The organism is Micromonospora purpureochromogenes, from assembly GCF_900091515.1.
GTDB lineage: Bacteria > Actinomycetota > Actinomycetes > Mycobacteriales > Micromonosporaceae > Micromonospora > Micromonospora purpureochromogenes.
The window spans coordinates 4918276-4974559 of sequence record NZ_LT607410.1 but is presented as its reverse complement, the minus strand read 5'-3'; the positions used below and the strand labels follow the sequence as shown (position 1 = coordinate 4974559).

51 protein-coding genes, 4 pseudogenes and 1 riboswitch (2 of these 56 running past the window's edge) are annotated in these 56284 nt (G+C 74.7%); of the genes and pseudogenes, 22 read left to right on the top strand and 33 right to left on the bottom strand.

The features are described 5' to 3' along the window. Both GA0074696_RS22910 and GA0074696_RS22905 read right to left on the bottom strand, forming a co-directional pair. Positions 1-808: the 5' portion of an ACP S-malonyltransferase gene (locus tag GA0074696_RS22910; RefSeq protein ID WP_197700763.1), read on the bottom strand. The gene continues 155 nt to the left of window position 1, outside the view; 808 of the gene's 963 nt are visible here — the first part of the coding sequence; its start codon is at positions 806-808; its stop codon lies off the left edge, out of view. Then, entirely contained in the window at positions 805-2376 is a 1572-nt protein-coding gene (locus tag GA0074696_RS22905; RefSeq protein WP_088963009.1) for a phenylalanine aminomutase (D-beta-phenylalanine forming), read from the bottom strand. Before GA0074696_RS22905 ends, GA0074696_RS22910 begins: the two co-directional genes overlap by 4 nt. Positions 2377-2723: 347 nt before the next feature. Here GA0074696_RS22905 and GA0074696_RS22900 point away from each other — a divergent pair, with 347 nt between their 5' ends. Continuing rightward, the gene (locus tag GA0074696_RS22900) at positions 2724-3179 is read left to right on the top strand and encodes an SRPBCC family protein (protein ID WP_088963008.1); all 456 of its coding nucleotides are present in this window, start codon (positions 2724-2726) and stop codon (positions 3177-3179) included. A 19-nt stretch (positions 3180-3198) separates the two neighbouring features. Here the strand turns inward: GA0074696_RS22900 and GA0074696_RS22895 are convergent, their stop codons facing one another. Beyond that, a complete protein-coding gene (locus GA0074696_RS22895) occupies positions 3199-3591 on the bottom strand; it encodes an MmcQ/YjbR family DNA-binding protein (protein WP_088963007.1) in 393 nt (130 codons plus the stop codon). Positions 3592-3707: 116 nt separating this feature from the next. Between GA0074696_RS22895 and GA0074696_RS22890 the strand changes: the two genes are divergently transcribed. Further along, positions 3708-4244 (top strand): GNAT family N-acetyltransferase, encoded by a 537-nt coding sequence (locus GA0074696_RS22890; protein WP_231925119.1) that lies wholly within the window; start codon positions 3708-3710, stop codon positions 4242-4244. 124 nt (positions 4245-4368) lie between these two features. Here the strand turns inward: GA0074696_RS22890 and GA0074696_RS22885 are convergent, their stop codons facing one another. Then, the gene (locus GA0074696_RS22885; RefSeq protein ID WP_088963006.1) at positions 4369-4884 is read right to left on the bottom strand and encodes a 2'-5' RNA ligase family protein; all 516 of its coding nucleotides are present in this window, start codon (positions 4882-4884) and stop codon (positions 4369-4371) included. Positions 4885-4965: 81 nt separating this feature from the next. On the opposite strand from GA0074696_RS22885, the gene GA0074696_RS22880 reads away from it, so the two are divergent. Beyond that, a complete protein-coding gene (locus GA0074696_RS22880) occupies positions 4966-5475 on the top strand; it encodes a mycothiol transferase (protein ID WP_088963005.1) in 510 nt (169 codons plus the stop codon). A 7-nt stretch (positions 5476-5482) separates the two neighbouring features. Here the strand turns inward: GA0074696_RS22880 and GA0074696_RS22875 are convergent, their stop codons facing one another. Next, positions 5483-6442 carry a glycoside hydrolase family 88 protein gene (locus tag GA0074696_RS22875; RefSeq protein ID WP_088964736.1) on the bottom strand — a complete coding sequence of 320 codons (960 nt, stop codon included), beginning with the start codon at positions 6440-6442 and terminating at the stop codon, positions 5483-5485. A gap of 168 nt (positions 6443-6610) precedes the next feature. On the opposite strand from GA0074696_RS22875, the gene GA0074696_RS22870 reads away from it, so the two are divergent. After that, positions 6611-6985 (top strand): SCP2 sterol-binding domain-containing protein, encoded by a 375-nt coding sequence (locus GA0074696_RS22870; protein ID WP_088963004.1) that lies wholly within the window; start codon positions 6611-6613, stop codon positions 6983-6985. Further along, entirely contained in the window at positions 6982-9048 is a 2067-nt protein-coding gene (locus GA0074696_RS22865) for an amylo-alpha-1,6-glucosidase (RefSeq protein ID WP_088963003.1), read from the top strand. Before GA0074696_RS22870 ends, GA0074696_RS22865 begins: the two co-directional genes overlap by 4 nt. 48 nt (positions 9049-9096) lie before the next feature. On the opposite strand, the gene GA0074696_RS22860 is transcribed toward GA0074696_RS22865, so the two are convergent. From GA0074696_RS22860 to GA0074696_RS22850, 3 genes are all read right to left on the bottom strand, one after another. Next, on the bottom strand, positions 9097-9819 hold the full coding sequence (locus GA0074696_RS22860) for a Pr6Pr family membrane protein (protein WP_172894396.1): 723 nt from the start codon (positions 9817-9819) through the stop codon (positions 9097-9099). 59 nt (positions 9820-9878) lie between these two features. Then, positions 9879-10622 (bottom strand): hypothetical protein, encoded by a 744-nt coding sequence (locus tag GA0074696_RS22855; RefSeq protein ID WP_157746087.1) that lies wholly within the window; start codon positions 10620-10622, stop codon positions 9879-9881. Positions 10623-10807: 185 nt separating this feature from the next. After that, complete coding sequence (locus tag GA0074696_RS22850) at positions 10808-11314, bottom strand: DinB family protein (RefSeq protein ID WP_088963001.1); 507 nt, start codon at positions 11312-11314, stop codon at positions 10808-10810. Between the two features lie 119 nt (positions 11315-11433). Here GA0074696_RS22850 and GA0074696_RS22845 point away from each other — a divergent pair, with 119 nt between their 5' ends. Both GA0074696_RS22845 and GA0074696_RS31235 read left to right on the top strand, forming a co-directional pair. Further along, positions 11434-12330 (top strand): DUF72 domain-containing protein, encoded by an 897-nt coding sequence (locus tag GA0074696_RS22845; RefSeq protein ID WP_088963000.1) that lies wholly within the window; start codon positions 11434-11436, stop codon positions 12328-12330. A gap of 58 nt (positions 12331-12388) precedes the next feature. Continuing rightward, positions 12389-12562: a GTPase activator gene (locus GA0074696_RS31235; RefSeq protein WP_088962999.1), complete on the top strand. Its 174-nt coding sequence runs from the start codon at positions 12389-12391 to the stop codon at positions 12560-12562. 161 nt (positions 12563-12723) lie between these two features. On the opposite strand, the gene GA0074696_RS22835 is transcribed toward GA0074696_RS31235, so the two are convergent. From GA0074696_RS22835 to GA0074696_RS22775, 13 genes and pseudogenes are all read right to left on the bottom strand, one after another. Beyond that, positions 12724-13113, bottom strand: a complete 390-nt coding sequence (locus GA0074696_RS22835; protein ID WP_088964735.1) for a hypothetical protein — start codon at positions 13111-13113, stop codon at positions 12724-12726. 108 nt (positions 13114-13221) lie between these two features. Continuing rightward, on the bottom strand, positions 13222-13854 hold the full coding sequence (locus GA0074696_RS22830) for a hypothetical protein (protein ID WP_088962998.1): 633 nt from the start codon (positions 13852-13854) through the stop codon (positions 13222-13224). Positions 13855-14008: 154 nt separating this feature from the next. Next, entirely contained in the window at positions 14009-14872 is an 864-nt protein-coding gene (locus GA0074696_RS22825; protein ID WP_088962997.1) for an alpha/beta hydrolase family protein, read from the bottom strand. Between the two features lie 20 nt (positions 14873-14892). Continuing rightward, on the bottom strand, positions 14893-15834 hold the full coding sequence (locus GA0074696_RS22820; RefSeq protein ID WP_088962996.1) for a glycosyltransferase family 9 protein: 942 nt from the start codon (positions 15832-15834) through the stop codon (positions 14893-14895). After that, positions 15831-16526, bottom strand: coding sequence for an SDR family oxidoreductase (locus GA0074696_RS22815; RefSeq protein ID WP_088962995.1), 696 nt, complete (start codon positions 16524-16526; stop codon positions 15831-15833). The genes GA0074696_RS22820 and GA0074696_RS22815 overlap by 4 nt, the downstream gene beginning before the upstream one ends. Beyond that, entirely contained in the window at positions 16523-17938 is a 1416-nt protein-coding gene (rfaE2, locus tag GA0074696_RS22810; protein ID WP_088964734.1) for a D-glycero-beta-D-manno-heptose 1-phosphate adenylyltransferase, read from the bottom strand. The genes GA0074696_RS22815 and rfaE2 overlap by 4 nt, the downstream gene beginning before the upstream one ends. A 254-nt stretch (positions 17939-18192) precedes the next feature. Further along, a pseudogene (locus GA0074696_RS22805) lies at positions 18193-18768 on the bottom strand (D-sedoheptulose-7-phosphate isomerase); the annotation flags it as partial. Continuing rightward, positions 18768-19985, bottom strand: a complete 1218-nt coding sequence (locus tag GA0074696_RS22800) for a glycosyltransferase (protein ID WP_088962994.1) — start codon at positions 19983-19985, stop codon at positions 18768-18770. The pseudogene GA0074696_RS22805 and the gene GA0074696_RS22800, both read right to left, overlap by 1 nt. Then, positions 19970-20944 (bottom strand): glycosyltransferase, encoded by a 975-nt coding sequence (locus GA0074696_RS22795; protein WP_088962993.1) that lies wholly within the window; start codon positions 20942-20944, stop codon positions 19970-19972. The genes GA0074696_RS22800 and GA0074696_RS22795 overlap by 16 nt, the downstream gene beginning before the upstream one ends. 9 nt (positions 20945-20953) lie before the next feature. Continuing rightward, entirely contained in the window at positions 20954-22570 is a 1617-nt protein-coding gene (locus GA0074696_RS22790) for an HAD-IIIA family hydrolase (protein ID WP_088962992.1), read from the bottom strand. Beyond that, entirely contained in the window at positions 22570-23592 is a 1023-nt protein-coding gene (locus GA0074696_RS22785) for a glycosyltransferase family 2 protein (protein WP_088962991.1), read from the bottom strand. The genes GA0074696_RS22790 and GA0074696_RS22785 overlap by 1 nt, the downstream gene beginning before the upstream one ends. Continuing rightward, entirely contained in the window at positions 23589-25241 is a 1653-nt protein-coding gene (locus tag GA0074696_RS22780) for a carbamoyltransferase family protein (RefSeq protein WP_088962990.1), read from the bottom strand. Before GA0074696_RS22780 ends, GA0074696_RS22785 begins: the two co-directional genes overlap by 4 nt. Before the next feature lie 114 nt (positions 25242-25355). Continuing rightward, positions 25356-26576 carry a globin domain-containing protein gene (locus GA0074696_RS22775; protein ID WP_231925118.1) on the bottom strand — a complete coding sequence of 407 codons (1221 nt, stop codon included), beginning with the start codon at positions 26574-26576 and terminating at the stop codon, positions 25356-25358. A gap of 148 nt (positions 26577-26724) precedes the next feature. Between GA0074696_RS22775 and GA0074696_RS22770 the strand changes: the two genes are divergently transcribed. Further along, positions 26725-27162, top strand: coding sequence for an RrF2 family transcriptional regulator (locus GA0074696_RS22770; protein ID WP_088962989.1), 438 nt, complete (start codon positions 26725-26727; stop codon positions 27160-27162). A 154-nt stretch (positions 27163-27316) separates the two neighbouring features. After that, positions 27317-27958: a class I SAM-dependent methyltransferase gene (locus GA0074696_RS22765; protein WP_088962988.1), complete on the top strand. Its 642-nt coding sequence runs from the start codon at positions 27317-27319 to the stop codon at positions 27956-27958. A gap of 60 nt (positions 27959-28018) precedes the next feature. Here GA0074696_RS22765 and GA0074696_RS22760 read toward each other — a convergent pair whose 3' ends face one another. After that, positions 28019-29275, bottom strand: coding sequence for an SGNH/GDSL hydrolase family protein (locus GA0074696_RS22760; RefSeq protein ID WP_088964731.1), 1257 nt, complete (start codon positions 29273-29275; stop codon positions 28019-28021). Positions 29276-29628: 353 nt separating this feature from the next. On the opposite strand from GA0074696_RS22760, the pseudogene GA0074696_RS32445 reads away from it, so the two are divergent. From GA0074696_RS32445 to GA0074696_RS22750, 4 genes and pseudogenes are all read left to right on the top strand, one after another. Further along, a pseudogene (locus GA0074696_RS32445) lies at positions 29629-31047 on the top strand (ATP-binding protein); the annotation flags it as partial. After that, positions 31021-32493 (top strand): annotated as a pseudogene (locus tag GA0074696_RS32440) (ATP-binding protein); the annotation flags it as partial. The pseudogenes GA0074696_RS32445 and GA0074696_RS32440, both read left to right, overlap by 27 nt. A 6-nt stretch (positions 32494-32499) precedes the next feature. Continuing rightward, positions 32500-33138: pseudogene (locus GA0074696_RS32435) on the top strand (toprim domain-containing protein); the annotation flags it as partial. 31 nt (positions 33139-33169) lie between these two features. Beyond that, a complete protein-coding gene (locus tag GA0074696_RS22750) occupies positions 33170-35659 on the top strand; it encodes a DNA gyrase/topoisomerase IV subunit A (protein WP_088962987.1) in 2490 nt (829 codons plus the stop codon). A 178-nt stretch (positions 35660-35837) separates the two neighbouring features. On the opposite strand, the gene GA0074696_RS22745 is transcribed toward GA0074696_RS22750, so the two are convergent. Genes GA0074696_RS22745 through pseB form a run of 7 tightly spaced genes read right to left on the bottom strand, consistent with a single transcriptional unit; the run spans position 35838 to position 43137 of the window. After that, positions 35838-36473 (bottom strand): alpha-ketoglutarate-dependent dioxygenase AlkB, encoded by a 636-nt coding sequence (locus GA0074696_RS22745; RefSeq protein WP_088962986.1) that lies wholly within the window; start codon positions 36471-36473, stop codon positions 35838-35840. A gap of 12 nt (positions 36474-36485) precedes the next feature. Beyond that, a complete protein-coding gene (locus GA0074696_RS22740; protein WP_088962985.1) occupies positions 36486-37556 on the bottom strand; it encodes a PseG/SpsG family protein in 1071 nt (356 codons plus the stop codon). After that, a complete protein-coding gene (locus GA0074696_RS22735; protein ID WP_269458687.1) occupies positions 37553-38320 on the bottom strand; it encodes a glycosyltransferase family protein in 768 nt (255 codons plus the stop codon). Before GA0074696_RS22735 ends, GA0074696_RS22740 begins: the two co-directional genes overlap by 4 nt. Then, entirely contained in the window at positions 38317-40128 is a 1812-nt protein-coding gene (locus tag GA0074696_RS22730) for a methyltransferase domain-containing protein (RefSeq protein WP_088962984.1), read from the bottom strand. The genes GA0074696_RS22735 and GA0074696_RS22730 overlap by 4 nt, the downstream gene beginning before the upstream one ends. Continuing rightward, on the bottom strand, positions 40125-40985 hold the full coding sequence (locus GA0074696_RS22725) for a hypothetical protein (RefSeq protein ID WP_088962983.1): 861 nt from the start codon (positions 40983-40985) through the stop codon (positions 40125-40127). The genes GA0074696_RS22730 and GA0074696_RS22725 overlap by 4 nt, the downstream gene beginning before the upstream one ends. Positions 40986-40996: 11 nt before the next feature. Next, complete coding sequence (locus tag GA0074696_RS22720; RefSeq protein WP_088962982.1) at positions 40997-42157, bottom strand: DegT/DnrJ/EryC1/StrS family aminotransferase; 1161 nt, start codon at positions 42155-42157, stop codon at positions 40997-40999. After that, positions 42154-43137: a UDP-N-acetylglucosamine 4,6-dehydratase (inverting) gene (gene pseB / locus GA0074696_RS22715; protein ID WP_088962981.1), complete on the bottom strand. Its 984-nt coding sequence runs from the start codon at positions 43135-43137 to the stop codon at positions 42154-42156. The genes GA0074696_RS22720 and pseB overlap by 4 nt, the downstream gene beginning before the upstream one ends. Before the next feature lie 435 nt (positions 43138-43572). Here pseB and GA0074696_RS22710 point away from each other — a divergent pair, with 435 nt between their 5' ends. After that, on the top strand, positions 43573-45300 hold the full coding sequence (locus GA0074696_RS22710) for a hypothetical protein (RefSeq protein ID WP_088962980.1): 1728 nt from the start codon (positions 43573-43575) through the stop codon (positions 45298-45300). 69 nt (positions 45301-45369) lie between these two features. Here GA0074696_RS22710 and GA0074696_RS22705 read toward each other — a convergent pair whose 3' ends face one another. After that, positions 45370-45879, bottom strand: coding sequence for a GNAT family N-acetyltransferase (locus GA0074696_RS22705; RefSeq protein WP_088962979.1), 510 nt, complete (start codon positions 45877-45879; stop codon positions 45370-45372). Between the two features lie 89 nt (positions 45880-45968). Between GA0074696_RS22705 and GA0074696_RS22700 the strand changes: the two genes are divergently transcribed. From GA0074696_RS22700 to GA0074696_RS22685, 4 genes are read left to right on the top strand one after another with little or no spacing between them, the layout of a single operon-like run. Beyond that, the gene (locus tag GA0074696_RS22700; protein ID WP_172894394.1) at positions 45969-46220 is read left to right on the top strand and encodes a phosphopantetheine-binding protein; all 252 of its coding nucleotides are present in this window, start codon (positions 45969-45971) and stop codon (positions 46218-46220) included. Beyond that, positions 46217-47455, top strand: a complete 1239-nt coding sequence (locus tag GA0074696_RS22695) for an AMP-binding protein (RefSeq protein WP_231925116.1) — start codon at positions 46217-46219, stop codon at positions 47453-47455. The genes GA0074696_RS22700 and GA0074696_RS22695 overlap by 4 nt, the downstream gene beginning before the upstream one ends. Further along, a complete protein-coding gene (locus GA0074696_RS22690) occupies positions 47448-48194 on the top strand; it encodes an SDR family NAD(P)-dependent oxidoreductase (RefSeq protein WP_088962977.1) in 747 nt (248 codons plus the stop codon). The genes GA0074696_RS22695 and GA0074696_RS22690 overlap by 8 nt, the downstream gene beginning before the upstream one ends. Next, the gene (locus GA0074696_RS22685) at positions 48178-48600 is read left to right on the top strand and encodes a hypothetical protein (protein ID WP_231925115.1); all 423 of its coding nucleotides are present in this window, start codon (positions 48178-48180) and stop codon (positions 48598-48600) included. Before GA0074696_RS22690 ends, GA0074696_RS22685 begins: the two co-directional genes overlap by 17 nt. 236 nt (positions 48601-48836) lie before the next feature. Here GA0074696_RS22685 and pseI read toward each other — a convergent pair whose 3' ends face one another. The 3 genes from pseI to GA0074696_RS22670 all read right to left on the bottom strand — a co-directional run bounded on the left by pseI (position 48837) and on the right by GA0074696_RS22670 (position 52479). Then, a complete protein-coding gene (gene pseI / locus GA0074696_RS22680) occupies positions 48837-49886 on the bottom strand; it encodes a pseudaminic acid synthase (RefSeq protein WP_088962975.1) in 1050 nt (349 codons plus the stop codon). Beyond that, complete coding sequence (locus GA0074696_RS22675; RefSeq protein ID WP_088964727.1) at positions 49883-51064, bottom strand: glycosyltransferase family 2 protein; 1182 nt, start codon at positions 51062-51064, stop codon at positions 49883-49885. The genes pseI and GA0074696_RS22675 overlap by 4 nt, the downstream gene beginning before the upstream one ends. 89 nt (positions 51065-51153) lie before the next feature. Continuing rightward, positions 51154-52479 carry a polysaccharide pyruvyl transferase family protein gene (locus GA0074696_RS22670; protein ID WP_088962974.1) on the bottom strand — a complete coding sequence of 442 codons (1326 nt, stop codon included), beginning with the start codon at positions 52477-52479 and terminating at the stop codon, positions 51154-51156. 300 nt (positions 52480-52779) lie between these two features. On the opposite strand from GA0074696_RS22670, the gene GA0074696_RS22665 reads away from it, so the two are divergent. The 4 genes from GA0074696_RS22665 to GA0074696_RS22650 all read left to right on the top strand — a co-directional run. Beyond that, a complete protein-coding gene (locus GA0074696_RS22665; protein ID WP_088964726.1) occupies positions 52780-54003 on the top strand; it encodes an acyltransferase family protein in 1224 nt (407 codons plus the stop codon). Between the two features lie 66 nt (positions 54004-54069). Next, positions 54070-54474: a hypothetical protein gene (locus GA0074696_RS22660; protein ID WP_088962973.1), complete on the top strand. Its 405-nt coding sequence runs from the start codon at positions 54070-54072 to the stop codon at positions 54472-54474. 146 nt (positions 54475-54620) lie between these two features. Further along, positions 54621-55385, top strand: a complete 765-nt coding sequence (locus GA0074696_RS32330; protein WP_269458686.1) for a hypothetical protein — start codon at positions 54621-54623, stop codon at positions 55383-55385. Between the two features lie 303 nt (positions 55386-55688). After that, positions 55689-55829: riboswitch (cyclic di-AMP (ydaO/yuaA leader) on the top strand. A gap of 236 nt (positions 55830-56065) precedes the next feature. After that, positions 56066-56284, top strand: partial view of a C39 family peptidase gene (locus tag GA0074696_RS22650; RefSeq protein ID WP_088962971.1) — the beginning only. The gene runs 606 nt beyond the window's last position; the window shows 219 of its 825 coding nt (coding positions 1-219); its start codon is at positions 56066-56068; its stop codon lies beyond the right edge, outside the window.

Here is a 56284-nt window from a genome sequence, read left to right as displayed (position 1 = left end):
TCTCCAGCGCTCCGGGCCAGCGCACCTGCCGGACGATCCCGTCCAGCAGCAGCCGGCGCACCTGCTCGCCCCGGGTCAGCACCGCGCCGTCGTGGTCGGAGACCATCGGCAGCCGGGGGTCGGTGAACGGCAGCCCGGCCACCAGCTCCCGCTCCACCGTCGCCCGCAGCGGGGCGAAGGCGGCCGAGTGCATCGGCGGGCTCATCGTGTACAGCGGCAGGCCGCCGCGCGCCCGCACGGCCGCCTGGAGCCACTCCAGGCGGTGCCGGCGCACCGAGAGCATCCAGAAGTCGTCGTCGACGTGGCAGGCCGTCTCGTACCACTCGCCGGCCTCGTCCAGCTCGCCGAGGATCTCCGCCAGCCGGGCCCGGGGCGTCCGGGCGAAGGACTGGGTGACCACGTCGCGGTGGGCGTGGGCGAAGTATTCGTCCAGGTGCCGGTTCCAGCCGACGGTGAGCCGTACCGCGTCGGGGAAGCTGAGCGCCCCGGCGTAGACGGCGGCCGGCGTGCCGCCGAAGCTCGGCCCGACCACGATGTCGGGCCGGACCTCCAGCGCGTCCTCGGCCCAGTACGCCAGCGCCAGGCAGACCACCAGGAACGCCACCCGCTCGCTCTCCGAGTAGCCCCCCTCGGCCTGCCGGTAACGGTCCACCAGCGACCAACCCAGCGCCTCGTCGGCCTGCGCGGTCAACCGGCGCGCCTCCGGGTTGATCAGCAGGAAGCGCCCGACCTGCGTGAACGAGCTGGGGCTGATGCCGGGGAAGACCACGGCGGTGGCGCCGGCGCCGTCCGGCGCGGGGCCGGTCACAGCAGGACCTCCGACCGGTACGCCGGCGGCGCGGCCAGGATCTGGGTGGCGATCGCCTCGACGTAGTCGGTGATGGTGACGTCCCGGTCGAGGTAGGGAACCAGCTCGCGGGTCCGCTCGTAGAGCTCCCGGGTGACCGGGGAGAGCCCCTCGTTGCCCCGGATGTCGACCGCCTGGGCGGCGCAGAGCAGCTCGAAGGCGACCACGTAGGTGGCGTTGGCGAGCACCTCGCGGGCCCGCCGGGCGGCCACGAAGCCGAACGAGACGATGTCCTGGAAGTCGCCGGTGCTGGTCAGCGACTGCACGGACATCGGCACCGCCAGGGCCCGCGTCTCGGCGGTCAGCGAGGCGGTCATGAACTGCCCGCCCATCAGGCCGAGCCGCAGGCCCGGGTTCTCCCGGCACAGGAAGGCCGGCAGCCCGTTGCTGTTGCTCTTGTCGAGGAACCGGTCGATCCGCCGGTTGGCCAGGTTGGTCAGGGTGGTCAGCGAGATGACCAGGTGGTCCATCGCCATCGCCACGTACTGGCCGTGGAAGTGCCCGTTGTGGAACACGTCGTTCTCGTCCGGCACCACCAGCGGGTTGTCGTTGGACGAGTTGAGTTCGGCCTCCAACGTCTCGCCGATCCGGACGAAGCTGTCCAGCACCGGACCGAGGATCTGCGGTGTGCACCGGATCGAGTACGCGTCCTCGATGGGCTGCGAGCCGGCCTTGGCCGAGGAGCCCATCTCGGCGGCGAGCACCGCCTCGGTCTCCTGCTCGTTGACCGCGAGGGTGGACTCCTGCAGGGTGCGCCAGAGCCGGGCGGCGATCTCGCGCTGACCCTTGTGCGGCTTCAGCTCGTGCACCCGCGGGTCGAACGGCTTGGTCATCCCGCGCAGCCCCTCCACGGACAGCGCCGAGACCGTCAGGTACGTCTCCAGCAGCCGGCTGGCCTGGGCGAAGACCAGGCCGCCCAGGCCGACCATGCCGGAGGTGCCGTTGATCAGCGCCAGCCCCTCCTTGAAGCTGAGCGTCATCGGCTCGATGCCGGCCAGCCGCAGCGCCTCCGCGGCGGGCATGGTCTCGCCCCGGTAGCGGGCCCGCCACTGGCCGACGCAGGCCAGCGCGATCGCGGCGAGCGGGCCGAGGTCTCCGCTGGTGCCCAGCGACCCCTTCTCCGGCACGCACGGGATCACCCCGGCGTTGTACACGGCGATCAGCTTCTCCAGGTTCGCCGGCGAGATCGCCGAGTTGCCCCGGGCCAGCGACACGATCCGGGACAGCATGATCGCCCGGACCGTCCGGTCGTCCAGGTGCGGCCCGACGTTGGTGGCCACCGCGTTGATCAGGTTCTCCTGGAGCTGCTGGGCCATGGTGACCGGCACCAACCAGTCGACGAAGCCGCCCATGCTGGTGTTGACGCCGTAGATCACCCGGCCCTCGTCGACGAAACGCTGCAGCGTCTCCCGGGAGGTCTGGACGCGCTGCCAGACCTTGTCGTCGAGGCCGACCGGCACCGAGTGCGTGGCCGCCGCCTCCAGTTGCTCCAGCCGGACCCACTGGTCGGCTGCCACAGTGAATTCCACGAGATCGAACCCCCTCCGCGGGACGGATGTCAGCGTTGTCCGCGTCGGGCGGGACCATCGGGCAGCGCGCTGTCGCACTGCCGCTGAGCAGGTGCCCCGTGGAACCCGACCGGTGCGCAGGGTCAGTCAAGCCGCCGCCGTCACGGGTGGAACAGACCGGGCGTACCCCTAGAAGGGCGCGACCGGCCCCTAACCCGGGCCGGGTCCGGACCCCTTGCCCCGGCGGGCGCCGGGCCCGGGGGAGTGCGTTCCCTCGGCCGGGGGAGGCTCCGGCGCCGGCGGGTTCGTAGCGTCACCGGCATGGAAACGACAGGTGCCGCCGCGCTCACCGACGGGGGTGGGCGCTGATGCTGGTGCGGACCACGACCCTGGTACGCCGGCCGCCGGAGGCGGTCTGGCCGCTGCTCTGCGACTCGCGGATCACCTCGACGCCCCGCTGCCCGGTGTTCCGGCTCGGCGCGCCCACCCCGGTCGAGTGCTTCCTGCCGGCCGGGCCCGGTGCGGTGGGCGCGCCCCGGCAGTGCGTCTCCGATCGGGGCGTGGTGTACCAGCGGATCACCGAGTGGTCGCCGCCGGCCCGGCTGGCGTTCCGGATGGAGCGCACCGACCTGGGGTTCGGCTCGTGCGTCAGCGCGTTGAGCGACACCTTCGAGCTGACGCCGGCGGCCGGCGGCCGGGCGACCCGGCTCACCCGCAGCACCCGGGTCGAGGTGCGCGGTCGGTTCCGGTGGGCCCGGGCCCTGGCCGTCGGGATCGGGCTCAAGGCGGTGCACCGGTTCGTCTTCCGCGACTGGCGCCGCTGAACCGGTGCCCCGGGTGTGTCTACGCCTCGCCGGTGCGGTGGGCCGCGGCGAGGCGCTTCGGCGCGCGGGCGTACCAGGCGTCCAGGACCAGTTCGGTCAGCTCCGGCACGGTGATCCGGTCCAACCGGACCAGCACCGCGGGGTAGCCGTCGAAGTGCGGGGTGGTGAAGTAGACCGTCGGGTCGTCGGCGAGCAGTGCCTGCTTGGCGCCCAGGTCGGGCACCCGCGCGCCGAGGATCGGACCGTCGGGAGCGGTGTCGCCCAGGGCGTCCAGGTCCGCCCGGCGCAGCGGTCGCTCCCACACGAACGGCTTGTCGCGTACCCGCCAGGCCGGCGCGCCGTCGTACGACGGCCGCTCCGTCGTCTCGGGCAGGGCGAGCGCGAGCCGACGTACGTCGTCCCAGGTGGCCACGGTCCGACCATACGACCGGCGGCGCGGCGGGGAAAGGACCTGCGCGCCGGGGGGCGTGACCGTCGCGTTGTCGTGCCGATGTGTTGTGCTGCCGGTCCACGACGGACGGGGAGACAATGCACGGTGAGCAGTGGGAACGGCCGCCGGCCGCCACGATGGACGGACGCGGGACCGACGGGGTGCGACCGGATGTGCCGGTCACCGTACGGCCGCTGGCCCCGGCGGACTGGCCGCCGCTGTGGCCGATGCTGCGCGACATGGGGGTCACCGACGAGCCGCCCGAGGCGCACCGGGCCCGGTACCTGTGCCTGCTCGCCGACCCGCGCTGGGTGATCCTCGGCGCGGAGGCCGGCGGTGACCTGCTCGGCTACGCCGCCGCCCAGGACAACGGCCCGCACCTGCGCGGCGGCGACGAGCACCGGACGGCCCGGCTGCACGACCTGTACGTCCGCCCGGAGCTGCGGCGGGGCGGGGTGGGCCGGTCGCTGCTGGCGGCGGTGCGCGAGTGGGCCGCCACCCGGGTGCGTCACCTGGAATGGCAGGCGCACCACGAGCGGGCCGCCCCCTTCTACGAGCGCCTGGGCCACCGGGGCGACCCGTGCCCCCAACCCGACCACCCCACTTTCCAGATCCACTTCGACCCACCCTCCTGACCGCCCCGCCCTGCCCTCGTCCGGCGCTGTCCCCCGTGATCAAGAGATTTCGGGAGGCGGAGTCCTGACGCAAACTTCTTGATCAACGCGCCTGGGGGAGAGGGACGCGGGAGGCGGGGGCGGGTCAGGGGAGGGGGTGGGAGATGTCGCGGGCGTGGTCGGCGACGGCGGCGGCGACCACCGTCGCCTCCAGGGGCAGCATCTCCAGGCACCGTCGGACGGCGGCGGCCATCAGCACGTTCGGCACCCGCATGGACAGGGTGCAGTGCGGCACCCAGCGCCCGGGCCGGTACTGCTCGGACAGGGTGACCCCGGCCCGGGTCAGCCGCTCGTGCACCAGGGCGTGGTGGGCCAGCAGCTCGACGGTGGGGGTGACGCCGAGCCAGAGCACCCGGCCGACGAACTGGCCGGCGTGGTCGAAACCCAACCGCAGCGGCGCGGCGACCACCGTCCCGCGCAGCGCGTCGGCCACCCGCTCCGGGTCGAGGCGGGGCGCCACGGCGAGGGACACGTGCGGCCGGTGCCGCTGCTCCAGCAGCGAGCGCATGCTCTGTACGCCCTCGGCCTCCAGCGCGTCCCAGAGGACCCGGATGCGACGGGTGGCGTCGGTGTCCAGATACAGCTCCAGCGCCGCGACCACGTGATCACCCTAGATGCCGGGTTTACCGGCCCCGGCCGGCGGTACCCGAGGGGAGACGGCGGCCCGCGAAGGAGTGTTCCGGTGGACGTGGACGACCTGCTGACCGAGATCTACGACCGGCTGCCCGACCTGGTGCGCGCGGCGGTGGACGGGCTGAGCCCGGCGGAGCTGCGCCGAGCGCCGACGGCCGGCGGCAACCCGGTCGGCTGGCTGGTCTGGCACCTGACCCGGATCCAGGACCACCATGTCGCCGACCTGCTCGGTGCGGAGCAGGTCTGGACCACCGGTGCCTGGGCCGCCCGGTTCGGCCTGGACCCCGACCCGAACGACACCGGCTACGGCCACACCCCGCAGCGGGTCGCCTCGGTACGCCCGGAGAGCTCCCGCACCCTGGTCGACTACCACGACGCGGTCGCGGGGCGTACCCGGACGTTCCTGGCCGGGCTGCGGCCGGCGGACCTGGACCGGGTGGTGGACGAGGCCTGGGACCCGCCGGTGACCCTCGGGGTACGACTGGTCAGCGTGGCCGACGACGGCCTCCAGCACGCCGGCCAGGCCGGCTACGTCCGGGGCCTGCTCCGCGCCGGCTGAGCCGCCGTCACCCGGCCCGGCGCAGGGCGGCGTACGCGAGCAGGTGGAACGCCTGCGCCTCGGGGGAGGTGCCGGGGCGCGTGAAGTCCGGCGCGCCACTGACCGGCCGGACCAACCCGTGCCGGTCGACCTGGCGGGTAGCGGCGGCCAACAGGTCCCGCCCGACGTCCCGGTACGCGGCCGGCAGCCAGCCGTCGGCGACCCCGGTCAGCGCCGCGTACGCCAGCATCTGCGCGACGTTGGCCTCGACGAAACTGCCGGAGTCGTCGAGCACGTCGTGGAAGAGCCGGTCCGGCCTCCGATGGGTCAGGCAGGCGTCGAGCACCGTCCGGGCGTGTCCGGCCAGCTCCTCGCGGCGGCCGGCCGGCCAGTCGGGCCGCAGCCGCAGCGCCCGGGCGATGCCGGCGACCACCCAGCCGTTGCCGGTGCCCCAGTGCTGCGGGTGGTCCAGCCGCGCCCGATCCTCGTCCCAGCGCGCCGCGTAGAGCCCGCTGCGCTCGTCGTACAGTCGGCGACGGTGCCCGTCGACCTGGGCCGCCGCCGGTCCGGGATGCCCGCAGAGGGCGAGCAGCGGCACCACCATGTACACCGTGTCCGCCCAGACCTGCCGGTTGCCGAGCAGGTGGAACAGGGTGCCGTCGCCGGCCCGGGGCGCCCGGGTCAGCAGCCAGTCGAGCTGCCGGTCCAGCGCCGCCGACCAGCGCTCCTCGGGGTGCGCCCGGACGCCGTGCCGCAGCGCCTCCCCGCACGCCGCGCCGTTGACCGCGCCGTCCTCCCCGGAGACGTCGCCGAGCCGGCCGTCCGGGTGCTGACGGGTCACCGCCGCGTCGGCGAGCAGCACCGCCTGCTGGTCGAGCCCGAGGTCGAGCAGCGCGTGGCCGGTCACCCCCTGCTCCCACGACTGCCGCTGCATGGCCAGCAGCGCCGCGAGCACCCGGCCCACCCGGGGGTCGTCCAGTTCACGCATCATCGCCTCCCCTCCGCTCCTGCTACCCCGGATCCGGCGGCGCACCCCCGGGCTACCCGGACTCGGAGGGGAGGGACCGGGCCGCTTCACCCGGTGCGGGTGAGGCGGCCTCACCCCGACACCTGCGACCGTGCCTACCGGGCTGCGGACCGGACGGGGAGGGGTGCCATGGCGACGTCGGGAGCGGAGTTCCTGGAGCGGCTGTCGTCGCGCCGCCGCCCGCACCTGCCCGAGACCTTGTCCGGCACGATCCGGCTCGACCTGCACGACGGGGGCCGCACGGAGCACTGGTACCTCACCGTGCACGACCAAGGTGTCGACGTGACCCGCTCGCCCGACGACGCCGACCTGGTGGTGCGGGCCGACCGGGAGGTCTTCGACCGGCTCGCCGACGGCCGGACGGAGGTGGTGCAGTCGTTGATGCGCAACGAGGTGACCGTGCAGGGCGAGATGCGGTTGCTGCTGGCCCTGCGGCGGATCTTCCCGGGCCCGGCCGACGCCCGGCACCCTCGCGACGTCGCCCGAGAGAGCCTGGGCCGGTGAGGCAGGAACGCGTCCACGTCGTCGCCGGCAACGCCTTCGCGGCCAGTGACGCCCAGGGCGACATGGAGGTCGACCCGCGGGCGCCGGTCGGCCTCTTCTCGTTCGACACCCGGTTCCTGTCCCGCTGGGTGCTCACCGTCGACGGTCAGCGGCTGGACGCCCTGTCCCGGGACGACATCAGCCACTTCGAGACCCAGTTCTTCCTGGTCCCCGGCACGGCCAGCCACTACGTCGACGCGGACGTCTCGATCATCCGGTACCGCTCCATCGACGACAGCTTCAACGAGCGGATCACGGTGCTCAACCACTCCGCCGGCCCGGCTGAGTTCGTCGTCCGGATGGACATCGACGCCGACTTCGCCGACACCTCGGAGATCCGCAGCCCCCGACCCCGCCAGACGACCGCGACCGCCTTCCCCGACGAGGGAGTGCTCCGGCTGCGGTACCAGCGGGACCGGTTCTGCCGGGAGGCGGTGGTCTCCACCACCGCCCCGGGCCACGTCGACCAGGGTGGCATCACCTACCGGATCACCGTGCCCCCGAACGGGCGGTGGGTCACCAACCTGCACGTCAACATGATCGTCCGCGGCGAGGGCGGCCGGGACGTGCGGGCCAGCCTGGAGACGCACCGGCAGCGGGTGCACCATGACATGCGTCACGACCTGCGGGACTGGCTGGATCGGGCCCCGCGGCTGGTGGCCGAGCGCGACGTCCTGGCGGACGTCTACGAGGACGCGCTGACCGACCTGGCCGCGCTGCGCTACACGCCGCTGTCCTACCCCGGGCGGGTGCCGGTGGGCGGCCTGCCGTGGGCGATGGCGCTCTACGGCCGGGACGCCATGATCACCTGCCTGCAGACGCTGCCGTTCACCCCCGAACTGGCCCCGGCCACCCTGCGGCTGCTCGCCCTGCTCCAGGGCGGGCGACTCGACGACTACCACGACGAGGAGCCCGGCAAGATCCTCGGCGAGCTGCGCTACGGCGAGTCCGCCGGCTTCGGCGAGGAACCGACGGCGCTCTACTACGGCGCCGCCGACACCACGCCGCTCTTCCTTGTCCTGCTCGACGAGTACGAGCGCTGGTCCGGCGACGCCGCGCTGGTCCGGGAGCTGCAGCACCCGGCGCGGATGGCGCTGGACTGGATCGACGAGTACGGGGACCTGACCGGCGACGGCTACCTGCGCTACCAGCGGCGCAACTCGCGCAACGGGCTGGTCAACCAGACCTGGAAGAACTCGCCCGACGCGATCGTGCACCGCGACGGCCGCGAGCCCGCACTGCCCCGGGCGACCTGCGAACTGCAGGGGTACGCGTACGACGCGAAGCTGCGGGGCGCCCGGCTGGCGCGGGAGTTCTGGGGCGACCCGGCGTACGCCCACCGGCTGGAGCGGGAGGCGGCGGTGCTCAAGGAGCGGTTCAACCGGGACTTCTGGCTGCCCCGGCGCGGGTACTACGCGCTGGCGTTGGAGCCGGACGGCACCCCGGTGGAGACGCTCACCTCCAACATCGGTCACCTGCTGTGGAGCGGGATCGTCGAGGCGGAGCGGTCCGCGCAGGTCGCGGAGCACCTGCTCGGACCGGAGATGTTCACCGGGTGGGGCGTGCGGACGCTGGCCGAGGGGCAGCTGCCGTACAACCCGGTGGGGGCGCACGTCGGGGCGGTCTGGCCGTCGGACAACTCGCTGATCGCCGCCGGCCTGCGCCGCTACGACCACGACGACGAGGCGGCCCGGGTCGCGGCCGGCGTCCTGGCGGTCGCGGAACTGCTCGGCGGTCCGGTGCCCGAGGTGATCGCCGGCTACCCACGGGAGCTCACCGGGTACCCCGTCCAGCTGCCGATGGCGGGCCGCCCGCAGTCCTGGGCCGCCGGAGCGCTGCTGATGCTGTTGGGCACCATCCTCGGGCTGCGGCCCTGCGGGGACGATCTGCTGGTCACCCCGGCCGTGCCGCAGGGCTTCGGCCGGCTGGAGCTGCTGGACATCCCCGGTCGGTGGGGCCGCGCCGACGCGTACGGCCGGGACCGCTCGGCCCGCGCGGACGGGCGGCGTCCCCGGCTGCGCTGACGGCGACGGCGTCGCGCGTACCCGCCCGCGACCGTCGCCGCGGCCGGGTCACCGCCGGGCGGCGGGTGTCTCCGTCGCGGCGTCGTCGAGGGCCGGGCCCGGCGCGGGAACGGCGGGCGCCGGGGCGTCGGCCGGTCGGGCGGCGACCCGCCGGGACAGTCCGCGGTCGACGCCGACGAAGAGCAGGCCGAGCAGCCAGAACGCGAAGGCGAAGAAGACCGCGCTGACCGACACCCCGGCGTAGCCGAGCTGCCCGGCGTCGATGAACGGGTACGGGTACCGGTGCACGACGAGCCCGCGCACCAGCGCGAAGCCCAGGTACGCCAGCGGGAAGGCCAGCCACCAGGCGGCGTAGCGCAGCCGTAGCCGGCCGCGCGGGTCGAACAGCGCCCAGTCGGCGATCGCGAGCAGCGGCACGACGGTGTGCAGGAACTGGTTGCCCAGCGCCTCGCCGAGCGCGCGGTCCGGCTGGGGCATCGCGAAGGGGCTGGCCGGGTTGGCCAGGACCAGGTGGTAGACCACCCCGGTGATGGTGATGTAGAGGGTGACCGCGCCCTTGAGCGCCGACGGCGGCTCGGGCCGTGCCCGCCAGGCCCGCCAGCCGGCGTGGGCGGCGAAGAGCCCGACCGCGACGTTGCTCTGGATGGTGAAGTACGGCAGGAGGCCGGTGACCGTGGCCGGACCGAGCGCGGTGAGCACGATCCCGGCCAGCACGCTGATGACGATCGCCAGGCGGAAGGCCACCGCCACGCGTCGACGCCGCAGAGTCATCGGCGCAAGCTACCAGCCCGCCGCTCACCAGCCGGCGGGGGCGGCCGGCCGGAGCTGGGTCAGCTGGTCGGGCGGGACGGGTCGGTCCGGGCGGGGGCGTCCGGCTTGCCGGCCGTGGTGGAGGGTGCGGGCGAGGGCCGGCTGGTCGGTCGTTCGGTGGGCGTCGGGTGGTCGGCCGAGGGGGGTGCCGAGGTCCGGGCGTCGCGGACCACGCGCTCGCAGTAGCCGGGCACCTCGTCCCGGCCGCCGGCACTGGTGACGAGGTCGGCGAAGGCCGGGTTGTCCAGGGCGCGACCGGGGTTGTCCGCGGCCGCGGCGCGGTAGGAGCGGCACAGCCCGAGGATCGACGCGGCCGGGGTCGGCCGGCTCGATTCCGGCTTGTCGCTGGGCGGAGCGGCGGACCCGCCGGGCCCGGCGGTGGTGGGCGGGGTGCGCTGCGGCGCGGCGGACGGCGGGGTGACCGGCGCGTCGCGGTGCAGCGGTCCGGGCAACGTGCCGGTGGCGGCGGCGAGGGCGACGCCCCCGGTGGCGGCCACGGCGAGGCCGGCGAGCGCGACCTTCAGCCCGGCCAGTCGGGCCAGGGGGAATGAGCGGGCGGGCGACGGAGCCGGCAGCGGAACCCCGGCGCGGGCGCTGCGGAACGCGTGCATCGCGGCGCTCTCCCCGCGCAGCTCGCCGGGGTGCGGCGCGGCACGCACCGCCGTCAGCAGCCGGACGAGCGGCTCCGGGCCGTCGTACGGGTCGACGACCGGGCCGACGAGCAGCCGCTCGACGGTTTCCTGGTCCATCCGATGTGCGTTCATCTCGTGTCCCTCAGCGCCGGGCACCCCCCCGACGTCACATCTCCGCCCTGAGGGTGGCGCTGATCACGCGGCGACCCCCGCCAGATCAACCGCGACGCGTCAGCACCCGCACAGCGCGTGACGATGAGGGTGTTGTGCTGCCGGATTCGCCGAAGGGGCGGCCCGCGAGATCGGCGGGATCCGGGTCAGCCCATCGTCTTGGCGCCGTCGATCGCCTCGCGGAGGATGTCGGCGTGCCCGGCGTGCTGCGAGGTCTCCGCGATGAGGTGCAGCAGGACCCGGCGCACCGACCAGCTCGCACCCGGCTCGAACCAGGGCGCCACCGGCAGCGCCTGCGCGGCGTCCAGGTCGAGGGTGGCGATCAGCTCGTCGGTGCGCGCGGCGACCTGCGCGTAGTGGTCGAGCAGGCCGGCGAGCGTCTCGCCCTCGACCATCCGGAAACCGTTCGCCCAGTCCAGCGGCTCGCTCTGCATCGCCTCCGCGCCCCCGACCGCGAACCGCATCCAGCGATCCTCGGTGACCGCCACGTGCTTGATCAGCCCGCCGAGGCAGAGCTCGCTGACCGTGGTGCGCGCCGCGGCCTGCTCGTCGGTCAGCCCGTGCACCGTCTGCCGCAGGAAACCCCGGTGCCGGCCGAGGGTCTGGGTCAGGTCGGCCCGCTCGCCGGTGAGAACCCGCTCCGAAGTGGTCATCGCTGCACCTTCCGTCGATGTCGTCGAGGCCCAGGCTAGGCCGGTGCACCGACAGTTCCGCGCCCGCCACGCGACGCCAGCGGTTGCCGATCCGGCGCTCCGGCGGTCCACTGAACTACATGGGTGACATTTTGGTCGGCACGTCCTCCTGGGCGGACCAGACCCTGCTGCGCTCCGGCTGGTACCCACGGTCGGCGAAGACCCCCGCCGACCGGCTCGGCTTCTACGCCCGCCACTTCGGACTGGTCGAGGTGGACACCTCGTACTACGCGGTCCCGGCACCGGAGACCACCGCCGGCTGGGTCGAGGCCACCCCGCCCGGCTTCACCTTCGACGTCAAGGCGTTCAGCCTCTTCACCGGCCACCCGACGCCGGTGTCGATGCTGCCGAAGGACCTGCGGCCGGCCGGTGGACCGGCCCGGATCCGCCGCCGCGAGCTGCCCGAGCGGGCGTACGAGGAGCTGTGGCGCCGGTTCCGGGCGGCGCTGGAGCCGCTCGCGGCGGACGACCGGCTCGGCGCGGTGCTGTTGCAGTTCCCCCCGTGGCTGACCCGAGGTGAGGCCGCCCGGCGGCGGATCGTGGAGCTGGCGGGGCGCTGCCGGCCCTGGCCGGTGGTGGTGGAGCTGCGGCACGCCTCCTGGTTCGAGGACGCGGCCGCCGCCGAGACGGTCACCTTCCTGCGCGACCACGACCTCGGCATGGTGTGCGTGGACATGCCCCAGGGCCACCCGTCCTCGGTGCCACCGATCATGGTCGCCACGGCCGAGCCGGCGGTGGTCCGGTTCCACGGCCACAGCGCCCACTGGGAGGGCGGCAGCAAGGAGGACCGGTTCCGCTACGCCTACTCGGACGGGGAGCTGCGCCGCTGGGCGGAGCTGCTGACCGACCTGGCCGAGAGCGCCGGCGAGCTGCACGTGCTGTTCAACAACTGCTGCGCGGGGCAGGCCCAGCGCGACGCGGCCCGGCTGGCCGAGCTGCTCGGCGTGACCCCCGCGCCCGAGCGTGCCGCGGTGTGAGGCGGTTTGTCGACCCGGGGCACGGGTACCGCGCCGGCAACGACAGAAAGGTGCCGCGATGACGCAGGAACAACAGCCGGGCGTGCCGGACGACGCCGAGGCCCGCCGGGTCCGCGAGGCGGAGGAGGCGCACGGCGGCAGCATGGCGCCGGGACTGGTGGACGAGACCGGCCGGCCGGTCGCCGAGCCGCCGCCGCCACCGGCCGGTGACGAGGACGGCACCGGCTCCTGAGGCGGACGACGGACCGCTGGGTCGGTCCGGGACGGACGCCGGCGGGACCGGCCACGCTCGCCGTGGCCGGTCCCGTCCGCGTAACCGGCGGTGACCGGGCCGAGGTGCGGCCGGGCCGTGCCGGGGACAGCCTGTCCCGGGCACGGCCCGTCGCCCCGGCGTCAGTCCCGGGTGATCCCCTCCGGGTGCATGCCGGTGTCCCGCTCGAGCGGGTTGTCGGGCAGGTCCCCGTCCGCGACGTCGTCCGGGAAGGTGCGCCGGGACGGCGCCGGGTCGGGCGGCGCGCCCGGCCCCGCGTCGGTGTAGCGGGTCGGCTCCACCGAACCGAAGCCGTGCCGGCCCTCGCGCCCGGACGGTCCGCTCGGCGCGCCGGCGCGGCGCTCACCCCGCCGGCCCTCCGGCACGGCGGTCTCCTCGCTGCCCTCGTCCATCGGGTCGTGCTTGCCCGCGCCCCAGGGCGGGTCCGCGTCGAAGCCGTCCGTGGTGCCCCAGGGGGCGGCGGACTCCGGCCCACGCCCCGCGCCCCGCCTCGGTCCCTTGTTCGCCGTCATGGCCACCTCGCAGCTCGTCTTCCCGACCGGCCGTTGTCGCGCCCCGTCCCGACCGGTACGCCGGCCGCCGTCGCCGACGGCTACCGGCGCACCGGTCGGGTACGGCGTTCAGCCGGCCATCGCCATCCGGCGCTGACGGTTGGCCGTGCCCATCGCCGCGAGCTTCCCGATCGACGACGGCATGCTCATCATCCCGCCGGTGCGGCCCAGCATCCCGCGGAACACCTCGCCGGGCTTCTGCTGCTCGCCCATGTACGAGGTGACCACGACCAGCGCCCCGGTCAGCGCCGGAACGGCCCACTGGAGCAGCTTCATCTGCCGCTGGCAGGAGGCCACGTCGGACGGAGTCTGGTAGTTGGGCTCGGTGGTCCCCTGGACCGGCGGGTTGCCGGCCTTCTCCAACCGCATGCCGAGCAACCGGCTGTATCCGGTCACGGCGAGCGCGCCGATCGTCAGCGCCGTCTTGACCGCGCTCATCTTCCCCACGCCCCGCTGTTTGGCCACCCGCGGGCTCTCCGCGGCCAGTTCGCCGACCGCGCCGGCCAGGTGGGCGCCGATCGCCGCCGCGTTCACCGGCGTCCAGCGGGACCATCCCGCCGAGGCGACCGGGAGTCGCTGAGTCGAGTCGCTGATCCGCCCCGCCGCCCCGTTGACGCCGAGCGCTCCCATCAGAGAGCCACCGAACCAGGCTGCCAGGCCCAGATCGTGCATCGAGCGCAGTGCGGTGTGCCGTTCGGACATCTGATCCCCCTCCACCGTATTCGGGCGCAGCGGCATACCCGCCCGACGCGCGGCTACGCACCCGATCTCGGCGGCGGTCGGGACGTCCCCTGCCGCGCCGTTCGTCCCGGCGGGGTCAGCGGGAATCCGGCGGTGGGGCGGGCCGGAGGGGCGCTCAGCGGCGGGGCAGGCCCGCCGCGAAGGCCGCCACCCGGGCGGCCAGCGGCCGCCCGGCGCGGACCCAGGTGAAGTGGTCCAGCGGGGCGCCGGCCTCGGCGGTCGGGTAGTGGTCCCGGGTGACCGGCGCGGCGGTCAGCTTGGCGCAGAGGTGGTCCAGGGTGCCGTGCGGGGTGTACTGGTCGTCGTCGACGCTCACCGCCAGCACCGGCGTGCCGATCCGGCCCACCGCCGCCTCGGCGTCCACCCCGTCCAGCACCGGGAAACGCCCGGTCCGGGCGGTGTACGCCCAGTCCCGGATCACCCCGCGCGCCTGCCGCCCGCCGAAGCCCCAGCCCGGCCAGACGCCGAGCGCCGCCGCGGTCGCCGCGATGCCCTGGGTGTACGGCAGCACCCCGTACCGCCGGGCGCCGGGGTAGCTGCGCCAGTACGGCACGCCGACGGCGAGCAGGGCGAGCCCGTCGACCGCGTCCGCGCCGTGCAGGGCGAGGTGCAGCAGGGCCGCCTGCCCGCCGAGGGAGTGCCCGAGCAGCAGCCGGGTACGCCCGTCCAGCCGGGGCTTGAGCGCGTCGAGCACCGCGCCGACGTCACCGGCCAGCTCGGCGTAGCCGTAGCGGCAGGCGCGGCTCGGTGCGGGAGTGCTGGCGCCGGTGCCGCGCAGGTCGGCCACGACCACGGCCAGGCCGGCGTCGCGGAGCACGGCGGCGAACGGGCGGTAGTAGCGGGCCCGGACGCCCATCGCCGGCCAGAGCACCACCACCGGCGCGCCGGCCGGCCCGTCCGGTTCGGGGTAGACCTGCACGCCGATGCGCGCGCCGTCGACGTCGACGAACTCCTGGCTGTACTCGATGTCCCCGCTCACCGCCCCAGCCTAAGCGGAAGCTACCGGCGGGTAGCAAGGGGTGTGCCGCGCTCCACCCGCGCCACGGCGGCCAGCACCGCCGGCACGTCCAGCGCGGCCAGCGCCGGGTGCACGCCGGCGGCGTCGACCGGTTGCCGCTGCCCCACCCAGAGCGCCTGGTGCCAGGGCCGGTCCGGCGGGGGACCCCACTGCGCGGGCGGCACCGGGCCGAAGAGCAGCACCGACGGGGTGGCGTAGGCGGTGGCCAGGTGACCGATGCCGGTGTCGCCGCTGACCACCAGGCGGGCGTGGGCGACCAGCGCCGCCAGCTCCCGGAGACCGGTCTCCCCGGCGAGCACCGCGCCGGCCGGCAGCCCGGCCAGGGCGCGCACCTGCTCGGCGATGCTCCGCTCGCCGGCGGTGCCGGTGAGCACCACCCGGTGCCCCCGATCGATGAGCGCCCGGGCCACCTCGGCGAACCGCGCCGGCGGCCAGCGCCGCTGCGCCGCCTTCGCTCCCGGGTGGACGATGCTCACCCCGGTCGGCGTCCGCCCCGGTTCCGGGCGGCGCAGGGCGAGGTCGGTGCGGTCGGCGGGGATGCCGTACCAGGCCAGCATCCGGCACCAGCGGTCGATCTCGTGCTCCTCGGCCCGCCAGTCCGGGCCGTCGCGGTGGCCGGCCTCGGCGTTGGCGAAGGCGAGCAGCCGGCCCGGCCGCACCCCGGCGAGCATCCGGTGCGACTGCGGGCCGCGACCGTGCAGGTTGACCGCCAGCTCCGGCGGCGGGCCGGGCCACGCCAGGTGGCCCAGCCCGTCCGCCGCGACCAGCCGGTCGACCCCGCCGACCAGGTCGACCAGCGGGGCCAGCCAGCGCGGCGCGACCAGCGCCAGCTCCTCGTCCGGGTACGCGGCCCGCAGCGCGCGCAGCGCCGGCACCCCGGTCGCGAGGTCGCCGACGCCGAGCGCCCGTAACACCAGGATCACGGGTACGACGACTCCTGTTCGGCGCAGACCACCAGCTCGCGTACCGCGCAGCCGGGCGGCTGGGAGAGGGCGAACATGACCGCCGCGGCGGTGTCGGCCGGGTCGTTGAGGATAGCGTCCGGACCCGGCTTGTACTGCTCGTCCCGGTCGTCGAAGAAGGCCGTCCGCATGCCGCCCGGGATCAGCAGGGTCACCCCGACCCGGCCGGCCAACTCGGCGGCGAGCGCCCGGGTGAAGCCGACCACCCCGAACTTCGCCGCGCAGTACGCGGTCGCGTCGCTGACCGCCTTGATCCCGAGCGTCGAGGCCACCGTCACCACCGTGCCGTGCGCGCGCTCCAGGTGCGGCAGGGCCGCCCGGACGACGGCGGCGGTGCCGAGCAGGTTGATGCCGACGATCCGGTCCCAGGTCGCGCCGTCGATGTCGGCGAGCTTGCCGGGCACGTCCATCCCGGCGGCGGTGACCAGGCCGGTCAGCCCGCCGGCCTGCTCGGCGACGCGCCGGGTGGCCTCCTCGGCGGCGCGGGTGTTCCCCAGGTCGCACTCGACCCACGGCACCCCGTCGGCCGGCGGCTGCCGGTCCAGCACGTACGGCCGCCCGCCGGCCTTCGTCACGGCGGTCACCACCGCCGCGCCGAGGCCGCTCGACCCGCCGGTGACCAGCACCGCCGATCCGTTCAGATCCCTGCTCATCTCGCTCCCTTGACCAGTCGGGCGCCGCGCGAGCGCGCGGCGCTGATCGTCGCGGTGGTGGACCGGCCCGCCAGGTAGGGCACGGTCACCACCCGGCCGCCCCAGCCGCGTACCAGCTCGGCCTCGGGCAGTTCGGGGGCGCCGTCGCCGGCGTAGTCGCCGCCCTTGACCCAGACGTCGGGGCGCAGCCGGGCCAGCGCGGTGGCCGGGGTGGGCTCGTCGAACACCACGACGGCGTCGACGCAGTCCAGCGCGGCCAGCAGCCGGGCCCGGTCGGCCTCCGGGTTGACCGGGCGGTCCGGGCCCTTGAGGGCGCGGACGCTGCGGTCGGAGTTGAGGCAGACGACCAGGCAGTCACCCAACCGGCGGGCCGCCTGGAGAGTGGCGACGTGCCCGGCGTGCAGGATGTCGAAGCAGCCGCCGGTGGCCACCACGGTGCCGCCGTCGGCGCGTACCCGGGCCACCAGCTCCTCGGTGGCGGACGCCGGGCGGCGCGACGCGGCCGGCTGGGGCTCCCGGCGGGCCAGCCCGGCCGCCCCGCCGGCGGCGACGTACGCGGACGCGGCGGCGACCGCCTCCTGCACCGCCTCGGAGGTGACCGCCCCGGCGGCCAGCGCGGTGGCGGCGGTGGCGGCGAAGCGGTCCCCGGCGCCGCAGGTGTCCTCGGCGCGTTCCACGTCGGACGGCGGCGGCACCACCAGCGGGGTGCTGCCGGAGTGGCAGAGCACCGCGCCGTCGGCGCCCATCGTCACCGCCACCGCGCCGACCCGCCAGCGCCGGCGCAGCTCGTGCCCGGCGCGGGTGGCGGTGGACAGCGCCGACCCCGCGCCGGCATCGCCGGTGAGCTGTCGCAGCTCGGCGAGGTTGGGGGTGGTCAGCCGGGCGCCCGGCACCGCGACCGGCCCTCGGGGGTGCGGGTCCCAGACCACCGGGGCGCTCGCGTCGGCGAGCGCGGCCCGCAGCGCGGGCTGCCGGACCAGGCCCCGGCCGTAGTCGCTGACCAGGATGGCGCCGGCCGAGGCGAGCACCTCCAGCGCGGCCTCGGGCGGCTCGCCGGGGGGCCGTGGCTCACCGCCGCGGTCGAGTCGCAGCAGGGTTTGCCCGCCCGCCCGGAGCCGGATCTTCTCCGGCGTCGCTCCGGGCAGCCGCAGCGGGTACAGGCGTACCCCGGCGGTGATGAGCAGTTCCGCGATGCGGGCTCCGGCCGCGTCGTCGGCGAGCGCGGTCACCAGCGCCACCTCGGTGCCCTGGGCGGCGGCGAGCAGCGCGGCGAGCCCGGCGCCGCCGGGCCGGTCGGTGCTGACCCGCTCGTCGAGCACCGGCACGGGCGCGTCCGGGCAGACCCGGTTGACCGCGCCCTCGACGTCCCGGTCGAGCAGGGCGTCACCGACGACCACCAGCGGCCGGCTCACGACGGGCACCCGCGGCGGCTCGGCCCGTGCCCGTTGCCGCCGTGTCCGTTGGTCGTGTGTCCGTTGGTGGTGTGGCCGTTGGCACCCTGGCCGTTGGTGGTGTGGCCGTTGGCGCCGTGGCCGTTGAGGGCGTGCCGGTTGATCCCGGGGCCGCTGCCGGCGGCGGCGAGGGCGGGTGCGTCGGCGCCGCCGGGGAGCCGGCCGGTGAACTCGGCCCTCCGCTGCCCCGGGGCCGCCGTGCGCGGCAGCCGGCGGACCAGCGGCAGCGCCTCGTCGACGTACTCGCAGAGCAGGTGCAGTGAGACCAGGTGCAGCTCCTGCACCACCTGACTGTCCGGCGAGGGCACCGCGAGCACGTCGTCGCAGACCTCGGCCAGCGGGTTCGGTGCGGGACCGGTGAACGCCCAGCAGCGCACCCCGACCTCCCGGGCCGCCGCCACCGCCCGCAGCAGGTTGGTGCTGGTGCCGCTGGTGGACATCAGCAGCAGGATGTCGTTCTCCCGCCCGTGGGCGCGTACCTGGCGGGCGAAGATCTCGTCGTAGCCGTAGTCGTTGCCGATCGCGGTCACCGACGACGTCTCGGCGTGCAGCGCGATCGCCGAGTAGGGCTCCCGGTCGTCGCGCAGCTTGCCGACCAGTTCGGCGGTGAGGTGCTGGGCCTCGGCGGCGCTGCCGCCGTTGCCGGCGGCCAGCAGCCGGCCGCCGGTGGCCAGCGTCCAGGCCAGCTGGGTGCCCCAGCCGGCCAGCCGCTCGGCGGTACGCCGGTACGGCAGCAGCGCGGCGGCCAGCCCGGCCAGGTGCCCGTCGAGGGCGGACATCGTGTCGTTCATCAGGCCACCGCCGGGGCGACTCGACTGACCGTGCTGACCGTGGTGTAGACCGCGCTCAGCTGCTCGGCGCAGCGCTTCCAGGAGTACCGGCTGCGGATGCGGTCCAGCGCCGCCGTGGCGTACGCGAACCGCCGCACCCGGTCGGCGAGCAGCCGGCGGATCGCGGTGCCCAGCGCGCGCGGGTCGCGCGGCGGCACCAGGTCACCGGTCAGCCCGTCGACCACGGTGTCGGCGATGCCGCCCACGTTCGTGCCGATCACCGGCACGCCGCAGGCCATCCCCTCCAGCGGGGTGAGCCCGAACGGCTCGTACCAGGGGGCGGCCACGAGGACGTCGGCGGAGCGGTACCAGGCGCCCATCTCCTCACGCGGGACCGCGCCGACCAGCTTGACCCGGTCGGCGACCCCGCAGGACTCGGCGAGCGCGCCCAGTCGGCGGGCGAAGCTGTCGGCGGGCAGCAGCTCGGCCGCCGGGCCGCCGACCACCACGCACTCGGCCTCCGGCACCGCCGGCAGCGCCCGGATGACGTCCTGGAAGCCCTTGCGCTCCACCATCCGGCCGACGGTGAGGATGCGCGGGCGGGCCGGGTCGCGGGGCGCGACCGGCCCCTCCGGACGGAACATCTCCTCGTTGACCCCGGACGGGACCAGCGCCATCCTCGACCGCGGCACGCCGAGCCGGACCAGCTCGCCGATCTCGTCCTGGCACTGGACGATCACCCGGTCGGCGGCCCGGCCCAGCGCCCGTTCGTAGCCGACCCGACCCGGTGGACTGGTGTCCCGGGCCCCCTGGTGGCGGCGCTTCACCGAGCCCAGCGCGTGGTACGTCAGCACCACCGGCGTGTTGGTGCGCCGGCCGGCGTGCAGGGTGGCCAGGCCGCTCATCCAGAAGTGGGCGTGCGCCACGTCCGGCCGCCAGCCCTGTTCGCCCCACTGTTCGGCCATCCACCGCCCGAACTCGCCCATGTACGGCAGCAGCTCGTCCTTGGGCACCCGCTGCGCCGGCCCGGCGGGCACGTGGCGCACCTGGTAGCCGGCGGCGGCGTCGACCACGTCGGGCAGGTCGACCGAGTCCCGGCGGGTGTAGACGCGCACGTCGTGACCCTCGCCGACCAGCGCCGCCGCCAGTTCGGCGACGTGCGTGTTCTGTCCGCCCGCGTCCTCCTCGCCGAGGACGGCGAGCGGGCTGGCGTGCTCCGAGATCATCGCGATGCGCATGTTTCCTCCTCAAGGATCCGGTCCCAATCCGCGAGGAACCGGTCGAGCCCGAAGCGTTCCTTCGTCACCTCCCGCGCCCGCGCACCCAACCGGTACGCGGCGTCGCGGTCCTCCGTCAGCCAGCGGGCCGCCTCGACGAGCGTGTCGACCCGGGTGGAGAGCACTCCGGCGTCGGGCGGCACCGCGTCCACGGCCTCGGTGGTGGCCAGCGCGACGACGGGCATGCCGATCGTCATCGCCTCGATCAGGCTCAGCCCCAGCGACGTCCACCGGCACAGGTGCAGGTACGCCCGCCGCCGGGCCACCTCCGTGTGCATGACGTCCTGCGGCAGGTCGTCGTGGCTGGCCAGGCGCTGCCCGGGCAGCCCGAGCCGGTCGGCCAGCCCGGTCACCCCCATGCCGAAGACGTCCAGCGGGGCGACCTCGGCGAAGCGGGGCATCAGGTCGGTGCCGGTGACCCGCCAGCGCCGGATGGGCTCGTTCGTCACCACGGCGAGCCGGTCCAGCTCGCCGGTCCACTCCACCCTCGGCGGCACGATGCCGTGCTCGACGACGGCGGTGCGGGTGCCGCCGTTGTCCCAGAACAACTCGTTGAAGTGGGTGACGTGGGTGAGCAGCAGGTCGTCCCGGTCGGCCATCGGGTGGCGGGTGCTGGGCACGTCGCCCTTGGGGGTGTTGTGTTCGACGTAGATCGCCGGCACGTCCCGCCCCGGCCGCCGGCGCAGCCAGCGCTCGGCCAGCTCCAGCTCCTCGGGGCGTTGCAGCACGACCACGTCCACGTCGGCGTCGGCCAGTTCCTCGGGGGTCATTTCGACCGCGCTCGCCGGCCACGGGTAGGTGCGGGCCCGGCCCAGCCCGTACGGGCCGCGGTCGGGGGTGACCGGCACCAGGTAGCGGTGCCTGCCGTGCACGAAGGACGTGGTCCAGGAGCCGTGCACATGCCACAGCAGGACGTTCATGACCCTCCTTCAGCGTCGGATTCCGGTGGTGAGCAGGCGGACCGCGGCGACCACCTCGGCCGGGTCGACCCCCGCGGTGAGGCAGGGGTGGCCGGGTACCGGGCAGCGGGTGGCCCGGCTGTCCCGGCAGGGCGCGGTGGCGTCGCCGAGGCGGACCAGCGGTACCCGGTAGGGCGCCCACTGGCCGAAGGGGACGGTGGGGGCGAAGAGGCTGACGACGGGTACGCCGACGGCGGCGGCGAGGTGGGCGGGGCCGGTGTTGCCGACCACCACGCAGCTCGCTCCGGCGATGACTCCGGCCAGCTCCGCCAGGCCGGTGCGCCCGCCGAGGTCGGTGCCACCGGCGGCGGCGACCCGGGAGGTCAGCACGGTCTCGACCGGCCCCCCGGTGACCACTACCCGATAGCCGCTCGCGGTAAGCCTGGCCACGATCTCCACCCACCGCTCGGGCGGGCAGGCCCGGGCCGGCACCGACGCCCCGGGGTGCACCACCACGTACGGGCGGTCGGGAAGTGCGGTCGCGGGCGCCTCGACGCGCAGCGTCGGCTCCTCGCCGACGGGCAGGCCGAACCCGGCGGCGGCGGCGAGGGAGAGCGCCCGCTCCGGCTCCGGCACGCCGACCGGCACCCGGTGCCGCACGTCCAGCAGCGAACCGGGGTAGTCGTCGCTGATCGCGCTGATCCGGCCCACCCCGGCCAGCCGCAGCAGCAGCGCGAGGGGGAGCGCCGACTGGTGGAAGGAGGTGAAGACGACCGCCTCGTCGGCGCCGACGGCCGTGAGCCGGGCGGTCAGCGCGCGGATGTCGTCCGGGTCGACGGGCGCGGGATCGCCGTCGATCCAGGGCAGCGACCACTGAACGATCTCGTCGACGCCGGGGAGCAGGTCGGCGGCGGCCCGGCCCCGGGGGCCGCAGAGCAGCACGACCCGCCGCGCCCCGGCCGCGACGGCCCGGATCGCCGGGCCGGTGACCAGCACGTCGCCGGCGGAGTCGCTGCGTACCACCAGGACGGTGCCGGCGCGGCGCGGCGCGGTGGGCCGGACGGCGGCCTGCCGGCGCAGGATCTCGTCGACGGCCGCGGGCAGGTCCGGGGCGACGTGCGGGGCGGCGGCAACCTCCTCGGGCCGGGTGACCGGGGTGGGCACCAGCACGCCGGTGGCGCCGGCGGCGAGCGCGGCGGCCATGTCCCGCCCGATGTCGCCGACCAGCACGCAGCGTGCGGGGGAGGTGCCGAGCGCGGCGGCGGCCGCGTGGACCATCCCCGGCGCGGGCTTGCGGCAGCCGCAGCCGTCGCCGTCGTCGTGCGGGCAGATCTGCCAGTCGTCGAACGGGCCGAGCAGCTCCTCGACGCGGGCGTGCACCGCCCGCATCTGGTCGGCGGTGAAGAGCCCCTTCGCCAGGCCGGACTGGTTGGTGACGACGCCCAGGCGCAGGCCGGCGGCGCGCAGCCGGTCCAGCGCCTCACGCGCCCCGGGCAGCAGACGCACCTTCTCCGGGTCGCCGTTGTAGGGCACGTCCTCGATCAGCGTGCCGTCCCGGTCGAGCAGCACCGCGTCGAAGAGGCCGTGCGTGATCGCCGCGCCCCCGTTCATGGCAGACCAGTTGCCCGGGGCAGGAGAGGTAAACATCAACTCTGCGCTCCGGCAAGGTCACCGTCCGCACCGGAGAGTCGGTGCCGCCACCAGCCGCGTACCCAGTGGGCGACGGCGACCGGCGGGATGAGCGCGCTGGTCAGCAGCATGGTCGACACCTCCTCGCGGGTGCGCGGCCCGGGCGCGATCCGCACCGCGGCGAACTCGGCGCTGCCCGCCACCCAGCCCAGCGCGCCGGCGGCGGCGACCGCGCCGAGCACCCGGCGCGGCGCGCCGTCGCGGGGCAGCACGGTCCGCAGTGTGGCGGCGGTCACCGCCAGCGCCCCGGCGGCGGTGACCGCGACGTGCCGGGGCCGCCGGCCGGGCGGCAACCCCAGCTCGGCGCGCCAGTGCGGGCCGTAGAGCCGGCGCAGCAGCGCGTCGTCGGCGTTGCCGCGCTGCACCCGCAGGCTGACCCAGCGGTCCTCCGGCCGCACCGGGTGGGTGACCACCCGCCGGCCGCGGACCAGGTCCCAGCCGGCGCGGCGGACCCGGTGGGCCAGCTCGGCGTCCTCCCGGTAGGCCCGGGGGAAGCGTTCGTCGAAGCCGTCGACCGCCGCCAGCGCGGCCCGCCGGTACGCCATGTCCGCCGTGATCCACTCGCCCTCGGCCAGGCCGGCGGTGCTCCGCTCCCAGTCGGTGGGGCGCCGGTCGCCGGGCAGCGGCACCGCCACCGCCCCCTGCACCCCGCCGACCCGGTCGCCGACCGCCAGGTCGGCGAGCAGCCGCCGGGCCCAGTCCGGTGCCGGCACCACGTCGTCGTCGAGGAAGACCACCCAGGGCCGGCGGGCCGCCCGCCAGCCGACGTTGCGCGCCGCCGCCGGGCCCGCGCCGGGACCGGTCACCACCTTCGCGTACGCGGACAGCGCCCCCGGCACCGTCAGCTCGCCGGCGGCGTCGCGCCGGTCGTCGACCAGCAGGATCTCCACGTCGGACAGTTCGGCGAGCTGCGGGCCGAGGGCGTCGAGCAACGTGCCGAGGCTTGGCCGGCCGAGCGTCGGCACCACGATGCTGATCATCGGCCACCGCCGAGCGCGCCGCGGCGCACCGCGAACGGGCCGAGGGCCAGCAACTCCACCGGGGCGGAGCCGAACAGCTCCATCGCCTCGCGCGGGGTGTCCACCATGGGTCGGCCGGCGGTGTTGAGCGACGTGTTCACCACCACCGGCAGCCCGGTGAGCCGTTCGAACTCGGCCAGCAGCTCGGCGACGAGCGGCTCGGTGTCGGTGTGCACGGTCTGCACCCGGGCGGTGCCGTCGACGTGGGTGACCGCCGGGATGCGGTCGCGCCACTCCGGCTTCACCCGGTGCACGAAGAGCATGTACCGGCTGGGGAAGACCCCGTCGAAGATGTCGGCGAAGCGTTCGGCGCGGACCATCGGCGCGATCGGGCGGAACTGCTCCCGCCCCTTGACGTCGTTCATCCGGGCGGTGGTCGCCGGGTCGCCGGGGTGGGCCAGCAGCGAGCGGTGTCCGAGGGCGCGCGGTCCGTACTCGCTGCGCCCCTGGTACCAGGCGACGATGCCGTTGTCGGCGAGCACCCGGGCCGCCTCGGCGGCGATCGAGTCCGGCCGGAAGTACGGCAGCGCCGCCCGGCGCAGTTCGGCCTCCAGTTCCTCGTCCGACCAGCCGCGGCCGAGGTCCGCCCCGCTCATCGGCGTCGCCCGGTCGCCGAGGGCGCCGGCGACGTGCAGGGCGGCGCCCAGCGCGGTGCCGGAGTCGCCGGCCGCCGGCTGCACCCAGACGTCCCGGTACGGCCCCTCGGCCGCGAGCCGGGCGTTCGCGACGCAGTTCAGCGCCACCCCGCCGGCCATCGCCAGGGTCGAGGCGCCGCCGGAGGCGTCGTACAGCCAGCGGGCCAGGTCGAGGATGACCTCCTCCAGCCGGGCCTGCACGCTGGCGGCCAGGTCGGCGTGGTCCTCGGTCAGCTCGCCGCCCGGCTCGGCGGCCTTGGCCAGGCTCGCCCAGTCGATCCGGTCCACGTGGAAGCCGCCGGGGTCGGTGACCCGTACCAGCTCGCGCAGCAGCCCGAGGTGCTTCGGCCGGCCGTACGAGGCCAGCGCCATCACCTTGTACTCGTCGCTGGAGTGCAGGAAGCCGAGGTGGCGGGTGAGGTCCTCGTAGAGCAGGCCGAGCGAGTGCGGCAGCTCCTGCGAGTACAGCGGGCTCAGTTCGCCGTCGCGGTAGACGCCGGCCAGGTGGCTGGCCACCTCGCCCCGGCCGTCGAGCACCAGGACGGCGGTGTCGTCGCCGGCCGGCGGGGCGGCCAGCCCGGCCGAGGCGGCGTGGGCCACGTGGTGCGGGACGAACCGTACCTTCTCCGGGTCGAGGCCGGGCAGGGCGGCGGCGAGGAACTGCGGGGCCCGCCGGGCGTAGTCGACGCGCAGCCAGTCCCACGGGTCGGCCAGGCCGAGGTCGGCGGCGTCGCGGCACAGGCCGGGGTCGAAGGAGTAGGCCACCGCGTCGAGGCTGTCGACGTCGACGCCGGCGCTGGACAGGCACCAGGCCGCGGAGAGTTCGGGCAGTTCCCAGGCGGAGAACGGGACCGGTCGCTTGCCGTGCTTGCGGCGGCTGAACCGTTCCTCTTCGGCGGCGGCCACCACCTGTCCGTCGACCACCAGGGCGGCGGCCGGATCGTGGAAGATCGCATTGATACCGAGGACGCGCATGCCATGGTCCGTACCCTCGCCTTCTCCTCCTAACCTGTAGATCATCGACTTCTCCCGCCGGCCGCGAATCTCCAGGTTGGAGATTCGCGGCCGCCGCGGGTCCCGCCGGAGGAGTCAGACGCCGCCGCGCAGCATCCCCGGCCCGAACACCTCGTACGCGATCCGCTCCACCGGTACGCCCCGGCGCAGCAGCCCGCCCCGGACCTCGTTCATGAACGGCAGTGGCCCGCAGAGGTGCACGTGCGCGTCGGGGGAGAGCGGGATCAGCTCGGGGTCGACCCGGCCGCTGGCCACCTCGGCGGTCAGCGCCACCGGGTCGTCGCCGTCGGTGGTCCGCTCGTACCAGAGCTTGAGCCGCAGGTTGGGCAGCCGGGCGTGCAGCCGGGGCAGTTCGTCCCGGTGTGCGTGCGCGGCCCCGTCCCGGTCGGCGTGCACCAGCACCACCGGCCGCTCGGGCGCGGTGGCCGCCAGGTGCTCCAGCGCGGACATCGCCGGAGTGAGCCCGATGCCGGCGCTGACCAGCAGCAGCGGCCCGTCGCCGGCCACCGCGCTGACCTCGCCGAAGGGCGGGCTGAGCCGGAGCGTGTCGCCGGGCGCGGTCCGCTCGTGCAGGACGGTGGAGACCAGGCCGTCCGGCGCGCCGCCGACGCCGCGTACCCGCTTGACCGTGATCCGCCAGTGGTCGGCGCCGGGACGGCCGGAGAGGCTGTACTGCCGGATCTGCTGGCCCAGCCCGCCGTCGAGGTCGACGGCGACCGAGACGTACTGCCCGGGGACGAAGCCGGGGACCGGGCCGCCGTCGGCCGGCACGAGGGTCAGCGAGATGACGTCGGTGGCCTCCGGCACCACCCCGGTGACCCGCCAGTCGCGCCAGACCGCGCCGCCCCCGGCCACGCCGGCCGTCGTGTAGAGGCGGGCCTCCCGGGCGATGAGTTCGCAGGCCATCAGCCAGTACACCTCGTCCCAGGCCGCCGCGACCTCCGGCGTGACGGCGGCGCCCAGCACCTCGCCGATGGCGGCCATCAGGTGCCGGCCGACGATGGTGTACTGCTCGGGGGTGATGCCGAGCGAGGCGTGCTTGTGCGCGATCCGGTCCAGGATCGCGTCCCACGCCGGCCCACCGGCGCCCGTCAGGTGCTCGGCGTACGCGACGACGGAGGCGGCCAGCGCGGCCTTCTGCTGGCCGGTCGCCTGGTTGCCCCGGTTGAACAGGTTGAGCAGCTCCGGGTGGGCGGCGAACATCCGCGGGTAGAACCGGCCGGTGATCTCCTCCCCGTGTGCCCGTACGACGGGCAGGGTCGCGATCACCACGGCCTTGGACGATTCCGAGAGCACGGCTCTCCTCCTTCTGCGTTGCCTACGCGAGCACTTAAACAGGAATCTGAGATGCCTCTTCAGGGCCGAAAGTCCCGGGTCCGGTGTTGCCGGCGTCACGGTCTCCCGGCCCCTGTCCGGGCCGGGACGCGCTGGCTAGGGTCGGTACGTGAAGCTCAACCGGTCCACCGACATGGCGCTGCGGATCGCCATGCTGACCGCGCCGGCGTCGGCCCGTACCACCGTCGACGAACTGGCCGAGCGGCTGGACCTGCCCCGCAGCCACGTCGCCAAGGTGGTGCAGCGGCTGCAACGGCTCGGTGTGCTGGTCACCATCCGGGGGCGCTCCGGCGGCGTGGCCTTCGCCGAGGGTGCGGAGGAGTTGACCGTCGGCCAGGTCGTACGGGCCTTCGAGGGCGAGGGTGAGGTCGTCGCCTGCGAGGAGTCCGGCTGCACGCTGCGGGCCGACTGCCGGCTCCGCGTCCAGCTGCGCCGCGCCCAGGCCGCCTTCCTCGCCGTCCTCGACGACGTCCGCCTCGGCGACCTCGCCGGCAGCCCCGCCGCCCCCGTCCTGCTCACGCTCAGCGCACGCCCGCGTACCCCCTGAGGCGTTGCGCTGGTCACCGCCCCGCCTCCCCGCTGCCGGCCCTTAGCTGCCGGGCCTGCGTGGGCTGCCCCGGTGGTGCGGGCGCGGGGCGGCGGTGCGGTGCGGGCGGGCGGTAGCCTGCGGACGAGCGGCCCCACGTCGATACGGAGCGCCGATGTCCAACTCCCGGGTGTCCCACCCGCTGTTCGCCCGGTTGTTCGCGCGGGCGAGCGTGGCCCTGGACCGGGCCGGCGCGGCCGAGCACCGGCGTCGACTGGTCGCCGGCCTGCACGGGCGGGTCGTCGAGGTGGGCGCCGGCAACGGCCGGATGTTCGCGCACTACCCGCCCGAGGTGGACGCCGTGCTCGCGGTGGAGCCCGAGCCCTGGCTGCGCGCCGCCGCCCGCAGCGCCGCCGACCACGCGCCGGTGCCGGTCACGGTCACCGACGGGCTGGCCGAGGCGCTGCCGGTCGCCGACGCCAGCGTCGACGCCGTGGTGCTGTCGCTGGTGCTCTGCTCGGTCCCCGACCAGGCCGTCGCGCTGCGGGAGGCGTACCGGGTGCTGCGTCCCGGCGGGTGGCTGCGCTTCTACGAGCACGTCGCCGCGGGTACCCCCGGGCTGCGCCGGACGCAGCGGGTGGTCGACGCGACCTGCTGGCCGCTGCTCTGCGGCGGCTGCCACACCGGGCGGGACACGGTGTCGGCGATCGTCGCGGCGGGCTTCAGCGTGGTCCGGCTGGACCGGTTCCGCTTCCCGCCCGGACGGTTGCCCGCGCCGGCGTCGCCGCACGTGCTCGGCGCCGCGATCCGGCCCTGAGGCGTCGTCGGGTGGGCGCGCGTCGGGGACGGTCCGGGCGGGCCGCCCCCGACGGGGAACTCAACCGACGCTGACGGCGCCGTCGGGCGCGCGTACGCAGGAGACCGCCCGGGAGGCGGTCGCTGCGGCGCCGGTCAGGCACCGGCCGAGCACCTTGTGCCCGGCGGCGTTCGGGTGCCAGGACTCCTGGCAGGTCTGGAAGTACGTCCCGCAGGTGTTGGCGATCCGCTGGATGTCCAGCTTGTCGTAGCCGGAGAGGCTGGTGACGAACACGCCGGACGGGCCGTCCTGGAGGCGGATCGGGGTGGCGAGCGTGCCGGTGGGGCTGCCCGCCTGCTCGCAGAGCCGGGCGCCGTCGAAGGCGCGCTGCACGTTGAGGTAGACCAGGTCGGCGGCGGGGAACTCGGCGGCCAGGGTGGTGCGTACCGAGTTGACCAGCGTGCCGAGCCCCTGGGAGAAGCGGTGGCCGGGGGCGAGGCTGGCCCGGTGGATCGGGCAGCCGGCGGCGTACCGCTCGGCGCCGAGCGCGCGGAACTTGTCCCGGGTGTCGTCCCGGTCGTCCTCGCTCCAGTAGACCTGGGCCAGCTCCGGCGGCAGCGGGTTGGTGTAGTCCTGGAACACGATCCGGTGCTGGCCGTCGGCGTCGATCTGGTCGAGGGTGGTGAGGATCTGGCGGACGGCCGCGGTGGTCTCCGCGGTCGCGGCGCCGAACTGCGCGGCGGTGGCCAGGTCGGCGTCGTCGCAGGGCTCCTGCTCGACCGGCCCGCCCAGGTACGCCCAGAACTCCCACCAGCCGGTCCAGGCGTCGGCGATGAACCGGTTGGCGCACTTCTCGGCGACGCTGCCGAAGGTGAACGAGCTGTTGTTCGAGCCGAGCCCGATCAGCACCAGGTCGATGTCGTGGCTCTGCCCGACCGCGCGGAGCTGGTCGAGCTGCGCGGCGACCTGCCGGCCCTTGGCCCGGGTGGCGGACGCGGCGGCGATGTCGTACGGCTGGCCGCCGGAGCAGGCGAGGTTGAACCGGGCCTGGATGCCCGGCAGGTCCGCCTGGTGCAGCGAGGCGTTGGGTGAGCGGTGGCAGAAGTAGGCGTTGCTGTTCGGCGCCGACCAGCCCGGGAAGGACTGGGTCACGCCGGTGACGTCGACCACCGGCGAGTACGCCCCGGCGCCCTCGCCGCTGATGAAGCTGTCGCCCAGCGCCACGGCGGCGGTGGGCAGCGCCGCGGCGGCGGGAGCGGGCAGGCCGACGGCGGCCGAGAGCGCGGCCGTGGCGACGGTGAGCGAAGCGGCGAGAGCGGTACGACGGAACCTGACCATCGCGTCCCCCATCTGTCCATCGAAATGTGAAAGATCCTCCGATGGTCGCGATCAGATCACTTCGGCGTGATGGGCGTCAATGGGTGGCAACGCGTTCGTTCAGCGTTCGACACAGACGCGGGTGGCACGCGGGGCACCGGCCGGCCCGCCCCGGGGAACACCCCGGCCGGGACCGGCGTTGCTGCCGGGTGACCGACGACCGGCGCCCCGGCCGCGATGGCTCCAGCGGGGCTGCGCGGATGTGTCGGGGCGGGCGGCTAGGCTCGCTGCGGCGCGCCGCGCGTGGAGATCGAGTCAGGGTGGATCAAGACGGTGAGCGGCACCACACCGCCGAGACCTGGGAGTACGACCAGTTGACCGCACAGCCTGAGACCCTCTACGGGGCCGACGACCTCACCCACCTCGAGGGCCTGGACGCCGTCCGCAAGCGTCCCGGCATGTACATCGGCTCCACCGACAGCCGTGGCGTGGGTCACCTCGTCAACGAGATCCTCGACAACTCCACCGACGAGGGTGTCGCGGGTCACGCCCGGAAGGTAGAGGTGACGCTGCACGCCGACGGTTCGGTACAGGTCGACGACGACGGCCGCGGCATCCCCACCGACGTGCACGCCAAGTCCGGCATCTCCGGGGTCGAGCTGGTGCTCACCCGGCTGCACGCCGGTGGCAAGTTCGGCGGCTCCGGCTACAAGACCTCCGGCGGCCTGCACGGCGTCGGCGCCTCGGCGGTCAACGCGCTCTCCCGCCGCTTCGACGTCACCGTCCGGCGCGGCGGCAAGGTGCACGCCATGTCGTTCCGGCACGGCGTGCCGGGGATCTTCGACGGCGACGGCCCGGACGCCCCCTTCACCGCCGGTCCCGGGCTGCAGATCGTGGGGGCGATGAAGCGCGGCCAGCGCACCGGCACCTCGATCCGCTACTGGCACGACGCCCGCTACTTCGAGACCGGCGCGGCGCTCGACGTCGACGCCGTCCGGATGAAGCTGCGCAACACCGCCTTCCTGGTGCCCGGGGTCGACTACCGGCTGCGCGACGAGACCGGTGAGCAGCCCGCCGAGGAGCGGTTCCACTTCCCCAACGGCCTCACCGACATGGTCGAGTTCCTGGCACCGGCCGGCGACCGGCCGGTCTCCGGCACGCTGCTGGTCACCGGCGAGGGCACCTACCGGGAGAACGCCGCCGACGCCAACGGCGTGATGCAGTCCAACGTGCAGCGCCGCGCCGAGGTCGAGGTGGCCTTCCGCTGGGGCACCGGCTACGAGCGGACCGTGGAGTGCTTCACCAACACCATCCGCAACGCCCACGGCGGCACCCACCGCAAGGGCTTCGAGCGGGCGTTGGCGCGCACCCTCGCCGACGCCGTACGCAACACCCGTGGCCTGCTCAAGGCCAAGGAGGAGCCGCCCACCCTGGACGACGTCCTGGAGGGGATGACGGCCGTGGTGCACGTGCGCATCCCGGAGCCGCAGTTCACCTCGCAGACCAAGGACGAGCTCTCCACCGCCGGCATCACCAAGGTGATGCAGTCCGTGATCGAGCAGCACGTCAAGGCGTGGCTGGAGGACCGGCGCACCAAGGCCGAGGCGCGCACGGTGCTCCAGAAGATCGTCGACGCGGCGCGGGTCCGGCTCACCCAGAAGCAGCAGAAGGACGCGGCCCGGCGCAAGACCGCCCTGGAGGGCGCGTCGATGCCGGCCAAGCTGGTCGACTGCCGCGCGACGGGGGTGGATCGCAGCGAGCTGTTCATCGTCGAGGGGGACAGCGCGCTGGGATGCTTCACCGGTGACACGATGGTCGCGCTAGCATCCGGCCAGAGCCGATCATTCGCCGACCTGACTGCCGATTGGGCGCGAGGCGTGACCCATTTCGGCTACACAACCAACAAGGCTGGCCGGGTGGTGATCGCTCCGCTGGTCGAGCCTCGCCTGACCAAGCGGGATGCGCCACTGGTACGGGTGACCCTCGACAGCGGCGAGTCGATCCGGTGCACTCCGGACCACCTGTTCAGGCTGCGTGACGGATCCTACCGGCGGGCCGACGCTCTCGGACCCGGTGATTCCCTGATGCCGCTGTACCGAAGCCTGTCCAGCAAGGCGGAGGGGCACAAGCTCCAGGGTTACGAGCGGGTCTGGATGAACGATCGCGAGGAGTGGGTCTACACCCACTACCTCGCCGACGCCTGGAACCTGCGCAACGGCCGGGACAACGCCGCCAACGGCAACGTTCGCCATCACATCGACATCAACAAGCGCAACAACGACCCGCGCGATCTGCGACGGATGACCTGGGCGGACCATTCCGCCCTGCACGCCGCAATGATGGGCGAGCACGTCCATGCAGGTTGGCGGGAGTGGTTCGACAATGGTGGCCGGGAGTTCCGGTCGGCCATGCTCACCGCGCAGTGGCAGGATCTGGCCTTCCGGGAGGCTTGCCTCGCCCGCCTGTTCGCGCTCAACGAGTCGCCCGCGTTCCGCGCCCGGTTCGACAAGGGTTTCCAGGACTGGTACCACGCGCTCAGCGATGACGAGAAGCGCGCCTACGCCGAACGGATGCGCGAGCGGCAGGAAGAGTACTGGTCCCACCCGGAGCACCGGGCGGACGCAGCCGAGCGGGCGCGGCAGTACTTCGCCGATCCGACTCGTCGCGAGGAATGGCGGCAGCGTTCGGTGCGCCAGTGGGAGAACCACGATCTACGTGCTTGGCGATCCCGAAAGACCGTCGAACAGTTCGCCGATCCCGCCGAGCGGGAACGTCAGCGCAATGCGGTGTTGGCGTGGCACCAGGACAATCCCGAGTTCGGCGAGCGGCATGCCCGCCGCATGAAGCAGCGGATGACCGATCCGGGCACCGGCCAGCTTGCCAAAGTGCAGTCCGGACGAGCGCGCTACGTCGCTACCGTCCCCCGTGCGCAACGGGTGGGACGGCAGACGAACGGTCGTAGGTTGGCAGCGCTCCGTCGGCTCGCCCCGCTGCTGTCCTTGGCCGATGCGGACATGGCAGTGGCCTACGAGGCCGAACGCATGCGATCGGCGCGCACGGGCCTCCGATTCGATCGACTCCTGGCCCTGTACGACGGAGACCACGGACGCTTGCGCGAGGCGGCGTCCCTCGTCAACCACAAGGTGGCGTCGGTCGAATTCCTCAGCGAAACGGCGGACGTCTACGACCTGACGGTGGACGGGCACCACAACTTCGCGCTCGAAGCGGGAGTGTTCGTACACAACAGCGCCCGGGTGGCAAGGACGGCCGAGTACCAGGCGCTGCTGCCGATCCGCGGCAAGATCCTCAACGTGCAGAAGGCGAACCTCCAGCAGGTGCTGGACAACGCCGAGTGCGCCGCGATCGTGCAGGTGCTCGGCGCCGGCTCGGGGCGTACCTTCGACCTGTCGGCCCTGCGGTACGGCCGGGTCCTGATCATGGCGGACGCCGACGTGGACGGCGCGCACATCCGTACCCTGCTCATCACGCTCTTCGCCCGCTACATGCGGCCGCTGATCGAGGCCGGTCGGCTCTTCGCCGCGATGCCGCCCCTGCACAAGATCACCACCAAGGGGCGCAACCCGCAGACCATCTACACCTACACCCAGGCCGAGATGGAGGCGACGGTCCGCAAGCTGGAGAAGGCCGGCAAGCAGATCGTCACCCCGATCCCGCGCTTCAAGGGCCTCGGCGAGATGGACGCCGACGAGCTGTGGGAGACCACGATGAACCCGGCCACCCGGGCGGTCCGCCGGATCACCCTCGACGACGTCGACGCCGCCGAGCGGATCCTCGAACTGCTGATGGGGGAGAAGGTCGAGCCGCGCCGCAACTGGCTGATCGACTCCTCCGACCGGGTCGACCGGGAGGCGATCGACGCATGAGCACCGGGTCCGTTCGAGGGGAAAGCTGACGATGGCACGCCGCAAGGAAGACCGCGCCAAGGTGGACCTGTCCGCCTTCGACCAGGCCGGCGCGCGGGTGTTCGACAACCCGCTGGTCACCGAGGTCTCCGACTCCTACCTGGAGTACGCCTTCTCGGTCATCCACTCCCGCGCCCTGCCCGACGCGCGCGACGGGCTCAAGCCGGTGCACCGGCGCATCCTCTACGCGATGAACGAGGCGGGCTTCCGCCCCGATCGGGCGCACGTGAAGTCCGCCCGCGTGGTCGGCGACGTGATGGGTCGCTACCACCCGCACGGTGACACCGCTATCTACGACGCAATGGTCCGGATGGCCCAGGACTTCTCGCTCAACGCGCCGCTCATCGACGGGCATGGAAATTTTGGAAGCCCGGACGATGGACCTGCCGCGGCGCGCTACACCGAAGCACGGATGTCCCGCGAGGCGATGCTGCTCGTCGGCGAGTTGGGCGAGGACACCGTTGACGTCGAGCCCAACTACGACGGCTCGCTGACCCAGCCCACCGTGCTGCCGGCCGCCTTCCCCAACCTGCTGGTCAACGGCGCGTCCGGGATCGCGGTCGGGATGGCGACCAACATGATCCCGCACAACCTCGGCGAGGTGGTCTCCGCCGCCCGCTGGCTGATCAACCACCCGGACGCCGACCTCGACAAGCTGATGGAGTTCGTTCCCGGCCCCGACCTGCCCACCGGCGGTCTGCTGCTCGGCCTGGACGAGGTGCGTCGAGCGTACGAGACCGGACGCGGCGTGGTGCGGATGCGCGGCAAGGTGGAGATCGGCCCGCTGGAGGGCAGCCGCGGCCGGCAGGCGATCACCGTCGTCGAGCTGCCGTACGGCGTCGGCGCGGAGAAGGTCATCGCGGCGATCACCAACGAGGTCACCAAGACCAAGCGGCTGACCGGCATCGCCGACGTCAAGGACCTCACCGACCGGGAGAGCGGCACCCGGCTGGTCATCGAGTGCAAGGTCGGGGTCAACCCGCAGGCGCTGCTGGCCGACCTCTACCGGCTCACCCCGCTGGAGCAGTCGTTCGGCGTCAACAACCTGGTGCTGGTCGACGGCCAGCCGCGCACCCTGGGGCTGAAGGCGCTGCTGGAGGTCTTCCTGGCCCACCGGTACGAGGTGGTCACCCGGCGCAGCGCGTACCGCCGGCGCAAGCGCGAGGAGCGGCTGCACCTGGTCGACGGTCTGCTGATCGCCCTGCTCGACATCGACAAGGTGGTCAAGCTGATCCGGGCCAGCGAGGACGCCCAGGCGGCCAAGGACGGCCTGATGCAGAAGTTCAAGCTCTCCGAGATCCAGGCCACCTACATCCTGGACACTCCGCTGCGCCGGCTGACCAGGTACGACCGGATCGAGCTGGAGGCCGAGCAGGAGAAGCTGCGCGGGGAGATTACCGAGCTGTCCAAGATCCTCGATGACGACAAGGTGCTGAAGAAGGTCGTCTCCGACGAGCTGTCGGCGGTGGTGAAGCAGTTCGGCGCGCCTCGGCGTACCACCCTGGTCGACGGCGACCTCAAGGAGGTGCTGGCGGCGTCGGTGCCGGCCGGCCCGCTGGAGGTGGCCGACGACCCCTGCCAGGTGATCCTCTCCGCGACCGGGCTGGTGGCCCGCACCGCGGCCGAGTCGGAGGAGGCCGCCGAGGGGCGCCGGCGCAACGGCCGGGTCAAGCACGACGCGGTACGCGCCGTCGTGCACACCACGGCCCGGGGCCGGGTGCTCCTGGTGACCAGCGCCGGCCGGGCGTTCAAGATCGACGTGCTGCCGCTGCCGGTGCTGCCGGAGCAGGCCGGCACGGTCTCGCTGCGCGGCGGCATGTCCGCCGCCGAGCTGCTGCCGCTGGCGGCCGGCGAGACGGTGGTCGGCCTGGCCCCGCTCGGGGCGGCCGCGCAGGGCTCGCCGGGCCTGGCGCTCGGCACCCGGCAGGGCGTGGTCAAGGTCTGCGCGCCGGAGTGGCCGGTCCGCTCGGACGAGTTCGAGGTGATCGGCCTGCGCGAGGGCGACGAGGTGGTCGGGGCGACCTGGCTCACCGACGGCCAGGAGCCGCTGACCTTCATCACCTCGGAGGCGTCGCTGCTGCGCTTCGCCGCCACGCTGGTCCGCCCGCAGGGGCTCAAGGGCGGCGGCATGGCCGGCGTCAACGTGCCCGACGGGGCGCGGGTGGTCTGGTTCGGGGCGGTCCGCACCGACGACCCCGGGCACGGGGAGCCGATGGTGGTCACCTCCACCGGCGCGACGGTCAAGGTGACGCCGTTCAGGGCGTACCCGGCGAAGGGGAGGGCGACCGGCGGCGTGCGCGCGCAGCGGTTCCTCAAGGGCGAGACGGACCTGGTGGTCGCCTGGGTCGGCGCCCGGCCGGTCGGCGCGACCGCGACCGGCGACCCGGTGGAGCTGCCCCCCGCCGACCCGCGCCGCGACGGCAGCGGCTTCGCCGTCATGCTCGGCCCCACGGTCCTCGGCCACCTCATCGAACGCAACTGACCCGCACGTGCAAGGGCCCGGCGGCTGACGCCCCCGGGCCGCTGCACGCCCCCCGCGCCCCCGCTTTCTCCCCGTTGATCATGAGGTTGTTGTGCCGCCCGGCGTGTCGCGGCAATAACTTCATGATCACCGAGCTGAGAGGGGGAGGGGGAGGGAGGGGCGGGGACCGGGTGGGGGGTCAGGCTACGCCGGTGGGGCGGAACTGGACGCTGACGCGGGGGCCGACCGGGCGGGCGGTCTTGGGGATGGCGTGCTCCCAGGTGCGCTGGCAGGAGCCGCCCATCACCACCAGGTCGCCGTGCCCGAGCGGGAAGCGCAGGCTGGTGCCGCCGCCGCGCGGGCGCAGCAGCAGCGGCCGCGGTGAGCCGAACGAGACGATGGCGACCATGGTGTCGGTGTGCGCCGACCGGCCCTGGGTGTCGCCGTGCCAGGCGACGCTGTCCCGGCCGTCGCGGTAGAGGCACATGCCGGCGGTGACGAAGGCCTCGCCCAGCTCGGCGGCGTAGTGTCGGGTCAGCGCCTCCCGGGCCTCGGTCAGCACCGGGTGCGGCAGCGGGCGGCCGCCGGCGTACCAGCAGAGCAGACGGGGGACGTCGACCTCGGCGTCGTACATGGTGCGGCGCTCGGCGCGCCACGGCACCGCGGCCAGCAGGGTGTCGAGCACCGCGTCGGAGCCGCGCACCCAGCCGGGGAGGTGGTCGACCCAGGCGCCCCGGGTCAGCACGTGCCGGCGCAGCGCGCCGGGCAGCGGCCCGAGCGACGGACCGGCGTCGGCGAGGTCGAGCATCGACGGCTGGTAGGCGGCCTGCGTCATGCCGTCACTCTATCAGCGGTTTAGTACAGGCGTACGATCGCCGCGCTGGACCAGGTCGAACAGCGCGTCGGCGACCCGGGCCCGGCCGCGCCCGTCGACGGTGGCCCAGGCCCGGGCGGCGAGCGCGGCCCGCCGCCGGGGGGAGCCGAGCAGGCCGGTCAGGCTTCGCGCGGCCGCCGCCCGGGCCGCCCGCCCGGCCACCCCGGCCCCGGCCAGCTCCGGCAGCTCGCCCAGGCCGGCGGCCAGCCCGTGGTCCACCACCCGGCGGTACGACTCGCGCTGGTTGTCCACCACGCAGACCAGCGCCGACGGCGCGCCCAGGCAGCACAGTTCCCAGGTGGACGTGCCGGCGGCGCTGACCACCAGGTCCGCCGCCCCGATCAGGGCGGGCAGCTCGTCGGTGGGCGGGACCGGACGCAGCGACTGGCCCCGGCCGGGGGTCAGCGCCGCCAGCTCCGCCTCGACGTCGGGGCGGCCGACCACCACGGTCAGCTCCATCGGGTGCCCGGTGGCGAGCAGCACCCGGGTCAGCACCGGGGCGGCGCCCAGCGCGTCGGTGCCGCCGAAGAAGGCGAGCACCCGGGGCCGGTCCACCGGCGCGGGCTGCTTCGGGGCGGCCGGCCGGGCGCCGATCACCGAGTCGCGCAGCAGCGCGTACCGGGTGCCGGCCAGCAGCCGCCCGGCGGGCGCGTCGGTGCGGGCGCCGAAGTTCTGGTCCAGGTAGAGGTCGGCGTCCTGGCCCCGGGTGTCGCCGTCGACCACCGCCAGGGTGACCACGCCCGCCGCGCGCAGCGCTCCGGCTCCGGCCGGGTCCAGCTCGTACGAGTCGAGCACCATCGCGTCCAGCCGGTGCCGGTGGGCCGCCTCGACCAGCCTGGCCGGGGTGTCCGGGCCCGGGTGCGCCGGGATGCCCCGCGCCGCCAGCTGCGCCTGCGCCCAGCCGATCCGCTCGACGGTGCCGAACAGCTCGACCCAGGCCCCCCGGGCCAGGAACTCCTCGCCGAGGGCCAGGCAGCGGACCAGGTGCCCGAGGCCGCGTCGGGGCCCGGCGTCGCAGCGCAACCCGATCCGTGGCGTGTTCAGGACTCCTCCAGGCGCTTCTGGCGTACGTCGGCGTTGAGGGCGCGCAGAGCGGGCTGGCCGTCCAGCCAGTCGGCGAGCTTGGCCAGCGGCACGCTGACGTCGCCGAAATGGTCGGTCACCGCGCGCACCAACGCCCAGTCCCGCTCGGTGTCGAGGGTGAGCCGCAGCGTCGACCGGTCCGGGGTGAGGGTCACCCCGAGCACCCGGAACAGTTCCGGGTGGGTGTACGCGTACGAGGTGACGTGCACCCGGTGGTGGTCGGTGGCGAGCCGGTCCAGGGTGCGCAGCGCGTCCGCCCGGATGATCTCGACGTCCAGCCCGCGGGGCAGCGTACGGGCGATCGACGTGCTGGCGTAGTCGAGCCCGGGCACCGCCCGGTACACCGAGGCCACCAGCGCGATGATCTCCGGGTCCAGCAGCGGGCAGTCGGCGGTGAACCGCATGATCGCGTCACCGGGGTGGGCGGCCAGGGCGCCGACGAAGCGACCCAGCACGTCGTCGACCGGGCCCCGGTGGCACGGCACGCCCAGCCGGTCGCACTCGGCGGCCACCGCGTCGTCGACGGCGTCGGTGCTGGTCGCCACGACCAGGTCGGCCAGCACGTCGCTGTCCCGGGCGGCCCGGACCACCCGGCCGAGCACGCTGCGCCCGGCCAGCGGGCGCAGCACCTTGCCGGGCAGCCGGGACGAACCCATCCGCGCCTGCACGATCCCCACGATCCGCGGCCCGTCCGCCGGCCGCACCGACCCGGTCTCCCCGCTCACTGCTGCTCCTCCCGCGGGCCGCGCTGGTTCAGCGCCTCCCGGGCGCGGCGCTTGGCCGCCCGGGCGCCCCGCTTCGCCAGCCGGGCCGGCGTGATCGCCAGCCGGCCCACCCGGTAGCTCAGCGAACCGCTGAGCAGGTTGATCGTGGCGTCGGCCCGGCGCAACGCCCGCTCCCGCGAGGTCAGCAGCTCCTCGGTCCACTTCAGCAGCGCGCCCAGCCGGGTCAGCTCCTCCCGCTGGCGCAGCCAGGCCTCCCGGAGCTGCTGGTAGCTGCGCGGACCGGCCGGCGGGTCGGTCGGCTCGACCGCGCGCAGCTCGGTGGCGAGGCGGACCCGCCCGTCGGCGTCGAGGCCGCGCAGCGCGGCGGAGACCGCCGCCTCCGCCTCGATCGCCGCGTGGACGGTGCGCCGGTCCAGCTCCCGGCCGGCGAGGCCGCCGAGCACGACGGTCAGGCCGGCGACGTCCAGCGTGGACGGCCAGGGGTGGGCGTACCCGCCGGTGAGCAGCGCGGCGGCGAACCGCCACAGGCTCCGGGCCAGCACCACGTCCACGTCCATCGGCGCGGCGGCCCGCCAGCTCGGGTCGAGCACCGCGTACTGGTCGCCGGCCACCACCACGTTGTCCGTGCCGGCGAGGGCCACCGCGCCGCCCAGTCGACCGTCGGCGTCGGCGCCGGCGGCGAGCCAGGTCGCGTACCCGCGCAGCAGCCGGCGCACGGTGTCCAGGTCGCGGCGCAGGCAGGCGTCGAGCAGCAGGGTGCCCAGCAGCCGCCCCTCGGGCACCGGCCCGTCCAGCGCGCCCGCGTCCCGGTAGGCCGCCTCCCGGGTGGCGAACGGCGCCGGCGCCGGCCGGCTGACCCGGCCACCCACCCGCCACCGCCAGCCGTCCGGCCCGTCGACCACCTCGACCACGCCGATCCCCGGCGGCCCGGTCTGCACCAGCGCCACGGGCAGCGCGTCCGGCCACGGGTCGGTCGGCCCGGTGTCCGGGTCGGCGGGCCGGCGGGCGAGCAGCAGCCAGCCCGGCGCCAGCGCCGAGCCGAGGCCCGCGTGCAGCGCGTCGACGGCCAGCCGGACCGGGTCCTGGAGCACGGTGGCCGCGCCGCCCGCGCAGGCACCGTGCAGCACCGCGTCGAACAGTCCCGACGTGGTCCGCCGGTCCAGCTCGTCGGCGGCCACCAATGCGGTCGGCGCGCTCGGATCGGGGTACGCCGCGAAGCAGGCCGCCGGCCGCAGTCCCGCCACGGTGAGCCGGTCGCGCAACTGCTCCGGGTTGGCCGGCCGGTCGGTGTCGAGCACCCCGCCGATGGTCCAGGCGGCGTCGGCGCGGTCGGCGTACCAGGGGGCGGTGGCGACCAGCCGGTGCACGCCCAGCGGGTTGTCCAGCCGCAGCAGCAGCGTCCCGCCCGGGCGCAGCGCCCGCGCCAGCCGGTCCAGCACGCCGTCCCAGCCCAGCCGGGGGCCCTCCACCGACTCCACCGCGTCCAGCCCGGCGGCGGCGACCACCACGTCGAAGGTCTCGCCGGCCGGCAGGCCGGACGGGCCGCCCACCACCACCCGGGCGCCTCGCTCGGCCAGCGCCACCCCGTCCGGGTGGCTGCGCAGCAGGCAGGTCACCTCGGCGTGCGCCAGCCGGGTCGGCAGCGCCGGGTCGTGCGGCCCGGCCAGCAGCACCCGCGCCCCGGCCGGTACGACCCGGGCCGCCAGCGCGGCCAGCGGCCCGCCCTCGGGCAGCCGCTCCTCGGGCAGGTCGGACCAGGCCAGCATCTCCCCGCCGGGCAGCGCGATCCGGGCCGTGTCAGTGGTCAACTCTTCTCCTCCTGGAGGTTCGCCCACCCGAGCAGCTCGCGCAGCTCGGCCGGCGTACAGCGGTGGTCGGTGCCCAGCTCGGCGCGGGCGATCTCGACGGCGGTCGGCAGGTCGACGGACTCGCCGTGCAGCTCCGGCCACTGCCGGCGGATCCGGGCGGTGCCGCCGAAGGTCGGGTCCTCGGCGGCGAGGATCATCGGGTCGCCGTAGACCGCGGGTTCGCAGCCGGCGGCGATGCCGTAGAAGATCGCGCTGGTCAGCCGGTTGGAAGCGACCCGCTTGTGCCGGCGCAGCTCGGTGAGCTGCTTGTCGAGGAAGAGCGGGTCGGTGTCCTTCCACCAGTGGCCGCGGTAGCCGTGGCAGATGACCCGGAAGCCGGCGTTCTCGTAGAGCCGGCGCACCCGGCGCATGCCGTACTCGTGCCAGTAGAGGCAGACCGTGACCGGGCCGGGTTCGGTGGCCCGGATCCGGGCGATCAGCTCCTTGTGGTCGCCCTTGACGTGCTGGCCCTCCCAGCCGTGGAACGGGTACCAGATGGTGCCCTCCCGCTCCGCCTCCCGCTCCGCCTCCCGCTCCGCCTCCGGCGGGTCCTCCGGGCGCAGCGACAGCAGGTACGCGAACGGCGCGCCGACGGTGACCACGTTGCGCCGCCCCACCGACCAGGCCCGCCGTCGGGTCTGCTCGGACCAGAGCAGGCTGGGGGTGAACTCGGCGTACGGGTGGCCGGGGGCCAGCCCGTCGCCGATGTTCCAGCCGTGCTGGACGTACCCGTTGATCCGGGGCGGGTGCCCGTCGCCCAGCCCGCAGTAGCGGGCCAGCACGTGCGCGTGGCCGTAGAAGTGGTTCGCGTGGTGCATCGGTTCCCCCGTCAGGCGGCGGCGGGACGTGCCGTGCCGCCCCGCAGCGCCGCGCCCAGCGCGTCGATCACGCGATCCTGGTCGGCGTCGGTCAGGGTCGGGAAGAGCGGCAACGACAGCTGCTGTTCGTAGAACGACTCGGCCACCGGGCAGGATCCGCGCCGGTAACCGAGGTCGGCGAAGGCCGGGTGCCAGTGCGCGGGCAGGTAGTTGACCTGGACGCCGATGCCGGCGGCCCGCATCCGGTCGTACACCTCACGGCGGCGGCCGTCGAGCACGCGGATCGGGTAGAGGTGCCAGGCCGGGGCGGCCCACGGGCGGCGGCCGGGCCGCAGCACGCCGTCCAGGTCGGCCAGCGCCTCGTCGTACCGGGCGACCAGCCGGTCCCGGGCGGCGAGGAAGTCGCCGAGCCGGCGCAGCTGGCTGCGACCGAGCGCGCAGAGCACGTCGGGCAGCCGGTAGTTCAGGCCGAACTCGTGCACCTCCTGGTGCCAGCCGCCCTCGTCCGGCCAGCGCAGCGCGTCCCGCTCGCGGACCAGCCCGATGTTGCGGAACCGGCGGGCCCGGGTCAGCAGCTCCGCGTCGAGCGCGGCGACCGCGCCGCCCTCGGCCGTGGTCAGGTTCTTGGTGGGGAAGAACGAGAAGGTGGTCAGGTCGGCCAGCGAGCCGACCGGCCGGCCCCGGTAGGTGGCGCCGATGGAGTGCGCCGCGTCGGCCAGCAGCAGCGCGTCGCTGCCGGCGAGGGCGCCGCGCAGGGCGTCGTAGTCGGCCGGGTGGCCGGCGTAGTCGACGGCGGAGACCACCCGGGTACGCGAGGTCGTCGCGGCGGCCGCCGCGGCCGGGTCGAGGGTGAAGGTCTCCTCCTCGACGTCGGCGAAGACCACCTTCGCGCCGAGGGCCACCGCGCTGCTGGCGGTGGCGACGAACGTCATCGGCGGCACCACCACCTCGTCGCCGGGGCCCACCCCGGCCGCCGCGTACCCGACGTGCAGCGCGGCGGTGCCGTTGGAGACCGCCGCGCAGCCGACCCCGCCGGTCCAGCTCGCCAGGTCGGCCTCGAAAGCGTCGACCTGCGGGCCGGTCGTGAGCCAGTCGCTGCGCAGCGCGGCCACCACGGCGGCGACGTCGTCGGCGGTGACCGACTGCCGCCCGTACGGCAGCATCGCCGTCACGCGCCCAGGCCGAGCATGTCGCGCAGGTGCTCGACGCTCAGCCACTCGTCGTTGGTGTCCGACTGGTACGCGAACCCGTCCGGCACCGGCTCGCAGCCGACCGGCGGCTGGTAGCCCCAGGTGGCGATGGTGGGCTGGACGATGAACCGGTCCTTGGCGCGCAGCGTCCGCCGGCTGTCGTCCGGGGCGATCATCTCCTCGTGCAGCTTCTCGCCCGGCCGGATGCCGATCTCGTGCGTGGTGGCGTCCGGGGCGACCGCCTCGACCAGGTCGAGGATGCGCATGCTGGGGATGCGCGGCACGAACAGCTCGCCGCCCTGCATCTGGTCGAAGCTGTCCATGACGAACTGGACGGCCTGGTCGAGGGTGATCCAGAACCGGGTCATCCGCTTGTCGGTGATCGGCAGGCTCTTGCCCTCGGCGGCCAGCCGGCGGAACAGCGGCACCACCGACCCGCGGCTGCCCACCACGTTGCCGTAGCGGACCACCGCGAAGCGGGTGGGGTGCTGGGCGGCGTAGTGGTTGGCGGAGACGAAGAGCTTGTCGCCGACCAGCTTGGTGGCGCCGTACAGGTTGATCGGGCTGGACGCCTTGTCGGTGGAGAGCGCGATGACCTTCCTGACGCCGGCCTCGATCGCGGCGTCCACCACGTGCTGGGAGCCGGTGATGTTGGTGGCGATGAACTCCGACGGGTTGTACTCGGCGGTGTCCACCTGCTTCAGCGCCGCCGCGTGCACCACGTGGTCGACGCCGTGCATGGCCCGGGTGAGCCGGTGCCGGTCCCGGATGTCGCCGATGAACCAGCGCAGCCGCGGGTCGTCGCCGAGCTGCTGGCGCAGCTCGTACTGCTTCAGCTCGTCGCGGGAGAAGACCACCACCCGGGCCGGGTCGGCCTCGGCCAGGATGTGCCGGAGGAAGGTCCTACCGAAGGAACCGGTGCCGCCGGTGACCAGGATGGAGGATCCCGTCAGCTCGCTCAATGTGGTGCTCCCATGATCGCAGGTTGTGCGCCGGCGGCCGGGGGCCACGCGACCGGACGGACGCTAGCCACGGCGGGTTAACACCCCGACGCGCCCGGGTGAACCGACCGCGCTGCCTCCGTGAATGCCGGACCCCCGGCAGGCGAACACTTGAGCCGACCCCGCCGAGCGGCTGACCGGCGGGAACTGTGCTGGCTACAGTGGCCGCGCGCCGCCCGGCGGGTCCCCACCGTCGGTCGCCCCCCACCGTCCCGGCGCCTCGGATCGATGGCGCCCCACCCCCTCCGCAGACGCGGCAGCGGGCTGGAGATCTTGGACAGTTTCCGTTCGAGCGGAACGGTAAGTGTCCAAGATTCGGCCGGCGCCGGGCGGCACCAGGCACCGACCCCTGCCGACCGACGGTCGCCGGGGGCACCCAGCGAGCAGGAGACGACGATGGCGTCCGGTATCGACGTACGGGAACGGGCGGCTGCCCCGGCCGAGGCGGCGTCGGCCCGGCGGCGCCGGCTGGTGCCGGCGCTGCTGGTCCTGGGCTGGCTGGCCGGGGTGGCCTGGCGGATGTGGCTCGCCCGGCACGTCGCCCTGCCGATCGCGCACACCGACGAGGACAGCTACCTCAACACCGCCCGGGCGCTGGCCGGCGGGCCGGGCGGCTTCAGCAGCGAGAACGGCCCGCTGCGCCGGGTCGGCTACCCGATGCTGATCTGCCCGGCGTTCCTCGGCGAGCGGGACTTCACCGACAGCTACCGCCTGGTGCAGCTGATCAACGCGGCGGTCAACGCCACCGTGCTGCCACTGGCGTACCTGCTGGCCCGTCGGCTGCTCGCGCTGCGCCGGTCGTCCGCGCTGGTCGCCGCCGCGGTGGCCGCGACCCTGCCGGCCACCGCCTTCTACGCCCAGGTGGCGATGATCGACGCGGTGCTGGCGCCGCTGGTGCTGGCCTGGCTGCTGGCCGTGCACCGGTGGGTCGCCCGCCCGGGGGCGCCGGCCGCCGCGACGGTGGGCACGCTGGTCGGCGCGTTCCACCTGCTGCACTCGAGGGGCCTGGTGATCGTGGCGGTGCACGTCGGACTGGTCCTGCTGCTGCTGGTCCGCCGCCGGGTCACTGCCGCGCAGGTCCTCGCCGCGGTGCTGCCGGTGCTGGCGCTGGCCCTGGTCAACGAGGCGGGCATCCGGCTGCTCGGCGACCGGGTCTACCTGCTCGGCAACCCGCCCGGCGGCGGCACCGTCCGGGCCGTCGCCTCCGGCCAGGGGCTGCTGCGACTGGGGGCGGCCGTCGCCACGCAGCTCTGGTACCTGGTGGTGATCACCTTCGGGATGGCCGGGATCGCCTGGGCCGCCGCGGTGCGCGAGCTGCGCCGGCGCGGGGGCGACCCGGCCGTCCGCTGGACGCTCGGCGTCGCCCTGGTGACCAGCGTCGGCGTGGCCGGCGGCGCGTCGGTGATCCTGGCCGGCATCACCACCAAGCCGCTGGACGCCATCTACGGCCGGTACGTGCAGATGCTGGCCCCGTTCTGGCTGCTGGTCGGGGTGGGGGTGCTGCTCACCGTGGCGTACCGGGTGCTGCTGGCCCGGGCGGCCGTCGCGGTCGCGCTGCTGGTGGGGGGCGCGGCGCTGATCGCCGCCCGGCTCGCCTACGTGGCGGGCCGGGGGCACGAGCTGCGCTACGGCGGCTTCGGCGCCCCCGACCTGATGGCGCTGACCGGCGGCTGGCGCGAGTTCCGCCCGTTCACCGGGGCGGCGGTGGGCGCGGTGGCCTGCCTGCTGCTGGTGGCCGCGGTCCGGGTGCCGAGGCTGCGGGTGCCGGTGCTCGCCGCGCTGGTCGTGGTGAACCTCGGCACCATGCAGGTGATCACCGACCGGCTGGTCCGGCCGATGGTGGCGGCGACCGCGCCGACCCCGCGCGTCGCCGACCTCGGGGTACGCCCCGGCGAGCGGGTCTACGCCTCCGTCGGGGTGCACTACCTCCTGCGGTTCAACCTGAGCCACCAGGTGACCTGGAGCGACGTGCGATGGTTCGACGACCGGCCGCCGGCCGCCGCCGACGTGGTCTTCGCCCGCTGGGCGCCCGGCGCCCCGGACGACTGGGACGGCACCCGCTACGGCTTCACCCGCCTCGGCGGCAATCCGGGCCAGCACTGGGCGGCCTGGCGGCGCGGCTGACGGCTCTTTCCCGACCTCGATGAACGGGGAATGGCCGGCCGGTTAATGCGCGGCGGACAATTGTCGACATCAGCGCCGTCGACGATTCTCCCGAGTCAGCGAAACGGGGACGACGGTGATTTCCCGGCCGTCGTGCACCTGCTTTTCGGGGATGCCCTCGACGAACCGGAACCGTCGGTTCATCCGGCGTACCACCGTGTTGTCGGCGAGCACCTCGCCGTCGAGCCGGTCGAGCCGCAGCTCGTCGAAGGCGTGGTCCACCGCCGCCCGCATCACCTCCAGCCAGGCGGGCAGCGTCTCGCCCCGCTCGGCCAGCCCGTCGGCGTCCAGGTAGAAGCCCCAGGAACCGGTACGCGGACCAGTCAGGCGCAGGTCGAAGAAGGTCACCACGCCGCAGGGCCGGCCGTCGCGGACGTACACCAGCACCCGGCGGGTGGGATCGGTGCGCACCCGGGACCACCACGCGGCGTGCTCCTCGGCGGTGATCTCGTGACTGTTCTTGCTTACCTGCCGGTTGGTTTCCTGATTACGCCAGGACAACATCAGGTTAACGTCGTCCTCGGTCGCCCCACGCAGCACGCCGACCTCTTTCCATCTGATTCCTACGGGCCCCGGAAACCGTACCCGGGAAATGCCGGGACCAATTCCCGGGCTGTACACTCCGCCGCATGAACGAATTGAGTCGCGCGCAGATCCGCGACCTCATGGCACAGGTGCTCGCCAACCAGGGCAAGGCGCTGCCGGACGACGACGCCGCCGACCTGCGGGAGATCGGCTTCCGGTCGCTGGACTTCTCCGAGCTGGCCCTGCGGGTCGAGGACTGCACGGGGGAGGAGCTCAACTTCGACGCCCCCGGCCTGCGCCGGATCGCCACCGTCGGCGACGTCCTCGACTTCCTCGGCACGCTCCAGCGGCAGTGACCGTCACGATGTCCACCCCGGCCGGCCTGGACAACCGGGTCGTCGTCGGGGGCGCCGCGCGCACCTGGCGGGCGCTGCCCGCGCCGGCGCTGCCGTCGCCCGCCGCCGTCCTCGCCGCCGGCTCCGCGGACGCGCTGGCCGCCGCCCGGCGGCACGCCGAGCACGGCACCGAGCTGCTGCTGAGCACCGCGCACCGGGTCGACCCGGCGATGCGGGACGAGCTGCGCGAGGCCGGCTTCGCGCTGACCACCCTGGACGCCGCCGGGCCGGTGACCGTCCCGCCCACCCGCCCCCGCCCCGCCGAGCCCGGCCGGCTCTGGCTGCTCACCTCAGGGTCCACCGGACGGCCCAAGCGGGTCGGGCACACGCTGGGCTCGCTGACCACCGTCCGGGGCGCCCAGCCGCAGCGGACCTGGCTCTGCCCGTACGCCCCCGGCACGTACGCCTGGTGGCAGGTGGTGACGCTGTCGCTCACCCAGCCCGGGCAGCACCTCGTGGTGGTCGACCCGGACCAGCTGGACGAGTGGCCGGCCGTCGCCGCCGCGCACGGCGTGGACGCCGCCTCCGGCACCCCGACCTTCTGGCGGCGCACCCTGCACCGCGACGGCGCGGCGCTGGCCCGGGTGCCGCTGCGCCAGCTCACCCTCGGCGGGGAGCCGGTCGACCAGGCCGTCCTGGACCAGCTCCGCGCGGTCTTCCCGACCGCCCGGATCTCCTGGATCTACGCCTCCTCGGAGGTCGGCGCGTCCATCGTGGTGCACGACGGCCGGGCCGGGTTCCCGGTCGACTGGCTGGACCGGGAGGTGCCCGGCCGGCCCCGGCTCTCGGTCGACGGCGAGGAGCTGGTGGTCAGCTCGCCGTACCACGGGGTCGGGCTCGACGGGCCGGTGCGCACCGGCGACCGGGTGCAGGTGGTCGACGATCGGGTGCTGATCACCGGCCGGCTCGACTCCGACGAGATCAACGTCGGCGGCAGCAAGGTCTCCGCCGGGCTGGTCCGCGGCGTGCTCACCGCCCACCCCCGGGTGGCCTGGGCCCGGGTCACCGGTCGGCGCGCCCCGGTGCTCGGCCGGATGGTCGTCGCCGAGGTGGTGCCGACGCCGTCCGGCGACCCGTTGGACGAGGCCACGCTGGTGCGCTGGTGCGCCGACCGGCTCCCCGAGTACGCGGTGCCGCGCCGCATCCGCATGTTCACCGAGATCCCCGTCAAGGAGACGTTGAAGAGCGATGTCTGACTCCCCGCTCGTCCCGCCCAGCACCGTGGTCCTCGTCTCCGGCGGCTCCCGGGGGCTGGGCCTGGCCATCGTCACCGACCTGCTCGACGCCGGCGTACGGGTGGCGGCCTTCGCCCGCACCGTCAGGCCCGAGCTGGAGAAGCTGGCCGCCGAGCAGCCCGACCGGGTGCACGTCGGCGCGGTCGACGTCACCGACCCGGCCGCCACCCAGGCCTTCGTGCGGGAGGTGGAGGAGCGGCTCGGCCCGATCGACGGCGTCGTCAACAACGCCGCCGTCGGCCAGGACTCGCTGCACGTGCACACCTCCACCGGCGACATCGCCCGGATCATCGAGACCAACCTGACGGCGCCGTTGCAGCTCACCCGCCTGGTGATCCGGCGGATGCTGGGCAAGGGCCTGCGCGGACGGATCGTCAACATCACCTCGATCTGCGCGCAGCGCGGCTTCCCGGGGCTGGTGGCGTACTCGGCCACCAAGGGCGGCATGGACGCCGCCACCCGCTCGCTGGCCCGGGAGCTGGGCGGCCGGATGCTGGTCAACTCGGTGGCGCCCGGCTTCTTCGCCTCGGAGATGTCCGCCGTGCTGGGCAGCACCCAGCTCGACCAGATCGTCCGGCGCACCCCCACCGGCCACCTCACCGAGCCGGCGGAGGTCGTGCCGGTGGTGCGGATGCTGCTGTGCGAGCAGACCAACATCAACGGCCAGGTGATCGTGGTGGACGGTGCGGCCTCCGTCTGAGCCGGGGGTCACCGGCCGCCGACCCGGACCGGTGCCCGCGCTGCTCGCCGCCGCGGAGCGGTTCCTGCGGGTGGGCACGCCCGCCGAAATGGCGTACGCGGCCACCCGCAGCCACCTCGACGACGGACGCTGCGTCGGCTGGTACGGCCCGCCGACCCCGGGATGGCGGATCGCGCTGGACGCCGAGCGCGCCCAGGCGGCGGTGCCCCCGGCGCTGGCCCGGCGCTTCGGGCCCGCCGACTTCTGGGCACGCTGGACCCGGGCGGAGAGCCTCTGCAAGCTGGCCGACGTGCCGGTGGGCGCCTGGTGGCGGCGGCACGGGCTGGCCGTACCGCCGGACATGCCCGCGGTGTGGCGGACGCTGCGCCTGGGCGACGTGGTGGTGACCGTCGCCTTCGCGCCCTGACCCGCCGCCCCGCGCGGCACTGCGTCGCCTCTAGCCCTGCCGCTGCGGGTGCCCCGCGCTGCGTGTGCCTCGGGCCGCGTGTGCCTCGGGCCGCGCGACCGCCTGTGCGTGGCCGCGGCCCGGGTCGGCTGAGTCGTTCACGACATCAGCTCGAAAGGGAGCCAGGACACCCCTGCCGGCCGGCAGACGGCGACACCGGCCCCGGAAGCCCGGAGCCGGTGTCGGTCAGCGACGGCTCAGACGAGGTCCCAGCTCAGCGCGGTGCCGCGCGGGACGTCGACGGCGAAGGTGCGGCCCAGCACCCTCTCAATCTCCACCGGCGGCAGCCCGCCGGCGGGCCGGATCGACCGCACGTTGTCGGCGGTCACCGGGTCGCCGGCGCGCACGTCCGCCACCACGTAGAGCGAACGGCGGAACCGCAGCCCCTCCCGCTCGGCGGGGGTGGGGCCGATCGCGGTGCCGCCGAGCGCCGCGTACGCCCGCCCCGACTCGACCACCAGCGCGGCCAGCTCGTCCGGGTTGAGGGAGAAGTCGGAGTCCACCCCGCCGTCGGCGCGGTCCAGCGTCACGTGCTTCTCGATGAAGCAGGCGCCCAGCGCCACCGAGGCGACCGGCACGCCGATGCCGGGGGTGTGGTCGGAGAGCCCCACCGGCACGCCGAACGCGTCGGCGAGCACCGGGATGCGGCGCAGGTTGCTGTCCGCCGGCGGCGCCGGGTAGGAGGCGGTGCAGGCCAGCAGCACGATGCCGCCGGCCCCGCCCTCGCGGGCGGTCCGCACCGCGGCGTCGACCTCGGCCACCGTCGCCATCCCGGTCGAGATGACCAGCGGCTTGCCGGTGCCGGCGACCAGCCGGATCAGCGGCAGGTCGACCAGCTCCGACGAGGCGATCTTGTACGCCGGCGCGTCCAGCTTCTCCAGCAGCTCGACCGCCGTGGCGTCGAACGGCGAGGAGAAGACGGTCAGCCCCCGCTCGCGGGCGCGGGCGAAGATCGGCGCGTGCCACTCGTACGGCGTGTGTGCCCGCTCGTAGAGCCGGTACAGGTTCTGCCCGCCCCACAGCTCGTGCCCACCGGAGATTCGGAAGGCCGGGGTGTCGACGTCGATGGTGATCGTGTCCGGCCGGTACGTCTGGAGTTTCAGCGCGTGCGCCCCGCTGGCCGCGACCGCGTCCACGATGGCCAGCGCCCGGTCCAGGTCACCGTTGTGGTTGCCGGACATCTCGGCGACCACGAAGGGCCGCTCCCCGGCGCCGACCACGTGCGGCCCGATCTTCACTGTCGTCATGCCCGACCTCTGTCCGCTGTGCGTCCGCGCAGGCGCGCGGTCCCTGCCTCGTCGTCGTCCGGGGACGACCTGGAAAACCCCGCCGCCGGGTCAGTGGCGATCCGATCCGTACCCGCCGACGCGACGGCCACCTGGGCCGGGGGCGCGGCGGGGCGGCGCAGCCGACCGGCCAGCCGGTGGGCCTGGCGCAGCGCCGCGTACGCGAGGTAGTTGTCCCGGCCCACCAGCCGGTGCTTGAGCCCGGCCACCCCGCCCGGGCGGGGGTAGCCGCCCGCCGGCAGGTGGCGACGGTACTGGGCGGCCACCCGGTGGAAGAAGTCCCGGCGCAGGTGCGGGTGCAGCCGGTCGTCGTTGCCGACCACCACCAGCATGTGGTTGACCATCAGCCCGAACAGCTCGGCCCGCAGCCGCTCGTCGGGGTACCGCCGCCCGACCCAGTCCAGCAGCCGGTCGTACTGGTCGAAGGCGTCGAAGTGCCGGCCGCTGCGGGTGGAGGTGATCGCGCCCTGCCGGCCCTGCCGGTACAGGTAGCAGACCCGGTCCAGCACCGAGATCTTCTCCGCGCCGATCAGCAGCGGATGGCTGAACGGGATGTCCTCGTACCAGCCGGGGTGGAAGCGCAGCTCCAGCTCGTCCATGAAGGCGCGGCGGACCACCTTGTTCCAGGCGGTGTGCTGCACCCGCAGCAGCTGCGGCCGGTCGGCCAGGCGGACCACCTCGGGCCCCCCGCGCAGCAGGGGACTGCTGGCGTCCAGCTCGCGCCGCCCGCCCTCGTGCACCCGCACGTGGTCCACCAGCAGCACGTCGGGCCGGTGCGCGCGCAGCCGGTCCAGCACCGCGGGGATGGTGCCCGGCGGCAGCCAGTCGTCGCTGTCGACGAACCAGACGTAGTCGCCGGTCGCCACCGCCAGGCCGGCGTTGCGGGCCGGGCCCAGCCCGACGTTGCTGCTCAGGTGCACGGTGCGGACCTCGGACCGGCCGGCGGCGTACGAGCGCAGCATGTCGCCGCACCGGTCCGGGGAGGCGTCGTCGACGGCGACCAGCTCGACCGTGCCCCGCTCGCCGGCCGGGACGTCCGCCCGGATCGACTCGAGGCACTGGTACAGGTACGCCTCCACCCCGTGGACCGGCACGACGATGCTCAGCAGCGGGGTGGCGCGCGTCGGCTCGTTGACCACGCCGCCACCCTGGTGCACCCGGGTGGACGGCCCCGGAACCTGGCGTATCCGGTGGAGATGGAGTTACTGAACAGCCGCCGAGCGGCGGGTTAACGACTCAGGATCCGCCGTACCGGCGCGCCGACCGCCCGCCTGACCCGGGCCCGCAGCCGCTGCTCCTCCAGCGTCCGCACCTGGCCGTCCAGCGCCGTGTTGCGGTCCCGCAGCCACTGGATCCGCTCCAGCAGGGCCTCCGGGGAGGTCGCGGTGGCCGGGCGGACGGCCGGCGGGAAGCTGGTGGCACGGACCCGCTCGTCGAAGCGGGTGGTGGCGTCCCCGTCGTCGAACGCGTTGCCGAGCCGGTGCGCGGCCAGGAACGCCGCCATCCGCTCGTAGCGGGCCCGGTGGCCGGCGTGCAGGGCGGTGTAGTCCGCCTCGGCGTAGAGCTGCGCGGCGTCGACGTCGGCGGGCACCTCCTTCATCGTCCGGTGCGGGATGTCGAAGTACCGGGCCAGCTCCAGGGTGCGCGAGTCGTGCGCGAAGAGGTAGCCGGGGGTCCCGGCGACCAGCGCGGTGATGGTGCCGTGGATGCGGGTGCCGAAGGCGAAGTCGAACCCGGAGAGGTAGTCCATCCAGGTCCACGGGTCCACGAACATCCGCACCTTGTCCTCGACGAACAGCGGGTGGGAGGTGTGCACCGGGATCGGGCTGGTCTTGCCCCGGTCCTCCGGGGCGTCGCCGTAGAGCAGCGTGCCGAGGGTGGTGAGGTCCTGCGGCAGGTAGCGCAGGTTCGGGTAGCGCCGGTGGTGCGCGGCGATGATCTTCGCCATCGACTTGACGTACGGGGAGACGGTCAGCGCCACCCGGGCGTCCGGCTCCAGCGTCGGCCTGGTCTTCTCCACCGTCAGCCGGTCGCCGTGCAGGAACATTGACGGACAGCCGATCACGTCCACCGCCGAGAAGCCCAAAGTGCGCAGGTAGCTCTCGGTGATCTCGCCGCGTACGCCGATGCTGGGCGAGCGCTCGAGCACGGCCCGGACGAACCGGCTGACCACGGCGTCGATCGGGCGCAGGTACTCCCGGTCGCCGCTGACGTCGGTCTGCACCCCGACGCCGAGCACGACCACCGGGATCTTCAGCCGCTCGACCAGCCGGGTCATCAGCTCGATGCGGTGCGCGTAGCTGCGCCGGAAGGCGTTGGCCAGCGGGACGACGTAGACGTCGTACCGCTCGTTGATCTCGTCGGCGTCGCGCGGGTCGACCTTGAACTCGGTCGGCGTGATCTCGGCGGTCGTCGTGCCGAGCAGCTTGTGGGCGGCGTGGCTGAAGACGAGGTTGCCGTTGTTGAGCCCGATCCAGTCGCCCTCGAAGGCCTCCTCGGCGGAGCGGACGTCGAACGGGCCCTTCTTCGCCCGCATCAGGATCCGCTGGGGCATCGCCGCTCCATTTCGTGGTCCACGCGTGCCGGGGCGGCCCGGAGGGAGGACGCCGGCCGGCCCGCCGCCGGCACGACATCGGCTGCGGGTCCGGGGAATATTAGGGCAATCTGCAGCCCGCGTACATCTCCCGGTGGTCCGCGCCCCCGGCCCGCTCGTCCCGGCCCCACCAGCCGGTAGGGTGCCCGGACGGTGGCACGACCGGTGCCGCCGTCCGGCGCCGGGCCGCGGTCGCGGCGGCGAGCGGCCGGGGGAGGAGAGGTACGTGCGGGTGAGCGTGGCGACGGCGGGGTGCCCGGCATGACGGGCGCGGTGGGCGCACCGACGGCCACGGCGAGCCGGCTGCCCTCGCTGACCGGGCTGCGCTGGGTGGCCGCGATGCTGGTCTTCGGCTACCACGCGGGCACCATGCGGATCGTCGGCGAACCGGACTACCAGGCGGTCGTCGGCGGGGTGTTCACCCTGGGCCTGTCCGGGGTGCAGTTCTTCTTCATCCTCAGCGGGTTCGTGCTGGTCTGGTCCGCCCGCGACGGGGACCGGCGGCGCGACTTCTGGCGGCGACGGCTCGCCAAGATCTACCCGAACCACCTGCTGACCTGGGTGGCGGCCCTGCTGGTGATGTGGTGGTTCGCCGACACCATCGTGCCCCGCGCCGCGCTGGAGAGCCTCCTGCTCGTGCAGGCCTGGGACCCGACGCCCGGCTACTTCTACGCCATCAACACGGTGAGCTGGTCGCTCTCCTGCGAGCTGTTCTTCTACCTCTGCCTGCCGCTGGTGCTGCCGGCGCTGCGCCGGGCCCGCGCCGGCCTGCTCTGGGCGGTGGTGGCGGCGGTGCCGCTGCTGATCGTGGCCCTCTGGCCCGGGCAGGCGCTGGTGCCGGAGGGGAGCACCTGGTGGTTCACCCAGATCTTCCCGGTGGTCCGCTCGCTGGAGTTCTGGCTGGGCGTGGCGGCCGCCGAGCTGATGCGGCGCGGCCGCTGGCGGGGCCCCGGCCTGCCGCTGGCCAGCCTCATCTTCGTGGTCACCTGGGCGGTGGCGGCGCAGTGGATCCGCGCCGAGCTCTGGGCGGCGCTGCTCTCGGTGGCGTACATCCTGGTCATCACGGCCGCGGCGGACGCCGACGTGCGCGGTCTGCCCTCGCCCTGGCGGCACCGCCGGCTGGTCTGGCTCGGTGAGGTCTCGTTCGCCTTCTACCTGGTGCACGTGCTGGTGATGGTCACCGTGCTGCGGGCCACCGGTCACCTCGGCGTCGGGCTGCCCGGCTGGTGGGGACCGCTGGCGGTGCTCGGCTTCCTGGCCGTGAACCTGGTGCTGGCCGCCCTGCTGCACCGCTGGGTCGAGACGCCGATGATGCGCCGCCTGGCCCCCCGTCGCCGGCCCCGCCCCGCCCCGACGCCCGATCCGTCCACGCCGGACGCGGAGACCACGCCGACGTCGCGCCCCACCCCGGCGCCGCGGGCGGCCGCCGACGGCGCGCCGGCCGGCCGACCCATCGAGTACGCGGGCCCGCGCGACCCCCACTGACGTGAGCGCCGCCCCGACACGCCCGGCGACGCTGCGATCACCCGGCATCGGCGGTAGCGTGTTGCCGTGCTCCCGGTCGCGCTCACCAGTCCTCTGTGGTGGGTGGCGCGCTGGAGTTCCCGGCTGCTGACCGGCCTCGCCCTGGCGGTCGCGCTCTCCCTCGGCGGTCCGGCCGTGCCGGATGCCGGCGCGCTCTCCGCCGCCCCGAGCCCGGCCGCCGCCCCGGTCCTCGCCGACCTGGCGGTGCCCGACGGGTCCGCCGTCCGGGCGGCCGCCGTCCCCGCCGTGACGATCGCCGCGGGGGACGCCCAGAGCGCGGGCCGCGCGTTCGTCGCCCCGCCCGCCCCGCCCGCTTCGGTCACCTCGATCGACCCGGCCGGCCGGCCGGCCCATCCGGTCACCGCGTCGCCGCTGCCCCTGACCGGGCTCGCCGCCGGCGCGGCCGGTCCCCGCGCCCCGCCGGTCGACTGACCGCCACGCGGGGCCACCCGCGACCGCGCCTTAGAAACTCACCACCGCACCCGCCCCCGGCACGCGGCGCCGCCCCCGGCCTCGCCCGTCGCCCGGGCCGGTGTGGGACTCCTCTTTCCGCATCCCGCTTCCGGGAGGTGCCCACCGTGAACACCGTCCTCTACCAGTTCCTCGTCGAGGTCCCGACCGCCGCCGCCATCTGGTCGGCCCTGCTCGTGCTCGCCCTGACCGTGCTCACCGTGCTGGTCGCCCGCCCCGAGCGGGATCCGGCCCCCGACGAGCCGGTCGTCGACCCGTCCCCGGCCGCCGACCCCGCGACCGAACTGGCGGACCTGCGCCGGTACGCCGAGGAGGTCGCCGTCGCCGCGGCGGGCGCCGCCCAGACCGCGCGCCGACGGCGGGATGCCTGGCTGGCCGCCCAGGAGGAGGTGGACCGGGCCTGGACGGCGTACGACGAGGCGGAGACCGCCGCCCGCCGGTTCGGCGGCGCCGCCGCGCTGCCCGCCCCGCGTACCCCGCGTACGCCGGCCGAGTACGCGGGCCGGGAGCGGTGGCTGCACCAGGCGACGGTGGCGGCCCACTGGCGCGGCGAGCTGCCGGTGGAGCGGCTGCGGGACGTCTTCGCGCACCGGGACGGTTGGGACCCCCGGCGGCACCCCGTCGAGCAGGAGGTGCTGCTGGCCCGGGGGGTACGCGACGGCCGGCGGGACGCGTACCGGGCGGCGGCCGGGCGGGAGCGGTCGGCGTGGCGGGACGCCGAACTGGCCGCCGAGGCGGCCCGCGCGCTCGCCGTCGAGACGTACGCGGCGGCGGAGCGGCTGCGTCCGGCGCGGCTCCCGGCCCAGCGGACGGCGACGGCGACGGCGCGGACGGCGCTCGCGGCACGGTGGCGGCCGGCCCGGGTGGGCTGAGGACGCGACCGAATTGTTACCCGTATTTCCGTGAGTCGCGTCACGACAACCAGGAAACCGGTCATCCGGTCACAGCCGGTGACATCGATCGCGACGATCGGCGGGGTTTGCCGCCGCGCTGTCCGGTTGTGGCCCGACGGTCCCGGAACAACCGCCTGTCCCATTGAGTGACGTCAGTGCCGAACTGTACGGCAAATTTGTCGCCCTGATCATGTTTACGCAGCTGGCGGCGCTTGGCCGACAGGTGACCGACCAGTAGTGTCGCCCGGGTCCGGTGCGGTTTCCGATCGCAAGAGGCGACGCCGCGCCGACCCGCTAAATCGTGATTTCACGAACCGGGGACCCATGCACGTCCGGGGTGAATCCGCGGGCCACGGCCCGTGGTAGGGCGCTCTTCCCGCCCGAATCCGTCAGCTAACCCGGTAGGCGGTGTCGGAAGGAGTTCCAGCTTTTGCTGTCCCCTCGCATTCCTCGGCTTGCTCTCCACCTCGGTACCGGGGTGTTCGTGCCGGTCCGCCGCGCCCTCGCGCGCTGATACCGGCCCCATCCCGACGCCCGGTCACCGACCGGGCGCACCCCCGCCGAGCGGCCTCGCACACCGGTTCTGACACCGCGCGTGACGTTCCGTCACGCGCCGGTCCGGCACGCCGCTCCCGCCCTCGTACCGTGGAGGAAAACACGTGAAGCACACCCTGAAGCGGCAGCTGCGACGCCTGGCCACCGAGCGGCCGTACCAGCTGGTCGCCGGCTCGGCCGCCGCGCTCGTGCTCGTCTCCGGCGCCAGCACGCTGCTCGCCGACGAGGCGCCCGCCCGCCAGCAGGCCTCGGCCGCCGTCGCCGAGGTGGCGCCCCGGCTGGACGACGTCGCGACCCGCAGCCAGGCCCGCGTCGCCGCGCCG

Excerpts from the sequence above, each read along its gene's own strand:
- GA0074696_RS22860 (WP_172894396.1), bottom strand. The coding sequence starts at position 9,819 with ATGACTCTGCGGCGTCGACGCGTGGCGGTGGCCTTCCGCCTGGCGATC.
- GA0074696_RS22875 (WP_088964736.1), bottom strand. The coding sequence starts at position 6,442 with ATGCGTGAACTGGACGACCCCCGGGTGGGCCGGGTGCTCGCGGCGCTG.
- GA0074696_RS22835 (WP_088964735.1), bottom strand. The coding sequence starts at position 13,113 with ATGACGGCGAACAAGGGACCGAGGCGGGGCGCGGGGCGTGGGCCGGAG.
- GA0074696_RS22855 (WP_157746087.1), bottom strand. The coding sequence starts at position 10,622 with ATGAACGCACATCGGATGGACCAGGAAACCGTCGAGCGGCTGCTCGTC.
- GA0074696_RS22845 (WP_088963000.1), top strand. The coding sequence starts at position 11,434 with ATGGGTGACATTTTGGTCGGCACGTCCTCCTGGGCGGACCAGACCCTG.
- GA0074696_RS22760 (WP_088964731.1), bottom strand. The coding sequence starts at position 29,275 with ATGGTCAGGTTCCGTCGTACCGCTCTCGCCGCTTCGCTCACCGTCGCC.
- GA0074696_RS22780 (WP_088962990.1), bottom strand. The coding sequence starts at position 25,241 with ATGCGCGTCCTCGGTATCAATGCGATCTTCCACGATCCGGCCGCCGCC.
- GA0074696_RS22785 (WP_088962991.1), bottom strand. The coding sequence starts at position 23,592 with ATGATCAGCATCGTGGTGCCGACGCTCGGCCGGCCAAGCCTCGGCACG.
- GA0074696_RS31235 (WP_088962999.1), top strand. The coding sequence starts at position 12,389 with ATGACGCAGGAACAACAGCCGGGCGTGCCGGACGACGCCGAGGCCCGC.
- GA0074696_RS22670 (WP_088962974.1), bottom strand. The coding sequence starts at position 52,479 with ATGCCCCAGCGGATCCTGATGCGGGCGAAGAAGGGCCCGTTCGACGTC.
- GA0074696_RS22850 (WP_088963001.1), bottom strand. The coding sequence starts at position 11,314 with ATGACCACTTCGGAGCGGGTTCTCACCGGCGAGCGGGCCGACCTGACC.
- pseI (WP_088962975.1), bottom strand. The coding sequence starts at position 49,886 with ATGACGACAGTGAAGATCGGGCCGCACGTGGTCGGCGCCGGGGAGCGG.
- GA0074696_RS22710 (WP_088962980.1), top strand. The coding sequence starts at position 43,573 with ATGGCGTCCGGTATCGACGTACGGGAACGGGCGGCTGCCCCGGCCGAG.
- GA0074696_RS22800 (WP_088962994.1), bottom strand. The coding sequence starts at position 19,985 with ATGCGCATCGCGATGATCTCGGAGCACGCCAGCCCGCTCGCCGTCCTC.
- GA0074696_RS22665 (WP_088964726.1), top strand. The coding sequence starts at position 52,780 with ATGACGGGCGCGGTGGGCGCACCGACGGCCACGGCGAGCCGGCTGCCC.
- GA0074696_RS22815 (WP_088962995.1), bottom strand. The coding sequence starts at position 16,526 with ATGAGCAGGGATCTGAACGGATCGGCGGTGCTGGTCACCGGCGGGTCG.
- GA0074696_RS22870 (WP_088963004.1), top strand. The coding sequence starts at position 6,611 with ATGGCGACGTCGGGAGCGGAGTTCCTGGAGCGGCTGTCGTCGCGCCGC.
- GA0074696_RS22690 (WP_088962977.1), top strand. The coding sequence starts at position 47,448 with ATGTCTGACTCCCCGCTCGTCCCGCCCAGCACCGTGGTCCTCGTCTCC.
- GA0074696_RS22700 (WP_172894394.1), top strand. The coding sequence starts at position 45,969 with ATGAACGAATTGAGTCGCGCGCAGATCCGCGACCTCATGGCACAGGTG.
- GA0074696_RS22795 (WP_088962993.1), bottom strand. The coding sequence starts at position 20,944 with ATGAACGTCCTGCTGTGGCATGTGCACGGCTCCTGGACCACGTCCTTC.
- GA0074696_RS22765 (WP_088962988.1), top strand. The coding sequence starts at position 27,317 with ATGTCCAACTCCCGGGTGTCCCACCCGCTGTTCGCCCGGTTGTTCGCG.
- GA0074696_RS22725 (WP_088962983.1), bottom strand. The coding sequence starts at position 40,985 with ATGCACCACGCGAACCACTTCTACGGCCACGCGCACGTGCTGGCCCGC.
- GA0074696_RS22790 (WP_088962992.1), bottom strand. The coding sequence starts at position 22,570 with ATGTTTACCTCTCCTGCCCCGGGCAACTGGTCTGCCATGAACGGGGGC.
- GA0074696_RS22750 (WP_088962987.1), top strand. The coding sequence starts at position 33,170 with ATGGCACGCCGCAAGGAAGACCGCGCCAAGGTGGACCTGTCCGCCTTC.
- GA0074696_RS22900 (WP_088963008.1), top strand. The coding sequence starts at position 2,724 with ATGCTGGTGCGGACCACGACCCTGGTACGCCGGCCGCCGGAGGCGGTC.
- GA0074696_RS22830 (WP_088962998.1), bottom strand. The coding sequence starts at position 13,854 with ATGTCCGAACGGCACACCGCACTGCGCTCGATGCACGATCTGGGCCTG.
- GA0074696_RS22745 (WP_088962986.1), bottom strand. The coding sequence starts at position 36,473 with ATGACGCAGGCCGCCTACCAGCCGTCGATGCTCGACCTCGCCGACGCC.
- GA0074696_RS22890 (WP_231925119.1), top strand. The coding sequence starts at position 3,708 with ATGCACGGTGAGCAGTGGGAACGGCCGCCGGCCGCCACGATGGACGGA.